66 protein-coding genes (1 of these 66 running past the window's edge) are annotated in these 57671 nt (G+C 37.8%); 24 read left to right on the top strand and 42 right to left on the bottom strand.

The window, feature by feature from the left end; translation table 11 throughout:
- The 3 genes from ctaD to cyoE all read right to left on the bottom strand — a co-directional run.
- A protein-coding gene (ctaD, locus tag HHO41_RS16770) for a cytochrome c oxidase subunit I (protein WP_169100764.1) crosses the window boundary here: on the bottom strand, positions 1 to 74 show its beginning. The gene continues 1792 nt to the left of window position 1, outside the view; only the first 74 of its 1866 coding nucleotides appear in the window; it begins with the start codon at positions 72 to 74; the stop codon falls past the left edge of the window.
- Between the two features lie 33 nt (positions 75 to 107).
- A complete protein-coding gene (gene coxB, locus HHO41_RS16765; RefSeq protein ID WP_169100762.1) occupies positions 108 to 1175 on the bottom strand; it encodes a cytochrome c oxidase subunit II in 1068 nt (355 codons plus the stop codon).
- A 109-nt stretch (positions 1176 to 1284) separates the two neighbouring features.
- Positions 1285 to 2211, bottom strand: coding sequence for a heme o synthase (cyoE, locus tag HHO41_RS16760; protein ID WP_169100760.1), 927 nt, complete (start codon positions 2209 to 2211; stop codon positions 1285 to 1287).
- 522 nt (positions 2212 to 2733) lie between these two features.
- Between cyoE and HHO41_RS16755 the strand changes: the two genes are divergently transcribed.
- The gene (locus HHO41_RS16755; protein WP_169100758.1) at positions 2734 to 3690 is read left to right on the top strand and encodes a COX15/CtaA family protein; all 957 of its coding nucleotides are present in this window, start codon (positions 2734 to 2736) and stop codon (positions 3688 to 3690) included.
- A gap of 57 nt (positions 3691 to 3747) precedes the next feature.
- Here the strand turns inward: HHO41_RS16755 and pyc are convergent, their stop codons facing one another.
- The 3 genes from pyc to HHO41_RS16740 form a co-directional block, all read right to left on the bottom strand.
- On the bottom strand, positions 3748 to 7188 hold the full coding sequence (gene pyc, locus HHO41_RS16750; protein WP_169100756.1) for a pyruvate carboxylase: 3441 nt from the start codon (positions 7186 to 7188) through the stop codon (positions 3748 to 3750).
- Between the two features lie 61 nt (positions 7189 to 7249).
- A complete protein-coding gene (locus HHO41_RS16745; protein ID WP_169100754.1) occupies positions 7250 to 8458 on the bottom strand; it encodes an FtsW/RodA/SpoVE family cell cycle protein in 1209 nt (402 codons plus the stop codon).
- A gap of 233 nt (positions 8459 to 8691) precedes the next feature.
- Positions 8692 to 8973, bottom strand: a complete 282-nt coding sequence (locus HHO41_RS16740) for an Fpa/YlaN family protein (RefSeq protein ID WP_169100828.1) — start codon at positions 8971 to 8973, stop codon at positions 8692 to 8694.
- 197 nt (positions 8974 to 9170) lie between these two features.
- On the opposite strand from HHO41_RS16740, the gene HHO41_RS16735 reads away from it, so the two are divergent.
- Positions 9171 to 9674: a peptidyl-prolyl cis-trans isomerase gene (locus HHO41_RS16735; protein WP_169100752.1), complete on the top strand. Its 504-nt coding sequence runs from the start codon at positions 9171 to 9173 to the stop codon at positions 9672 to 9674.
- Between the two features lie 45 nt (positions 9675 to 9719).
- Here the strand turns inward: HHO41_RS16735 and HHO41_RS16730 are convergent, their stop codons facing one another.
- Positions 9720 to 11048 (bottom strand): PhoH family protein, encoded by a 1329-nt coding sequence (locus HHO41_RS16730; protein WP_169100750.1) that lies wholly within the window; start codon positions 11046 to 11048, stop codon positions 9720 to 9722.
- Positions 11049 to 11263: 215 nt separating this feature from the next.
- On the opposite strand from HHO41_RS16730, the gene HHO41_RS16725 reads away from it, so the two are divergent.
- Positions 11264 to 11860, top strand: a complete 597-nt coding sequence (locus HHO41_RS16725; RefSeq protein WP_169100748.1) for a YhcN/YlaJ family sporulation lipoprotein — start codon at positions 11264 to 11266, stop codon at positions 11858 to 11860.
- A 96-nt stretch (positions 11861 to 11956) separates the two neighbouring features.
- Here the strand turns inward: HHO41_RS16725 and HHO41_RS16720 are convergent, their stop codons facing one another.
- Positions 11957 to 12424, bottom strand: coding sequence for a pyridoxamine 5'-phosphate oxidase family protein (locus HHO41_RS16720; protein ID WP_169100739.1), 468 nt, complete (start codon positions 12422 to 12424; stop codon positions 11957 to 11959).
- Between the two features lie 162 nt (positions 12425 to 12586).
- On the opposite strand from HHO41_RS16720, the gene HHO41_RS16715 reads away from it, so the two are divergent.
- Complete coding sequence (locus HHO41_RS16715; RefSeq protein WP_169100737.1) at positions 12587 to 12787, top strand: YlaI family protein; 201 nt, start codon at positions 12587 to 12589, stop codon at positions 12785 to 12787.
- A gap of 613 nt (positions 12788 to 13400) precedes the next feature.
- Here the strand turns inward: HHO41_RS16715 and HHO41_RS16710 are convergent.
- The 3 genes from HHO41_RS16710 to typA are packed head-to-tail and all read right to left on the bottom strand — an operon-like array spanning position 13401 to position 15896.
- The gene (locus HHO41_RS16710; RefSeq protein ID WP_169100735.1) at positions 13401 to 13691 is read right to left on the bottom strand and encodes a hypothetical protein; all 291 of its coding nucleotides are present in this window, start codon (positions 13689 to 13691) and stop codon (positions 13401 to 13403) included.
- 15 nt (positions 13692 to 13706) lie between these two features.
- Positions 13707 to 14021, bottom strand: a complete 315-nt coding sequence (locus HHO41_RS16705; protein WP_169100826.1) for a YlaH-like family protein — start codon at positions 14019 to 14021, stop codon at positions 13707 to 13709.
- Positions 14022 to 14051: 30 nt separating this feature from the next.
- On the bottom strand, positions 14052 to 15896 hold the full coding sequence (typA, locus tag HHO41_RS16700) for a translational GTPase TypA (protein ID WP_169100733.1): 1845 nt from the start codon (positions 15894 to 15896) through the stop codon (positions 14052 to 14054).
- A gap of 152 nt (positions 15897 to 16048) precedes the next feature.
- Here typA and HHO41_RS16695 point away from each other — a divergent pair, with 152 nt between their 5' ends.
- Positions 16049 to 16231 (top strand): YlaF family protein, encoded by a 183-nt coding sequence (locus HHO41_RS16695; protein ID WP_248278513.1) that lies wholly within the window; start codon positions 16049 to 16051, stop codon positions 16229 to 16231.
- 47 nt (positions 16232 to 16278) lie between these two features.
- Here the strand turns inward: HHO41_RS16695 and HHO41_RS16690 are convergent, their stop codons facing one another.
- Both HHO41_RS16690 and HHO41_RS16685 read right to left on the bottom strand, forming a co-directional pair.
- The gene (locus HHO41_RS16690; RefSeq protein ID WP_169100729.1) at positions 16279 to 17079 is read right to left on the bottom strand and encodes an inositol monophosphatase family protein; all 801 of its coding nucleotides are present in this window, start codon (positions 17077 to 17079) and stop codon (positions 16279 to 16281) included.
- A 271-nt stretch (positions 17080 to 17350) separates the two neighbouring features.
- Positions 17351 to 17545, bottom strand: a complete 195-nt coding sequence (locus HHO41_RS16685; protein WP_169100727.1) for a hypothetical protein — start codon at positions 17543 to 17545, stop codon at positions 17351 to 17353.
- A 195-nt stretch (positions 17546 to 17740) separates the two neighbouring features.
- Here HHO41_RS16685 and HHO41_RS16680 point away from each other — a divergent pair, with 195 nt between their 5' ends.
- Positions 17741 to 18370 (top strand): YktB family protein, encoded by a 630-nt coding sequence (locus tag HHO41_RS16680; protein ID WP_169100725.1) that lies wholly within the window; start codon positions 17741 to 17743, stop codon positions 18368 to 18370.
- A gap of 65 nt (positions 18371 to 18435) precedes the next feature.
- Here HHO41_RS16680 and HHO41_RS16675 read toward each other — a convergent pair whose 3' ends face one another.
- Positions 18436 to 18705 (bottom strand): UPF0223 family protein, encoded by a 270-nt coding sequence (locus tag HHO41_RS16675; RefSeq protein ID WP_169100824.1) that lies wholly within the window; start codon positions 18703 to 18705, stop codon positions 18436 to 18438.
- A 36-nt stretch (positions 18706 to 18741) separates the two neighbouring features.
- The gene (locus HHO41_RS16670) at positions 18742 to 19701 is read right to left on the bottom strand and encodes an NAD(P)H-dependent flavin oxidoreductase (protein ID WP_169100822.1); all 960 of its coding nucleotides are present in this window, start codon (positions 19699 to 19701) and stop codon (positions 18742 to 18744) included.
- A gap of 209 nt (positions 19702 to 19910) precedes the next feature.
- Between HHO41_RS16670 and HHO41_RS16665 the strand changes: the two genes are divergently transcribed.
- On the top strand, positions 19911 to 21380 hold the full coding sequence (locus tag HHO41_RS16665) for an aminotransferase class I/II-fold pyridoxal phosphate-dependent enzyme (protein ID WP_169100723.1): 1470 nt from the start codon (positions 19911 to 19913) through the stop codon (positions 21378 to 21380).
- A gap of 219 nt (positions 21381 to 21599) precedes the next feature.
- Here the strand turns inward: HHO41_RS16665 and HHO41_RS16660 are convergent, their stop codons facing one another.
- Both HHO41_RS16660 and HHO41_RS16655 read right to left on the bottom strand, forming a co-directional pair.
- A complete protein-coding gene (locus tag HHO41_RS16660) occupies positions 21600 to 21725 on the bottom strand; it encodes a GapA-binding peptide SR1P (RefSeq protein WP_169100721.1) in 126 nt (41 codons plus the stop codon).
- Positions 21726 to 21958: 233 nt separating this feature from the next.
- Complete coding sequence (locus HHO41_RS16655) at positions 21959 to 22258, bottom strand: DUF3055 domain-containing protein (RefSeq protein ID WP_169100719.1); 300 nt, start codon at positions 22256 to 22258, stop codon at positions 21959 to 21961.
- A 190-nt stretch (positions 22259 to 22448) separates the two neighbouring features.
- Here HHO41_RS16655 and HHO41_RS16650 point away from each other — a divergent pair, with 190 nt between their 5' ends.
- The gene (locus tag HHO41_RS16650) at positions 22449 to 22883 is read left to right on the top strand and encodes a DUF1885 family protein (protein ID WP_169100717.1); all 435 of its coding nucleotides are present in this window, start codon (positions 22449 to 22451) and stop codon (positions 22881 to 22883) included.
- Between the two features lie 56 nt (positions 22884 to 22939).
- On the opposite strand, the gene HHO41_RS16645 is transcribed toward HHO41_RS16650, so the two are convergent.
- From HHO41_RS16645 to HHO41_RS16620, 6 genes are all read right to left on the bottom strand, one after another.
- Entirely contained in the window at positions 22940 to 23203 is a 264-nt protein-coding gene (locus HHO41_RS16645) for a hypothetical protein (protein ID WP_348981306.1), read from the bottom strand.
- A gap of 254 nt (positions 23204 to 23457) precedes the next feature.
- Complete coding sequence (lpdA, locus tag HHO41_RS16640; RefSeq protein ID WP_169100715.1) at positions 23458 to 24867, bottom strand: dihydrolipoyl dehydrogenase; 1410 nt, start codon at positions 24865 to 24867, stop codon at positions 23458 to 23460.
- A gap of 3 nt (positions 24868 to 24870) precedes the next feature.
- On the bottom strand, positions 24871 to 26190 hold the full coding sequence (locus HHO41_RS16635; protein WP_169100713.1) for a 2-oxo acid dehydrogenase subunit E2: 1320 nt from the start codon (positions 26188 to 26190) through the stop codon (positions 24871 to 24873).
- Positions 26191 to 26292: 102 nt separating this feature from the next.
- A complete protein-coding gene (locus HHO41_RS16630; RefSeq protein WP_169100711.1) occupies positions 26293 to 27270 on the bottom strand; it encodes an alpha-ketoacid dehydrogenase subunit beta in 978 nt (325 codons plus the stop codon).
- 3 nt (positions 27271 to 27273) lie between these two features.
- Positions 27274 to 28386, bottom strand: a complete 1113-nt coding sequence (gene pdhA / locus HHO41_RS16625; protein WP_169100709.1) for a pyruvate dehydrogenase (acetyl-transferring) E1 component subunit alpha — start codon at positions 28384 to 28386, stop codon at positions 27274 to 27276.
- 437 nt (positions 28387 to 28823) lie between these two features.
- Positions 28824 to 29483, bottom strand: a complete 660-nt coding sequence (locus HHO41_RS16620; protein WP_348981304.1) for a YkyA family protein — start codon at positions 29481 to 29483, stop codon at positions 28824 to 28826.
- 206 nt (positions 29484 to 29689) lie between these two features.
- Here HHO41_RS16620 and HHO41_RS16615 point away from each other — a divergent pair, with 206 nt between their 5' ends.
- Together HHO41_RS16615 and def are read left to right on the top strand one after the other, a co-directional pair.
- Positions 29690 to 29833 carry a YjcZ family sporulation protein gene (locus HHO41_RS16615; protein WP_169100707.1) on the top strand — a complete coding sequence of 48 codons (144 nt, stop codon included), beginning with the start codon at positions 29690 to 29692 and terminating at the stop codon, positions 29831 to 29833.
- A 175-nt stretch (positions 29834 to 30008) separates the two neighbouring features.
- The gene (gene def / locus HHO41_RS16610; RefSeq protein ID WP_169100699.1) at positions 30009 to 30563 is read left to right on the top strand and encodes a peptide deformylase; all 555 of its coding nucleotides are present in this window, start codon (positions 30009 to 30011) and stop codon (positions 30561 to 30563) included.
- An 85-nt stretch (positions 30564 to 30648) separates the two neighbouring features.
- Here def and HHO41_RS16605 read toward each other — a convergent pair whose 3' ends face one another.
- Positions 30649 to 31422, bottom strand: coding sequence for a Cof-type HAD-IIB family hydrolase (locus tag HHO41_RS16605; protein WP_169100697.1), 774 nt, complete (start codon positions 31420 to 31422; stop codon positions 30649 to 30651).
- A 242-nt stretch (positions 31423 to 31664) separates the two neighbouring features.
- Between HHO41_RS16605 and HHO41_RS16600 the strand changes: the two genes are divergently transcribed.
- The 3 genes from HHO41_RS16600 (at position 31665) to rnjA (ending at position 33972) form a co-directional block, all read left to right on the top strand.
- On the top strand, positions 31665 to 31802 hold the full coding sequence (locus HHO41_RS16600) for a hypothetical protein (RefSeq protein WP_169100695.1): 138 nt from the start codon (positions 31665 to 31667) through the stop codon (positions 31800 to 31802).
- A 286-nt stretch (positions 31803 to 32088) separates the two neighbouring features.
- On the top strand, positions 32089 to 32301 hold the full coding sequence (locus tag HHO41_RS16595) for a DNA-dependent RNA polymerase subunit epsilon (RefSeq protein WP_169100693.1): 213 nt from the start codon (positions 32089 to 32091) through the stop codon (positions 32299 to 32301).
- 3 nt (positions 32302 to 32304) lie between these two features.
- Entirely contained in the window at positions 32305 to 33972 is a 1668-nt protein-coding gene (gene rnjA / locus HHO41_RS16590) for a ribonuclease J1 (protein WP_169100690.1), read from the top strand.
- A gap of 68 nt (positions 33973 to 34040) precedes the next feature.
- Here rnjA and HHO41_RS16585 read toward each other — a convergent pair whose 3' ends face one another.
- From HHO41_RS16585 to HHO41_RS16550, 8 genes are all read right to left on the bottom strand, one after another.
- Complete coding sequence (locus HHO41_RS16585) at positions 34041 to 34697, bottom strand: NAD-binding protein (protein ID WP_169100687.1); 657 nt, start codon at positions 34695 to 34697, stop codon at positions 34041 to 34043.
- Positions 34698 to 34911: 214 nt separating this feature from the next.
- On the bottom strand, positions 34912 to 35454 hold the full coding sequence (locus tag HHO41_RS16580; protein ID WP_169100684.1) for a peroxiredoxin: 543 nt from the start codon (positions 35452 to 35454) through the stop codon (positions 34912 to 34914).
- Positions 35455 to 35795: 341 nt separating this feature from the next.
- Positions 35796 to 36929, bottom strand: a complete 1134-nt coding sequence (locus HHO41_RS16575; protein ID WP_169100682.1) for an N-acetyldiaminopimelate deacetylase — start codon at positions 36927 to 36929, stop codon at positions 35796 to 35798.
- A 64-nt stretch (positions 36930 to 36993) separates the two neighbouring features.
- Entirely contained in the window at positions 36994 to 37704 is a 711-nt protein-coding gene (gene dapD / locus HHO41_RS16570) for a 2,3,4,5-tetrahydropyridine-2,6-dicarboxylate N-acetyltransferase (RefSeq protein WP_169100680.1), read from the bottom strand.
- Between the two features lie 78 nt (positions 37705 to 37782).
- Positions 37783 to 38655 carry a LysR family transcriptional regulator gene (locus tag HHO41_RS16565; RefSeq protein ID WP_169100678.1) on the bottom strand — a complete coding sequence of 291 codons (873 nt, stop codon included), beginning with the start codon at positions 38653 to 38655 and terminating at the stop codon, positions 37783 to 37785.
- Positions 38656 to 38687: 32 nt separating this feature from the next.
- The gene (locus HHO41_RS16560; protein WP_282434292.1) at positions 38688 to 40193 is read right to left on the bottom strand and encodes an MDR family MFS transporter; all 1506 of its coding nucleotides are present in this window, start codon (positions 40191 to 40193) and stop codon (positions 38688 to 38690) included.
- A gap of 52 nt (positions 40194 to 40245) precedes the next feature.
- Entirely contained in the window at positions 40246 to 40701 is a 456-nt protein-coding gene (gene cbpB, locus HHO41_RS16555; protein WP_169100676.1) for a cyclic-di-AMP-binding protein CbpB, read from the bottom strand.
- A gap of 175 nt (positions 40702 to 40876) precedes the next feature.
- Positions 40877 to 41113 (bottom strand): YkuJ family protein, encoded by a 237-nt coding sequence (locus HHO41_RS16550; protein ID WP_147531785.1) that lies wholly within the window; start codon positions 41111 to 41113, stop codon positions 40877 to 40879.
- Positions 41114 to 41289: 176 nt separating this feature from the next.
- On the opposite strand from HHO41_RS16550, the gene HHO41_RS16545 reads away from it, so the two are divergent.
- The 3 genes from HHO41_RS16545 to HHO41_RS16535 all read left to right on the top strand — a co-directional run bounded on the left by HHO41_RS16545 (position 41290) and on the right by HHO41_RS16535 (position 43505).
- A complete protein-coding gene (locus HHO41_RS16545; RefSeq protein WP_169100673.1) occupies positions 41290 to 42246 on the top strand; it encodes an MBL fold metallo-hydrolase in 957 nt (318 codons plus the stop codon).
- A 21-nt stretch (positions 42247 to 42267) separates the two neighbouring features.
- On the top strand, positions 42268 to 42507 hold the full coding sequence (locus tag HHO41_RS16540) for a glutaredoxin family protein (protein ID WP_169100670.1): 240 nt from the start codon (positions 42268 to 42270) through the stop codon (positions 42505 to 42507).
- Positions 42508 to 42647: 140 nt separating this feature from the next.
- Positions 42648 to 43505, top strand: a complete 858-nt coding sequence (locus HHO41_RS16535; RefSeq protein ID WP_169100667.1) for a DUF421 domain-containing protein — start codon at positions 42648 to 42650, stop codon at positions 43503 to 43505.
- Here HHO41_RS16535 and HHO41_RS16530 read toward each other — a convergent pair.
- From HHO41_RS16530 to HHO41_RS16520, 3 genes are all read right to left on the bottom strand, one after another.
- Positions 43493 to 44122, bottom strand: a complete 630-nt coding sequence (locus tag HHO41_RS16530) for a DUF3993 domain-containing protein (protein ID WP_169100665.1) — start codon at positions 44120 to 44122, stop codon at positions 43493 to 43495. The two genes, HHO41_RS16535 and HHO41_RS16530, sit on opposite strands and share 13 nt — an antisense overlap.
- A 190-nt stretch (positions 44123 to 44312) precedes the next feature.
- A complete protein-coding gene (locus tag HHO41_RS16525; protein WP_169100663.1) occupies positions 44313 to 44549 on the bottom strand; it encodes a hypothetical protein in 237 nt (78 codons plus the stop codon).
- Between the two features lie 62 nt (positions 44550 to 44611).
- On the bottom strand, positions 44612 to 45829 hold the full coding sequence (locus HHO41_RS16520) for an EAL domain-containing protein (protein WP_169100661.1): 1218 nt from the start codon (positions 45827 to 45829) through the stop codon (positions 44612 to 44614).
- A 124-nt stretch (positions 45830 to 45953) separates the two neighbouring features.
- Here HHO41_RS16520 and HHO41_RS16515 point away from each other — a divergent pair, with 124 nt between their 5' ends.
- From HHO41_RS16515 to HHO41_RS16495, 5 genes are all read left to right on the top strand, one after another.
- Positions 45954 to 46745, top strand: coding sequence for a C39 family peptidase (locus HHO41_RS16515; protein WP_169100659.1), 792 nt, complete (start codon positions 45954 to 45956; stop codon positions 46743 to 46745).
- Between the two features lie 378 nt (positions 46746 to 47123).
- Positions 47124 to 47999: a metallophosphoesterase gene (locus tag HHO41_RS16510; RefSeq protein WP_169100657.1), complete on the top strand. Its 876-nt coding sequence runs from the start codon at positions 47124 to 47126 to the stop codon at positions 47997 to 47999.
- A 107-nt stretch (positions 48000 to 48106) separates the two neighbouring features.
- The gene (locus HHO41_RS16505) at positions 48107 to 48331 is read left to right on the top strand and encodes a hypothetical protein (protein WP_169100655.1); all 225 of its coding nucleotides are present in this window, start codon (positions 48107 to 48109) and stop codon (positions 48329 to 48331) included.
- Between the two features lie 189 nt (positions 48332 to 48520).
- Positions 48521 to 48997 carry a YkyB family protein gene (locus HHO41_RS16500; protein WP_169100652.1) on the top strand — a complete coding sequence of 159 codons (477 nt, stop codon included), beginning with the start codon at positions 48521 to 48523 and terminating at the stop codon, positions 48995 to 48997.
- 349 nt (positions 48998 to 49346) lie between these two features.
- Positions 49347 to 49550, top strand: a complete 204-nt coding sequence (locus HHO41_RS16495; protein ID WP_169100650.1) for a hypothetical protein — start codon at positions 49347 to 49349, stop codon at positions 49548 to 49550.
- A gap of 61 nt (positions 49551 to 49611) precedes the next feature.
- On the opposite strand, the gene corA is transcribed toward HHO41_RS16495, so the two are convergent.
- Positions 49612 to 50607, bottom strand: coding sequence for a magnesium/cobalt transporter CorA (gene corA, locus HHO41_RS16490; protein WP_169100648.1), 996 nt, complete (start codon positions 50605 to 50607; stop codon positions 49612 to 49614).
- Between the two features lie 129 nt (positions 50608 to 50736).
- On the opposite strand from corA, the gene HHO41_RS16485 reads away from it, so the two are divergent.
- Positions 50737 to 51888: an aminotransferase A gene (locus HHO41_RS16485; RefSeq protein ID WP_169100646.1), complete on the top strand. Its 1152-nt coding sequence runs from the start codon at positions 50737 to 50739 to the stop codon at positions 51886 to 51888.
- A 67-nt stretch (positions 51889 to 51955) separates the two neighbouring features.
- Here the strand turns inward: HHO41_RS16485 and HHO41_RS16480 are convergent, their stop codons facing one another.
- The 6 genes from HHO41_RS16480 to HHO41_RS16455 form a co-directional block, all read right to left on the bottom strand.
- Complete coding sequence (locus tag HHO41_RS16480; protein WP_169100644.1) at positions 51956 to 52138, bottom strand: hypothetical protein; 183 nt, start codon at positions 52136 to 52138, stop codon at positions 51956 to 51958.
- A gap of 268 nt (positions 52139 to 52406) precedes the next feature.
- A complete protein-coding gene (locus HHO41_RS16475) occupies positions 52407 to 53282 on the bottom strand; it encodes an NAD(P)-dependent oxidoreductase (protein WP_169100642.1) in 876 nt (291 codons plus the stop codon).
- 144 nt (positions 53283 to 53426) lie between these two features.
- On the bottom strand, positions 53427 to 55139 hold the full coding sequence (gene ptsP, locus HHO41_RS16470) for a phosphoenolpyruvate--protein phosphotransferase (RefSeq protein WP_169100640.1): 1713 nt from the start codon (positions 55137 to 55139) through the stop codon (positions 53427 to 53429).
- Entirely contained in the window at positions 55139 to 55405 is a 267-nt protein-coding gene (locus tag HHO41_RS16465; RefSeq protein WP_169100638.1) for a phosphocarrier protein HPr, read from the bottom strand. The genes ptsP and HHO41_RS16465 overlap by 1 nt, the downstream gene beginning before the upstream one ends.
- A gap of 406 nt (positions 55406 to 55811) precedes the next feature.
- Positions 55812 to 55985 (bottom strand): aspartyl-phosphate phosphatase Spo0E family protein, encoded by a 174-nt coding sequence (locus HHO41_RS16460; RefSeq protein ID WP_169100636.1) that lies wholly within the window; start codon positions 55983 to 55985, stop codon positions 55812 to 55814.
- Between the two features lie 143 nt (positions 55986 to 56128).
- A complete protein-coding gene (locus tag HHO41_RS16455) occupies positions 56129 to 56323 on the bottom strand; it encodes a hypothetical protein (protein WP_169100634.1) in 195 nt (64 codons plus the stop codon).
- Positions 56324 to 56625: 302 nt separating this feature from the next.
- Here HHO41_RS16455 and HHO41_RS16450 point away from each other — a divergent pair, with 302 nt between their 5' ends.
- Positions 56626 to 56814 carry a YkvS family protein gene (locus HHO41_RS16450; protein WP_169100632.1) on the top strand — a complete coding sequence of 63 codons (189 nt, stop codon included), beginning with the start codon at positions 56626 to 56628 and terminating at the stop codon, positions 56812 to 56814.
- 148 nt (positions 56815 to 56962) lie between these two features.
- Positions 56963 to 57574: a CPBP family intramembrane glutamic endopeptidase gene (locus HHO41_RS16445; protein ID WP_169100630.1), complete on the top strand. Its 612-nt coding sequence runs from the start codon at positions 56963 to 56965 to the stop codon at positions 57572 to 57574.
- Positions 57575 to 57671: the final 97 nt, after the last annotated feature.

Here is a 57671-nt window from a genome sequence, read left to right as displayed (position 1 = left end):
TTCTTATGGTCAACAGTTGTTAAATAATCCCATACTGTTGCTCCAAACCCCTTCTTTTGAGCGTAGGTACTCACAGTTTAACCTCCCTTTTCTACAAAGATCCCCTTTTAATCCTGAACCTTTAAGCCCATTAAGTATGCAGCCAAAGCATCAATTTGCTTGTCTGTTAATTGACCATATGTGCCAGTCATTTTATTTCCAGGCTTGAAGCTTTCAGGGTCTTTAATCCATTTCTTCAATGATTCTTCATCGTGATCTAAAATTCCGGCAACGCGAGAACGGTCACCAAAGTTTGTTAAGTTTGGTGCAAGACGAGCTGCTTCTGGTGTTGCATTGGATGGTGTTACAGCATGACAACCAACACAGCTTTTATTAAAGATATCTTGACCTTCTTTTGCTAAAGCACTTTCTGCTTTTGCAGGTTGTTTAACAGCTTTCATATCTTTAACCCATTGATCAAATTCAGCACGTGAAACGGCTTTCACTTTGAAATCCATTAAAGCATGTGACGGACCGCATAGTTCCGCACATTTACCATAGAATAAATTCCCAGCTTCATCAGCTTTTTTACCATCAAACTTTAACCAGAATTTATTAACGTTATCTACGTTCGTATCCATTTTTCCGCCTGCTGGTGGAATCCAGAACGAATGTTTAACATCAGATGCTTTTAAATTGAAATAAACTTTTTCATTAGTTGGAACGACTAATTCCTGTCCAGTCACAATACCTAAATCAGGATATTCAAATTCCCACCAGTATAAACTAGCACGTACGTTAACGACTAATTTACCTTCTGAACCATCATTCTTTTTGTCCATTTGCTTAACATCTGCAAACTTAAATGTTGCAGCAACAGTCGGAACTGCCAATATAAGCAGCAGGACAATAGGGATAACTGTCCACAAAATTTCCAAAGTATGACTTCCTTCAACCTGCTTCGGAATGCGATCGTCCTTACGACGGAAGCGTGTCATTACAATAATGAAAATGATTGTAACAACAATGATTACCCCTACCATGATTCCCGTACTTAGCTTCATTAGGTTGTATTGCGTTTCAGCTACTTCACCAGCAGGCGTTAACGCAGACAAAAATGATTTGCCACAGCCGGAAAGCATGAGCACTAAGACGGAAAATAATGAAATTAGATGCCACTTTGCAAGCCTTTTCATTGCTTTACCAAACCCCTCTTTCGTAAAATAAATAAAAATTTCTAGTTTAAAAATATGGATAAACCCTATCCTTATTTCCCCTTTAATAAGGAAAGGATTTCCTACAAAATTAAATGAGTGTTACAATGACCATTGCTACAAACATAATCGTTAAATATTGTAGCGAATAAACAAACATAAGCTTGGCCCATTTAATATCATCAAATTTTTTATTGCCAATTATCCCCAATGCCAACCAGCCTACATTAAGTAATGTAGCCAATATTAGAAATGGAAGACCCAAAGTTGTTAAGAAAAATGGTAGTGGCAATAAAGAAATAATCCAAATGATGATATGTTTTTTAGTAGTTTTGAATCCCTTTACAACTGGGAGCATGGGTATACCTGCTGCCCGATATTCGTCTACTCTTCGCATTGCCAAGGCATAAAAATGAGGTGGTTGCCATGCAAACATGATAAAGAACAAGATCCATGCTACGATATCCAAATTTGCATCTACTGCAGCCCAACCGATTAGTGGTGGTACTGCACCTGATATACTTCCAACAATTGTATTTGAAACATAAAGCCGTTTAGACCACATCGTATAAAGTCCAACATAGCTTATCACTCCAACTAAGCCAATAATAGCTGCTGAAAATGTTGTAAACACCAAAAATAATAAACCAGTGATAATAAATGCTAAGCCCATAAAGATAACCATGTATGGATTTGCTTTTCCCGTTACCGTTGGTCTGTTTTTCGTTCTCTGCATTAAATGGTCGATATCTCGATCGTAATAATTGTTAATCACACAGGAACCAGCAATAATCAATGAGGAACCTATTAATGTAAATAAAACAATATCTAAGTGATCAAGGAAGTGCTGACCCGTAAAATGCAAAGCGAGCCAAATTCCCGTAAATGTTGTAATCAAATTCGAATTGACTATACCTATTTTAATCAATGCAAAGAAATCCTTAAGCACTGAGGTATGTGGAATTTCTGTTTGGCCAGGTTCTAAAACTGCTCCACCTAAGCTCTTTGGATTCGACATTTTTCCTTCCTCCTCTTCCCTGCCACTGAAGAAACCTCTGTATAAATCTGACTGTTCTTCCCTTTAGTTTTGGGCGGATTTTTATCAATAAAAGAGATTTTAGATAAACACTGTTTACAACTTAATAATAATATTAATTATTTACCTATACCAAAAACATTTCATTTCTCACTGTATATTAAATCACACTTTTAATGTTTTTTGTGAAGTTTTTTTGAACATTTTTTATTTTTTTTACTAGAAGTTAACAAAAATAACAAATTTGTTATACGGTCCCAATGGAAAATTTTTATTCCCCTAAAGCTTTTCCCACTATTTATTCAAATAATATTATAATATTTATAAATAGAACATTTAGATGTAATTTTTATTATAAGATAAAAATTCTAATAGTTGTAAAATTATGCTTTATTGTGTACTATCGAATAGTCATCATGTCGATTTATCGAAATTTGCTTTTTTTATTATACACGTCAACACGAAATTGTGACATTTTTTTAAACTTTTTAGGATGTGATATTTTTGCAAAGGTCTCTAAAAGCTTTGGCCGTCATCACAACAATCGGGATGTTATTTGTTCTAATTGGTGGTGCACTTGTTACAAAAACCGGCTCTGGTTTAGGGTGTGGGCGATCCTGGCCATTATGTAATGGCGAATTTGTTCCTACCAATATTACCCCTGAGTTAATTATTGAGTTAGCTCATCGGTTAGTGTCCGGATCTGTAGGATTCTTAGTGCTTACCCTTTCTATTTGGACATGGAAATCAATTGGACATATCCGCGAAACTAAATTCCTTGCGTTCCTATCATTTTTCTTTTTAGTGTTACAGGGACTAATCGGGGCAGCAGCAGTTGTTTGGCAGCAAAGCAAGTTCGTTTTAGCACTTCATTTTGGTATTTCACTTATTTCATTCGCAGCTGTGCTACTTTTAACACTCCTTATTTTTGAAATTGATAAAAAGTTTGATGCAGATAAGCTCATTATCGACAAGCGGATGCAAAAGCACATTATCGGCGTGACAATATATAGCTATATGGTTGTTTATACTGGAGCACTTGTAAGACACAAAAAAGCTAGTTTAGTTTGTGCTGATTGGCCGCTTTGTAACAATAATTCATCCCTTTTACCTACTAACTTAAACGAATGGATCCAAATGGGCCACCGCGCATTTGCTGCCCTTATATTCTTATGGATTGGCTACATTACCTACATGGCAATTAAGAATTATAAGCACCAAAAGGTAATCTATTGGGGCTGGATTGTCTCTTTTATTCTGGTTTGTCTACAGGTGATTGCAGGCGCATTGATCGTATTTAGCAAATTAAATCTTTACATTGCCCTTCTACATGCATTTTTTATCTCTTGTCTATTTGGATTACTTTGTTACTTCTTGTTACTAGTTTCAAGGAGCAAGAAAAATGAGCATGTTCTAAACGCTAGTTCTCCATTTACCGATAAAAAAACAAACTCATATTAAAAAAAGGTCTGAATGATTGCTCAGGTGCAATCACTCAGACCTTTTTTGTTTTTTCATTTATTTCACAAGTTCAATTAGTAAATCTCCAGTTTGAATCGCTTCACCATTTTTTACGTAAATATCCTTAATGACACCTGTAAACGGTGCTTGAACAGTCGTTTCCATTTTCATTGCTTCGGTAATGATTAAATGATCACCACGATTTACTTTTTCACCTTTTTCAACTACAACCTTAATGACCGTACCCGGCATTGTTGCAGCAATATGACTTTCATTACTTGAATCGGCCTTAATTTTAGCGACAACGGTTGTTTTAATACTTTCGTCTTTGACAACAATTTCACGTGGTTGTCCGTTTAATTCAAAGTAGACAATTCTAGTTCCATCAGCCTGAGCTTGACCAATTGATACAAGTTTAACAATTAATGTTTTACCTTTTTCAATTTCAACCTCAATTTCTTCTCCAAGACGAAGACCATAGAAGAAGGTTGGCGTGTCAAGGACAGAGATATCACCAAACATATCGAGTTTCTTTGTATAATCAACAAATACTTTCGGATAAAGAGCATAAGAAAGTACATCAACATCACTTGCAGCTCTACCAATTTCTGCTGATACTTTCTGCTTTAACGCTGTAAAATCAACCGGCTCAAGGAGTTCACCAGGTCGAACCGTAATTGGCATTTTGTCTTTCAATATCACCTTTTGTAGCTCTTCAGGGAAACCACCATACGGCTGGCCCAAATAACCTTCAAAGAACTCCACAACTGAATCTGGAAAGTCTAGTACAGCACCCTTTGTAAGGACATCTTCTTCTGACAAATCATTTTGAACCATAAATAATGCCATATCACCTACTATTTTTGAAGATGGAGTTACTTTAACTACATCCCCAAACATTTGGTTTACACGGGCATACATACGTTTCACATCATCCCATTGATCGCCTAACCCCACACCCTTCGCTTGCTGTTGAAGGTTGCTGTATTGACCTCCAGGCATCTCATGTTGATACACCTCAGTGTGTGGTGCCATCATTCCTGACTCAAAATCACTGTAAAACTTTCGTACATCTTCCCAATAATGAGATAACTGCTCTAGCGCTTCAATGTTTACTTGAGGCTTACGCTCAGTACCTTCAAGCGCATAGTAAAGTGTGTTAGCGCTTGGCTGAGAAGTTAAACCTGCCATGGTACTTAAAGCCACATCTACGATATCGACGCCAGCTTCAATCGCACGAGCATAAGTGTAAATTCCATTTCCACTTGTATCATGAGTGTGAAGATGAATAGGAATATTAATCGTTTCCTTTAATTCAGAAATAAGACGGTAAGCTGCCTGCGGCTTTAATAAGCCAGCCATATCTTTAATCCCAAGAACATGTGCACCTTGTAGCTCCAGTTCCTTCGCAAGCTCTTTATAGTACTGAATGGTATACTTCGTTCTTGTTGGGTCATCGATGTCACCGGTATAACAAATGGCAGCTTCGGCAATTTTTCCTTGTTGGCGTACAGCATCAATCGCCACTTCCATACCACGGACCCAGTTTAAACTATCGAATATTCTAAATACATCAATACCAGTCTCAGCTGATTTCTTTACGAATTCACGGATTACATTATCTGGATAGTTCTTATATCCGACTGCATTGGATGCACGTAATAACATTTGGAACATAACGTTCGGAATTTCTTTTCGTAATTCCTTTAATCTAATCCAAGGATCTTCATTTAAGAAACGATAAGCTACATCAAAAGTTGCCCCGCCCCACATTTCAAACGAAAACATTTCTGGCAAAAGTTTCGCTGTTGGCTCAGCGATATGTTTAATATCTGTTGAGCGAACACGAGTTGCTAATAATGACTGATGGGCATCGCGGAATGTTGTATCTGTAAGCAATACATTATTTTGCTTTTTGATCCAATTAACAACGCCTTCTGGACCTTCGGCATCAAGGATTTGCTTTGTGCCATTTTTATAGTCGAAATCAAAATTCAACTTAGGAGTCCTTGGTTTATCAAATACCGGCTGCTTTTTCTTTTCGATTCCCGGGAACCCATTAACAGTAACGTTAGCAATATAGGAAAGCATCTTTGTACCGCGGTCTTTACTTGGTGTAAACTCAAACAATTCTGGAGTGGTATCGATAAATGAAGTATCGTACTCACCTTTTTGGAATTTTGGATGCTTCACCACATTCTCAAGGAATGGAATGTTCGTTTTAATACCACGAATCCGGAATTCTCTAAGGTTACGGATCATTTTAGCTGCAGCTAACTCAAACGACGGACCAAAGGTTGTTAATTTTACTAATAATGAGTCATAGTAAGGTGTAATGACAGAACCTGTGAAAGCATTCCCTGCATCTAAACGAACACCAAATCCGCCTCCAGAACGATATGCCATTATTTTTCCGGTATCAGGCATAAAATTATTTAATGGATCTTCTGTCGTAACACGAGATTGAATGGCATAACCATGTACTTTAATATCACCTTGCTGTGGAATTCCAACAACATCACCGTGTAATGGGTGTCCTTCAGCAATAAGGATTTGAGAAATGACAATATCAACACCAGTAATCATTTCAGTCACAGTGTGCTCGACCTGAATACGAGGATTAACTTCAATAAAGTAGAAATCGTCTCCTGCTACTAAAAATTCCACTGTCCCAGCATTTACGTAGTCCACATTTTCCATTAACTGGACCGCAGCCTGACAAATTCTTTCGCGCAAATCATTTGGAACATTGACACTAGGTGCAACCTCAACGACCTTTTGATGGCGTCTTTGCACAGAGCAATCACGCTCATATAAATGAACAATATTTTGGTGCTGGTCACCAAGAATCTGTACTTCAATATGTTTTGGATTTAATATTAATTTTTCCACATAAACTTCATCACTACCGAAAGCAGCTTTTGCTTCTGATTTAGCGCGTGAATAAGCTTCCTGAACCTCATCCTTGTCATTAACGATCCGCATACCGCGTCCGCCGCCGCCTAAAGCAGCTTTAATAATGATTGGGAAACCATGCTTTTCTCCAAATTCACTCACTTCAGTTACATCTTTAACTGGACCGTCGCTCCCTGGGATAATCGGGATATTGGCAAGTTCTGCTTGAGAACGAGCCTTCACCTTATCACCAAACATATCAAGATGTCTTGATTCTGGACCGATAAAGATAATCCCTTCCTCTTCACAACGACGAGCAAAGTCAATATTTTCAGACAAGAAACCATAACCAGGATGAATCGCATCAACCTCGCTATGTTTGGCAATGGCAATGATTCCATCGATGTCTAAGTAAGCATCAATCGGCTTTTTGCCTTCACCGATTAAGTAAGCTTCATCAGCTTTGTAACGATGGTAAGCACTCGAATCTTCTTTTGAATAAATCGCAACAGTTCGAATATTTAATTCATTACAAGCCCGGAAAACCCTGATTGCAATCTCGCCACGATTGGCAACCAATACTTTAGTAATACGTTGCTGCATTTTTCGAATCACTCCATTTTTCTGTATTTTACAAAAGCGCGAAGGGAGTTACCCCTCGCGCTCATGAAGGAAAATTGATTGTTCCAGTGATATTCTTTTTTGAAAGACTCGACTGTTTTTCACTTTCCTTATGTTTATATTTTTGTTCGTAATTTACGAACATTGATACATTGACTAATATCCCCATTGCAAATGAGAGTTGTAAAATTGAAGAACCCCCGTAGCTTACAAATGGCAGCGGAACACCTGTTAATGGAATCAATCCGGAAATACCCGCAAGATTGGTGAACGATTGGATTCCAATCATGCTAGAAATCCCGACAGCGAGCAGGGTTCCAAATGGGTCCTTACACTTAAGCGCTGTGTAAATTCCCTTTAAGACAACAAATCCTAATGAGAGAATAACAAACGCTACTCCCCAAACACCAAGTTCCTCAGCAATTACAGCCATAATAAAATCCGTATGGGATTCTGGTAAATAACCGAGTTTTTGGACACTTTGACCAAGCCCCAATCCATTTACCCCCCCGGAGCCAAGCGCGAGGAATGAATTCACAAGCTGATATCCAGAGCCTTGCTCATCACTAAAAGGATCATTAAAAGCCTCAAAACGGCTTAATCTCGTTTCTGAAAATATTTCATCCTGTAATACGAGGACAAAAGGTAATACCAACACAGCACCGATAAGAATGAGCTTCATGATATTTTTAATATTCATCCCAGAAGCAATAATTATCATCGCTGCAATCGAAAAAATAATTGCTGCTGTGCCAAAATCAGGCTGCACCGCAACCAACACACAGACGAATACAAGATAAATAACAGGTGGTACAACCCCATGATTAAATTCATTAATATAGGATTGTTTTTTGGCATAAACAGCGGATAAATAAATGATAACGCCTATTTTAACAAATTCAGAAGGCTGAATACTTCTGCTTCCGAGCTGGAACCAGCTTTGTGCATTTCCGGCAACATGTCCAAAAATGAACAGCGCAGAAAGCATCACTAGAGAGCCAACAACAATAATACCTAGGATTTTGTTACTTTTCATGATTTTATAGGGAAAGATGGACATAAACACAAAGACAAACAAGCCTGCAATTAAATGAAGCTTTTGTTTTTGGTAAAAGAAATCACTGCTGACGTCATAACGCTGTACAGCAGAAACCATGCTTGAACTATAAATCATAACTAACCCAAATAAAGACAACAGCACCAAAACAATAATTAATGAATAATCATATGATTTTATGATTTTTTTTAGCATTCAACCTCTTCCTCATCTTCTAGGTTGTTTTAGTTATTCTATCATTCTACTCGATATCCTGCTTTAGGAGGAAGAAAAGATAGAATTATTTTAGCATAAGAACTCAAGAGTTCCTATACTTATTATCATATTTGTCATCGAAATTTTTATTTTATTTTTATTATTCCAAAATTATTTTATGGAAAAATAAACAAAAAAACTCAAACAATTGATGTTGTTTGAGTTTTATTTGACTATTTTTTTTGAGAAGCTTCGTGCAATGAGGAAAGCTCTCGTTCCAGTTGATCTATTATATCTTTACCTACTTTATCATCGACAAGGCCCAATCGGACTGCGAAATCTATCTCGCGGGACAATCCAAACATTTGTGTATCCAAGACCTCTTCATATAGTGGGCATTGAGGCATTGTAAGGTTGTCCATTTGCACCTTAATAAGCTTTAATATCTTATCAGCGTCCGCCTTTAATAAGGCATTTGCTTTTTCTCGATGATCGACGACCATTTCTGACGCCAACATTGATCCCCCCGTTTCCGAGCGATTACCTATACTTCTTTAAATTTTAACGTTTTCAAAGACAAATTGCAACAAAAAACGATAGTAACCATTTTAATAATATAAACCTCTAGCTAATGAAGCGTAGCAATAAAATGACATTTATCTGAATTATCGATATACTGAATACTAATGGCAAGCTGAGGAGGACATTTTAAATGGAAAATATCATACAAATTAAGGGAAAAGTTAAGTTTCCAATTACCATCGATCCAGGTGTGTGGATTTTTGATGACCGTAAAGTCGACTTAACCACCTATTTTCTTGAAGATCGTCAAAATCAAGAGGATGAATTAACAAAATATAAAAAAGATATTTCAAAGCAGTGGGACAAAGAAATTAAGGAGGGTGCTACGCCACCTCCAACTCCACAGCCAACTGGTCGTTTATTTGAAAAGGAAAAATTATTAAAGGGAACTTTTGCGATTCCGTTTAAGCCATTTTTAAAAAATGCTGAAGTCGAAGAAACTTCTCAAAGATTCATCATTCAAACTGCTGATAGTGAGATCGAAATTCCATTATCTGAAGCATACGAGCTTTTGTTTGGTTTTTCAATTGATGGAAAGCCGTTAAAAGAAGATGGACCTATTCACATTTATTATGGAGATGGCTCAAATAAGCACCAGCCAATTACAAATGTTAAGGGATTTCAAGTCATCTGATGGCCGAAGGGGGGAGGATTCCCCCCATTTTTGTGCCCTCGTACCCTAAAGAAGATCTGCCGCCAATTGGGCAAGGTTAGATCTCTCACCTTTGACTAACTTGACATGACCCGCAATTTTTTGCTCTTTAAATTTCTCAACAACATATGTAAGACCGTTGTTGTATGCATCCAAGTAGGGGTGATCAATTTGTTCTGGATCTCCCATCAGGACAATTTTACTTCCCTCACCTACACGAGTTAAGATGGTTTTCACTTCATGCTTCGTTAAATTTTGCGCCTCGTCGATAATAATATATTGATCAGGAATACTCCTTCCACGAATATAAGTAAGTGCTTCAACCTCTATTGAACCCATCCCAGCCAAAATAGCATCAAGCTCCCCAGGCTTTTTCGCATTGAATAAGTACTCTAAATTATCATAAATTGGCTGCATCCAAGGGCGCAGTTTTTCTTGTTTTTCGCCTGGTAAAAATCCTAAATCTTTACCGACCGGAACAATTGGTCGTGCGACTAATACTTTCTTATAATATCCCAAATCCTCCGTTTGCAATAACGCAGAGGCTAAAGCCAATAAGGTTTTCCCGGTTCCAGCTTTCCCAATCAACGTAACCAATGAGATATCTTTTCTAAGTAGTAATTCAATAGCCATTGTTTGCTGGACATTTCGTGGACGAATTCCCCAAACATGATCGTGATCGAATACTAATTTCTTGATTTTTTTCCCCAGCTGATCAACAATGCCCACTGCTGAAGCAGAGCCACCGAGAACATCCTTTAAAACGACAAATTGATGGGGATAATACGGTTGATTCGAAATCTCCGAAACCAAAATTTCATTTTTTTCATAAAACGTACTTATAATGGCTACATCCACAAATTTCTCAATAAACCCCATATAAATATGGTCCAAATCAACGACTCGATCACTTAAAAAATCCTCTGCAAAAAGACCAATTGCGTCTGCCTTAACACGGACAAGTGTATCTTTGCTTACAAGAATGACCGGTCGTCCATCTTCTTTTGTTTGCTCTTCTAAAAATAAATTTTTGGCTACCGCCAAAATGCGATTGTCATTTGTTTTTTCAACAAAAATCTCTTGTAATTGATGGAATGAGCGATGATTTAACTCAATTCGCAAATTCCCACCGTTTTCTAGAGGTATTTTCTCGTGCAGCTTACCTGATTCTCTTAAGCTGTCAATTAGACGTGAAACTTGTCTTGCATTTCTTCCTATTTCATCCATATATCTCTTTTTCGAGTCAACTTCTTCAAGTACAACGGCTGGTATTACAACTTCATTGTCCTCAAAAGAGAAGATGGAGTAAGGATCCTGTAACAAGACATTCGTATCTAAAACGTATATTTTACTCAATCGCACGCCTCCCGCTCTTCTTGTTCTACCCGTTCAGCTCGAACGAACCGCTTGTCAGATGGGACTTTGATAAAATATATGTTTCTCCGCATAAAGATAGAAGAAATTTTGCACAATAATCGTAAGCAGTACTAGTTATTTATTTTTAAAAATCATGAATGGTACATTATCGTAATTGAACTGACTCAATAATTGGTTGAGAGGTGAAGTGCTCCATGAAAAGGTTTTCTATACTGACTGTAATGGTTATGATGCTTGTTGGTTGCGGCACCCAAAATAAAGCCGTAAATGACGAAAGCCAGAATTTAGTTAAGGTGAAAAATAGTACAATTGAGGAAGTTGATAGAGAGACTGGCCAAGCGGTTTCAAAACACTTAGTAGACCTAGCAACGAGCGTTCCAGATGTTCATGATGCAACCGCTGTCGTGATAGGTAACTATGCAATCGTTGGCATTGATGTCGATCAAAATATTGATCGATCACAAGTGGGCTCTATCAAATACTCTGTTGCCGAAAGCTTAAAAAATGACCCGCACGGTGCCCGAGCAGTGGTGATTGCTGATCCCGATATGATGGCACGCCTGAAGGAAATTGCTTCTGATATTCGCGCCGGGAATCCCATATCCGGGATTATGAATGAATTATCGGATATATCCGGACGACTGATGCCTGAAGTTCCTGCTGATATGATTGAGCCGAAGGCAAAGAATGCCAAAAATGCTACTGAAAATCCGAAAAAAGAAATGAATAATCAAGATTCCCAGCAACTTGAAAAAAAGCAAGATGATCAATCACAACACCATAAAGATTAAGCAAGAACCGTATCATACAGGACATTCATATCGTTCACTTAGATGAATACTTAATTAAAAACACAAGGAGACTATCCACCTAGGATAGCCTCTTTTTTATCGTGCGCTTGTTGCGCTACGCATTGCATCCATAACCTGCTTGTCCAACTTCGCAGCAGCAACCTTGTCATAGGTTTTGTCATATTGTGGTTCAACACTAATTTTCGAACCATAAAACATGACGTCTCTTACTTCAGTAATGTTTATACTTACGAGCGCAAGCTTTAAGGGAACCCCCTCCAATTTCTCTTGTAAAACACTCGCATCTCCTGCAATTGAATAGGTTGATTCATTTGCAATGATGTTTAAAACAACCTTACTGTTTTGATTAATATTTTGGATTATTCTTGAGCGATTATCCACCGCAAATAATACTGAATCTTCATTTGCAGCTAATACCCAAGAAATTGCGCTGACATTCGGACCGCCTGTTTCGAAATCTATTGTGGCAAGTGTGGCAAATCGCTCACTTTGCAACTGATCAAATAATGGTTTCATTAACTTTGCTTCAACTTGGTTTACCATATGATTACCTCCTTAATTACCATCATCTTACTACTATCCCATTTTTTCATCAACTTTAACGTATTAACTTATTGCCATTATCGACCAATCCTTTATGGTATATTATAATGTAGTAAATAGAGTAGCTTAGACCAGATTTGATAACAGAATTGAGGTGTCAAGATGAGAGTGAAATGTTTTATTTGCGATAAAATTGAATCGATTGATGATTTTTCACCATTGGCAAAACGATTACGAAATCGGCCAATTCACACATATATGTGCAAACCGTGCGAAGAGCGGATTACAGAAAAAACTAACCAACGCCATGCATCAGGCAACTTTAAGCTCTATAAACCAGTATCTGAAGATGATAATTGGTAAAACGGAGGCCGCTCTCGACTGGGAGCTAGCAAAATCGAAATGCGAATGGATATTCACGCGATAAAAGGGATTTGGAATGAGTTTATTCCAAATCCCTTTTCATATACCTATTTCTATTTTTCATCATGCCAAATGGCTGGTTGATTTCCGTTCCAGGTGCTATTAACCTGAAGAATTGCCACACGCTTTTTCAATCTAGCTTAGTGAGTGGCAATCTTTTTTATGTTTTGACAACTTCTTAAAACATCTCCTCAACTATTGGATAAATGAAGGTAAAAAAGATAGAAGCTAGGTTTGATAAAAAAATAGACGGAGAATTTCCGCTTATATTGGGAAATGCCCATATTTCCTTAAATATAAGCGGAACTTTTCCGTTTATGTTATTTAAATCTTTAAATTTTGTCCTATTTTGAGCTGATAGTCGAAAATTCTCCGCTTATTTGGTCTATTTTAGCCTCTGCTTTTTACTTTAGGCGGAAATTCTCCGCCTATAAATTCGCAAAACTCATAAGAATCAACAGTTCCCATATATAGAAAAAAACTGTAGCCAAACTCGCATCCAGCGAGTTTGGCTACAGTCTGAGGCGCAAGGTTATAACCTTGCATCTTTTTATCATTCAGGAAAAATCTTGAATTTATCTGGTTCGGCTTCGATTTGGTTTAGCATAACCTCAATCAAGTCAATCGGAAATCTCATCGATTGCGCTTCTCCATCCTTCATGTAATGGACAAAATACCATCTTTCATTATCCTTTTCAACCTGGACATCAGATAGGCCATGTTCGTCCTTCAAAATAGCTGCAAACAGCTCAGTTGTTTCAACAGCTGAAAGATCAAGTGGTCTTGCATCACTCACTACTTTTATCGATAACCAATTATATAAAGCATCCTGTAAAGACTTCACATTGCATCCCCCAAACTAACCAAGCTTGGCATCCTGTTTCTTTTGGTTATAGAGACGGATTTTATAAATAATAAGAATAAGAGCTGCAACAAGCAACCCTTCTGTTATCGGTAAAAAGATTGCCAAGAATGTGAGAACTGTACAGCCTAAGAATAAAAATAAGTAAATGATGATTGATTTACCCAGTGACAACGGCTTTGCAAATCCCAATTTATAAACCAAGATACATAAAGCAACAATTGTCAAATATAAAAGCGGTGTGCCAACCCCCGGATTTTTATCAAGCTGAAACAGGGCTGCAAAAAATGATAAACTCTCTGCTACATCCATTTCTGGCATTCCGGTCACTCTCCCTTAAAGTTAGCTTAACTCAGCCATTTTCTTCTTCTTCGCCGATTTCTCACGTTCGTTCTTATCTAAAATTTTCTTACGCAAACGAATTGATTCTGGTGTTACCTCACAATACTCGTCATCATTTAAATACTCTAAAGATTCTTCAAGCGTCATGATTCGTGGCTTTTTAATCACTGATGTTTGATCTTTGTTGGCAGAACGAATATTGGTTGCGTGTTTTACTTTAACAATATTAACGGTAATATCATTTTCTCTAGTATGCTCACCAACAATCATACCTTCATAAATTTCAGTACCTGGTTCAACAAAGATTGTTCCTCGATCCTCTACTTGCATAATACCATATGTTGATGCTTTTCCGGATTCCATTGATACAAGAACACCCTGGCGTCTTCCACCAACCTGACCAGGCTGCATTGGTTGATAGCTATCAAATGTATGGTTAATAATGCCATAGCCACGAGTTAAGGTTAAAAACTCAGTCGTATATCCAATTAAACCACGAGCAGGTACATTAAAGATTAAGCGAACTTGTCCTGATCCGTTATTGATCATATCGAGCATTTCGCCTTTACGAGCTCCAATTGATTCCATAACAGAACCAGTATGCTCTTCTGGCACATCAATTTGAACACGCTCGATTGGCTCACAGCGAACTCCATCGATTTCACGCACAATAACTTCTGGTTTAGATACTTGAAGCTCATAGCCTTCACGTCGCATATTTTCTATTAATATAGAAAGATGCAGTTCGCCACGACCTGATACAATCCATGCATCTGGTGAATCGGTATTTTCAACACGGAGACTGACATCCGTTTGTAATTGCGCGCGTAATCTTTCTTCAATTTTTCTTGAAGTGATGAATTTACCTTCTTTACCAGCAAATGGGCTATTGTTTACAACAAAAGTCATTTGTAAGGTAGGTTCATCAATGCGAAGTACTGGGAGTGCTTCCTGGTGTTCGATTGGACAAACCGTTTCACCAACATTGATGTCTTCCATGCCGGATAACGCAATAAGGTCGCCCGCTTTAGCTTCTTGAATTTCTTGACGCTTTAAACCAAAGAAACCAAAGATTTTTGTTACACGGAATTGTTTGATTGAGCCATCAAGCTTCATTAGTGCTACTTGTTGTCCGACATTAATCGTTCCTCGGAATACGCGACCAATCCCGATTCTTCCCACATAATCATTATAATCTAACAATGCTACCTGGAATTGCAAAGGTTCTTCACTGTTATCAACCGGAGCTGGAATGTGTTCGATAACCGCATCGTATAAGCATTGCATGTTCTCGTCTTGATTTGCTGGGTCAGGGTCAACACTTGCTGTTCCATTAATAGCTGAAGCATAGATGACTGGGAAATCAAGCTGGTCCTCGTTTGCTTCAAGTTCGATAAATAAATCTAATACTTCGTCAATGACTTCTTCTGGTCTAGCGAAATCACGGTCAATTTTATTAACAACAACAATCGGGGTAAGATTTTGTTCTAATGCTTTTTTCAATACAAACCGTGTTTGTGGCATACACCCTTCGTATGCATCTACGACTAGTAATACACCATCAACCATTTTCATGATCCGCTCAACTTCTCCGCCAAAGTCAGCGTGTCCAGGTGTATCGAGAATATTGATTCTTGTGTCTTTATATTGAATGGCAGTATTTTTAGCTAAGATGGTAATTCCACGTTCTCTCTCAAGATCATTTGAATCCATTGCTCGCTCTTCAACATGTTCATTCGAACGGAACGTTCCTGCTTGTTTTAAAAGCTGATCAACTAGGGTTGTTTTCCCGTGGTCAACGTGAGCAATAATGGCAATATTGCGTATATCATTTCTTAATTTCAAAAAATTCACTCCTCATATTTTCGTGAAACCCCTTATGTCTACATAACTGAAATATTATAACACAAATAAATAGAAACCAATAATGATTTTGTAGTACAATATTTAATATCTTATTTTTTACGGCAAAAGGAATTTAATAAAGGGGTATGGTCATGAACATTAAGTGGTTATTTTTATTATTCGCAATTGTTACCGCAGCATGTATTGCTGGAATCGGAATTGCGGTGGCAGAAAGAAGCATCTTGGGGATTGTAGGCTGCACCATCGCAACCATCGCATCTTTTGGATTAGGTTTTTCAATGAAAAAGAAATTATTAAAAGAGCAACATAGTTAACCTAAAAAATCCCTGAATTCAGGGATTTTTTTTATGGGATGACTACTTTACCAATTACCATTCATTAAGTATTTTTCCAATAATTCCCTATAAAGCCTAGGTTTAGATACAAGGACGGTATTTTCTCCCAATAACTTTAATGGTTCACCTCTTAATGTTGTAGCTATACCACCAACCTCTTCCAGAAGCACTTTTCCAGCAGCGAAGTCCCAAGGGGATAGTCTTAATGAGATGTAGGCATCGATTCTCCCCGAAACAACATAAGCAATTTCGAGAGCTGCCGAGCCAAGTGATCTTGTCGCGCGAGCATCTCGCACCAAAGCTGCTAAAATTTGTGAATCAATTCGAGGATTTTCGATAGCCCAAGATGCATTTACACCAATAATCGCTTCATTGACCTTAACCTCTGCTAAAATTCCGAGCGGTATCTCATTTAAATATGCTCCTTTGCCCTTTTGCGCATGGTAGAGCTCGTCATGAACTACATCATAGATTAAACCAATTTGACCGATGCCACGCTCATAAATACCAATCGAAATGGCAAAATTACGCTGTTGATGAACAAAATTCATTGTTCCATCGATAGGATCGATAATCCAGACAATTCCAGCAAATTCTGCAGGTGATTCATCTAAACCTTCTTCTCCAAGGACGGTATGTAGTGGGAACGTTGTTTTTATTTTTCCAATGAAAAATTGTTCTATTTCCTTATCTATATTCGTTACAAGATCATTCGGATTTGATTTAGTTTGAATGTTTAATGTTTCTGAAAAAGAAGCCCTAATTTTTGCACCAGCCTCTTTTATCCATTGCTTTGCATATGTATCTATTTCCTGCCAATTTGTCATGCTTTCTCCTCCTACCAGGGCTTTTTTCCAGATTATTCAAGATAGTATAAATTATACTATTACACTTCAGATGGTTTCAAACAATTGCACTTACCACTGTAAGACATATTCAATCTTGTTTTTAGCTCCTGTTTGTCCTTTTGAATGATAATAATAAACGAACCCCAGTTTTTAATTTGGAGTTCGTTTTTATAAGGTCACTATTGTACTTAAATTGACATCCATTTTTTATTCCTTACTCCTTTGGTGTCTTTAAAAATTTACTGCTGAATTAGAGCACTTTTAATCTAATTAGTTCATTTCTGATTCTTTCTAACTTTTGTTTGCAGTCTTTTTGTTTTGCATCATTCTTCTCACCCATTGCCTCAAAAAGCGTGGCTAGCTCATAATCTAATTCCAATCTAAGTACGGCAGCTCTTTCATTAAGAATAGATTTTTTACGATTAGAATTTACTAATTGTTTCAATAGCATAAACTCCCTTCTAAAATAAATTTAATTTTCTGACTATTTTTAATATTATAATATGAGGTAATTGCTTTTGATGCAACAAATATGTGCTGAAACCTAGTAGGGAAAATATTTTCCAACAGTAAGCACCAAATTTCATGTTCTCAAATAGGTGTGTTACAATGTTTTACAAATTCTGCAGGAGGTTAAGTCATGTCGTCGTTTTCAGGTTTTACCAATGAAGATTTTGACCTTTTTAAAATAGAAGGCTTAGAACAACGGATGGAAGTATTAATTCAGACCGTCCGCCCAAAGCTTGAGTGGTTAGGGAACCACTTTGCGCCGAGCTTAGCCACATTAACCGGCCAAGAAATGTTCCCTCACGTCGCTAAACACGCTCGGAGGACAAAAAACCCTCCCAATGATACATGGGTTGCATTTGCGAACAATTCACGAGGTTACAAAATGCTTCCCCATTTCCAAATTGGACTTTGGGAAAGTCATTTATTTATCTGGTTTGCAGTCATTTATGAATGTCCACTTAAAGAGGGAATAGGTGAAAAACTCATCAATCAGCTCGACTCCATTCAAACAATTATCCCGAAAGACTTCGTTTGGTCGATGGACCACACACAGCCGGAGGCAAGCCCGCATCATCAATTGAATTCTGACCAACTTCTTATGATGTTTGAACGCCTACATAAGGTTAAAAAAGCGGAGATTCTATGTGGATATCAAATTCCACGTTCTAATGCGGTAAAGATGAGTCCCGAGGCTTTGCTAAAACAATTTGAATTTGTTTTTGAAAAACTGATTCCTTTATACAAACTTAGTTCCTTTTAAGATAAGCCATAAGGGTCTCCAACCGATGATTCGGGAAGGGGCCCTTGTGGCTTATATTTATCCTATTACATTTTAATCATTTTCATGTCATTAGATTCTTTACTTTTTTTAATAATTAAATAGGATGAGTAACCACTCGTCTCAGCAAATTGGTCAAATATTTTCTTCTCTTCCGATTTACTAGGCACGATATCTTTGAAGCGTCGGTATTGCTTCATTAGTTCATCTCGATCAACTCCGGATTCATACCCTTTTTCTACACATTCAAAAAATTTGATCACATCAATTATTTCTTCAGTTGACCAGTCTGGAACAATTGGGTATTGGTATTCCATCATATTCACTTCCCTTAAATTTATGAAAGTTTTTTACTATTTTACCCATCTGGATGTAATATTCTCCACGTCACGGACCATTCTTGAAATAAGTTCTTCGACCGTAGGGACATCTTTAATCAAGCCAGTGACTTGACCGGCCCACGCAAAGCCCTCGGTTACATTTCCATCATATATATATCTTTTATTTGCCGTTCCACTAATATAAGCCTTTAAACCATCGTAACCAACAGCTTCCCGCTCTAATTCTAAAATTTTATCAGTCCATGAATTAGCCAAAGCCCGCGCCGGTGCACCGATTGAGCGCTTGATCACTACCGTATCAGCTTCAGTACCTTCAATGAGTGCTTGTTTATATGCTTCAGATGCGTGAACACACTCTTTTGTAGCGATAAATCTTGTCCCCATTTCAATACCCTCTGCGCCGAGCGCCAATGCCGCCAGTAAGCCTCTTCCATCACCAATTCCGCCCGAAGCAATGACAGGGATACTCACAGAATCGACAACCTGTGGAATTAACACAAATGTTCCAAGATCATCTCGTCCAAGGTGACCTCCACCCTCTTGACCAACAACCATTACGGCATCAGCACCAAGTTCTTCTGCTTTTTGAGCCTGACGCTTTGCGGCAACCAGAACCAATTTTTTAATATCAGTGCCTTTTAGTTGTTCAAAAATAGGAGCAGGATTACCTCCAGTCATCGAAACAACTGGTACATTTTCTTCAATCGCAACCTCAAGCATGTGAGAAAACGGTCTGCCATGCTGGCCAATCGCAAAATTGACACCAAATGGTTTTGCAGTTAATTCCCGCACTTTTCTAATTTCAGCACGCAATTCTTCAGGAGTATTTAATGACATTGCTGTAATTTGCCCTAAGCCTCCAGCATTTGAGACAGCAGCAGCTAAATCTGAATAAGCAAGATAAGCCAGTCCTCCCTGAATAATCGGATAATCGATATTTAATAGGTCTGTAACTCTCGTTTTAAAATTCATCATTTACACACTCCCTAACAAATTTTCTTTAAATGATAAATGTTCTCCTTCATTGGGTAAGAATCCTGTTTTTTTCAAAGAATAATTGTTAGAAAGTTCTTGAGAAAATAAAAAATTTATCACTATGCAAAGGGTATGAAAGGTGCTATAATTCTTTTGTTTTATGTATAAATGAACATTATTAATAAGTAAAGAGGTGTGGGAAAAAGTTGTCTCAATACAATACACCGTTATTTGATGGGTTGGTTAAACACGCCCAAAAGAATCCTGTCCAATTTCATATCCCTGGTCATAAAAAGGGAGCGGGAATTGACCCGAAATTCCGTGAGTTCATCGGGGATAATGCTCTTTCTATTGATTTGATAAATATTGGTCCTTTGGATGATCTTCATTCGCCCAAGGGCATCATTAAACAAGCGCAAGATTTAGCTGCTGACGCTTTTGGAGCTGATCATACATTTTTTTCTGTACAAGGAACAAGTGGTGCAATTATCGCAATGATTATGAGTGTTTGTGGCCCTGGCGAGAAAATTATTGTTCCGCGTAACGTTCATAAATCAGTTATGTCGGCAATCGTTTTTTCAGGAGCAATTCCGATTTTTACTCGTCCGGTCATTGATAAATATTTAGGAATCTCACATGGGATTACCACGGAAGCTGTGGAACATGCCCTGCAACAACACCCTGATGCAAAAGGCGTTTTGGTTATTAACCCAACCTACTTTGGAGTTGCCGCCGACTTACAAAAAATCGTAAAAATTGCACATTCTTACAAAGTTCCAGTACTCGTTGATGAAGCACATGGCGTTCATATTCATTTCCATGAAAAAATGCCGCTTTCAGCAATGCAGGCTGGCGCAGATATCGCTGCTACAAGTGTCCATAAACTTGGCGGCTCGATGACCCAAAGCTCTATTTTAAATATGCGTGAAGGACTTGTATCAGCAAAACGTGTACAAAGTATCTTGAGCATGTTAACAACTACATCTACTTCCTACTTACTCCTAGCATCGTTAGACGTTGCTAGAAGACGTTTAGCAACTGAAGGAAGAGAATTAGTTGAAAAGGCAATAAATATTGCAAATTCAATTCGTACCCGAGTCAATGATATCGAATTCTTGCATTGTATGGGCGAGGAAATCTTGAACTCAAAGGCAGCGTTTGGTTATGATCCAACTAAATTGGTCATATCAGTAAAGGATTTAGGCATTACCGGTTACGACGTGGAAAGATGGCTTCGTGAAAATTATAACATCGAAGTGGAGATGTCTGATTTATACAATATCCTTTGCATCATCACACCTGGAGATACAGATACGGAAGCAAATATTCTCGTTACTGCTTTAAGAGATTTAGCATCACAATTCAGTCATCAGGCTGAGAAGGTTCATACGAAAGTCCTGCTTCCTGAAATCCCATTATTGCAATTGACCCCTCGTGATGCTTTTTATGCTGATACCGAGTCAATTCCATTGGAGCAAGCAGCAGGTCGAATTATCGCTGAATTCGTCATGGTTTACCCACCTGGGATACCCATTTTCATTCCGGGTGAAATCATTACAGAAGAAAACATTGAATATATTCAGAAAAACATCGATGCAGGTTTGCCCGTGCAAGGTGCGGAAGATGATGAATTGAAAAACGTTAGAGTAATCAAAGAACATCGTGCGATAAAATAGAAAATGGAGGTGCTTTGTCACCTCCACAGATTGCCGAGAAAAGGTATTTTCTCGGCCTTTTTCATTTTTTAAAAGCTTTAATTTACCTATTTCTATTTTTTGCCTGCAAAATGGCCGGTTGATTTCCGTTCCAATCAACTTGCGTAAAACCAACACTTAGCTTTAATACAGCATAATTAAAAATGAAAAAGCATGCCTCTGCATGCTTTTTTCATTTATTTAATGTTCTTTTGATTCCTTTTTTTCCTCGTTGCAGCATTGACACTTCGCATAAAGAACCGTTACTTTTTCATCCTCAAAATGATCAATAGTCATATCACAAGTTTGACATACGATTGTACCCACTATGGATCTCCCTTCCCTTCGGAAAAAATTGATCAAGAATTTGTTGTAAGCGTTTTTAATGAATTTCTTAATTTGATAATAATATAACACTATTGTTATTTCAAGCCTAATTTGTATGTCACATTAACTTTTTTTAGTAGTAAATATTGGTATACCCTGTAAACAAAAAACAGTATAAAGCGTTTAGTATAACACAATGAAAAACAGACCTTTGAAAAAGGTCTGTCTGTTGATTATTCATATTGAGGTCCAAATGGTACTCCAGGCAAGGTATTTCTGAAAAATTCAACTAAATCCAATGCCTGCTGTTCGTCGGAAATTTTGAATGATGACTTAACATATTCTGTATTGTCCAGGTCTTTAGGGTCGAGGAGAGCTGAGCGGCCTGTTTGCATGCAGACAACGAGGGGCTTCCCAAAAAATAGATTGGTGTAAATAATCCCAAAATCATAACGCGTGGATTCGGTTGTAAATCCTACAAACCGAACTTTAACCTTCTCTGATTCATCATACAACTTTTCGAAAATTACCATAAAAAACCTCCCTCAAGCCATAAATTATTTTTTGAATATTTAGAATTTTATTATAACTTATATGTTCTATTTTTTCAATGTATTTTTTTGGAAAATTATAAAGATAGTCCCTTCGTTTCGGCATTATTGAATAGCCCATGTTATAATAAGAGGGAAATGAGTACTAATTTTGAAACCGGGGGATTGGAAAATGGCACAAAATGCTTATATTAAGCTTGTTCCTGCTTCAACAACACAAACAATCACAACAGAGGAACTAAAAAACTACTTTAATTATTACAAAGAAATTACCGCAAAAACAGGGGATCAACTGGACTGGAATTACGCATATTCAGCCTTTCCTTATGATATAAAAGAACACGAAAGCAGCCAGGGCAAATGGTTTTATCTATCAGCAACTCAAGATCGCTATTATGCTATTTTAATCGGAATTGATCAAGAAGTGGTTAAACAGGAGGATGGTACCGAACGAGAGCAGACGTATATCCAAGTTACACTACCTGAACAGGCAACAGCTGGAGATAAGGGTAAAGCAAATGAGTTTTGTAAATTCTTATCGAAAAAGCTTCAAGGTGAGCTGCATTTGTTTAACGGACGGGTTATGTACCACTATCCACGAAAATAAATCGAACTGACGACCACCCCTATTGGTCGTCTTTTTTCATATACATGATTGAGCTATCAAAAAAACGGTGTTCTTATTTGAATTAATGATAAGATGTATTGAATCGAAAAATAAATACATAAGCTTATAAACGTAATGAGTACCGTCTTTTTTGTAGATTTAATTAATGAATTCCCAACTAAAAAGGCTATATATAAAAACACAACAAACATTAAACCATTAAATACTGGTTGGTCATGATGTGAAAGCCATTCAATCACAGAAAAGCCACTCCAAATGATTAATTGTAATAAAGTCACTACATATCCTGTCATTCTCATCTCATTACCTACCTATAATCATGGCATGTTTACATCATTATATGATGAGTTGACGAAAGATATTTTCATTCGGAAAAGATTTTATGAACAAGCTATATATACAAAAAAAGTCCTTTTCTCCGCAAAGAAAAGGACCTCCTACTTTATTACTTAGTGTGTTAAACGTGGCTGTTGATTTCCGTTACAGGCGCTTCGCGCACCTTCCACTCCAATCAACTTTGCACAATAACAGCACTCTGTTATAACATAGTCTCTTATTTAATAATATGGATTGGGTGACCTAGTGCTACTTCGGCCGCTTCCATTGTAATTTCGCCAAGAGTAGGATGGGCGTGGATAGTCATGGCAATGTCTTCGGCTGTCATTCCTGTTTCGACTGCTAATGCCAATTCAGCAATCATATCAGATGCACTTGGACCTGCAATTTGCGCACCAATCACTAAACCATCTTCTTTGCGAGTGACTAGCTTCATAAAGCCCTCTGTAGCATCTAATGCTAACGCACGACCATTTGCAGCAAACGGGAATTTCGCAGCAACAACCTCAATTCCCTCTTCCTTCGCTTGAGCTTCGCTGTAACCAACAGTAGCTAATTCCGGATCTGAGAAAACAACTGCCGGCATTGCCAAATAATCGATTTCTGACGAAAGACCCGCAATCGCTTCAGCAGCAATTTTTCCTTCATATGACGCCTTATGGGCAAGTGGCGGTCCTGGCACAACATCACCAATTGCATATATATTACTGATATTTGTGCGACATTGCTTATCAACCTGGATAATGCCACGGTCAGATATATCAATACCTATTTGCTCTAATCCCATCTCATCAGTATTCGGACGACGACCGACCATCACAAACACATAGTCAGCTTCTACCGTTTTTTCTTCACCATTTACTTCATATCTGACGGTGACGCCATTTTCTGTTTCCTCAACGCCTTTAGCAAATGCCTTCGTAACGATTTCTGCCCCTTTTTTCTTTAAATTCTTTTTCACTAGAGCTGACATTTGCTTTTCAAAACCGCCCAAAATTTCGTCCAATCCCTCTAAAATCGTTACCTGAGTTCCGAAGTTTGCATATGCTCCTCCTAACTCAGTACCGATATAACCTCCGCCAATGACGACAACTTTATTAGGAATTTCCTGTAAAGCCAAAGCTCCAGTCGAGTCTAAAACACGGTTTGAATATTTAAATGCTGGTAATTCAATAGGACGTGATCCTGTTGCGATAATGAGATTTTTAAAGGTATAAGTCTGAGCTGAATTTTCATCCATAACTCGTAGTGTATTTGCATCCACTAAGTATGCTTCACCACGAACGATGCTAACCTTATTCCCCTTTAGCAGCCCTTCAACCCCACCAGTTAGTTTTTTGACAACACTTGCCTTCCAAGTCTGAACTTTTGTGAAGTCAACTTTAACATTCTCAGCAGTAATTCCGATTGTCTCAGAATGTTTTGCCGTTTCATATTTATGTCCAGCAGAAATTAACGCCTTTGAAGGAATACAACCAACGTTCAAACAAACACCGCCTAGTTCTCCTCTTTCAATGATCGTTACCGATTGACCAAGTTGAGCGGCGCGAATCGCTGCTACATAACCACCTGGTCCTGCTCCTATCACGATAGTATCTGTTTCAATTGGAAAATCTCCTACTACCATCTGTTACGCCTCCATTAACAATAGTTCAGGATCGTTTAATAATTTTTTAATATGGTTCAAGGCATTTTGCGCAGTTGCACCATCAATCATACGGTGATCGAAGCTTAGTGATAAAGCTAGGACCGGAGCAACAACGATTTCACCATTTTTTACCACTGGCTTTTCAGCAATTCGCCCAATGCCTAGAATCGCAACCTCTGGATGGTTAATAACTGGAGTAAACCACTGTCCACCTGCTGAACCAATATTAGAGATCGTGCAAGATGCACCCTTCATTTCATCAGGGGCCAACTTTCCATCACGAGCCTTTGTTGCCAGCTCATTAATTTCGTTTGAAATGTTGAAAATGGACTTACGATCTGCATCTTTCACTACTGGAACAAGCAAGCCTCTTTCCGTATCAGCTGCAATTCCGATGTTATAGTAATGTTTATGAATAATTTCCTCGGCAGCATCGTCAAGTGATGTATTTAACGCAGGGAACTCTCGCAACGCGCTTGTTAATGCTTTTACTACATACGGAAGATATGTAAGCTTAATTCCTTTTTGCGCTGCAATATCCTTAAATTTCTTACGGCTTGATACAAGCAATGTTACATCGACTTCATCCATTAAGGTAACATGCGGAGCTGTATGCTTAGAGTTCACCATTGCTTTAGCAATCGCTTTTCTAATACCGCTCATTTTTTCACGAGTTTCAGGATATTCTCCCTGTGGAATGGTCGCTTTAGGTGCCACTGTTTCCTGAACAGCCGGTACTCCCGCTGTTTGACTCGTTGATTCTGACGTAGCAGCATTTCCTCCGGTTAAGAAAGCATCGATATCTTCTTTTGTGACTCGACCATTCTTTCCAGAACCAGATACCTTCTGGATATCAACACCTTTATCACGAGCATACTTCCGCACGGATGGCATGGCAATAATGCGGCGGTTTGATTCCTCTCCAACTTCTGATTGTTGACTATTTGAAACTGTCTTTGCATCTGTACCTGCCACTGGAGGAGCTACAGGAGCAGCTTTTGGCTCTTCAGCTTGCTTCGGCTCTTCTTCATGTTCGTCTCCCTTAAACTGCAGGTCTTCATATCCAGGTGCATCAAAAGTAACTAACACTTGACCTACCGTCGCAACTGTGCCTTCATTAACGAGTACCTCTTCGACAGTTCCTGCAACCGGTGAAGGAATTTCCACCACCGCTTTATCATTTTGCACCTCACACAACACATCGTCCTCTTGGACTTTATCGCCGGGCTTAACAAACCATTTCACGATTTCGCCTTCGTGAATACCTTCACCAATATCTGGCAATCTAAATTGAAACGCCACTGGATTCACCTTCCTAGAAAAATTTTCCGTCCTGATAAATAGGATGAGGAATTCCTGAAAATTACCGACTTCTATATCCTCCCAGAAATTCCGTAAATTTATTTAAAATGTTAATACCTTTTTTGATGTTTCGATAACATCTTTATAATTTGGCAACCAAACCGCTTCAGCTTGAGGGAATGGGAATACCGTATCTGGAGCTGCCACACGTAGTACCGGTGCCTCAAGACTTAAAATAGCTCGATCATTAATTTCTGCTACAACCTGCGCTGCAATACCTGCTTGCTTTTGTGCTTCTTGGACAACGATTGCACGACCTGTCTTTTCGACAGAAGCAACGATTGTTTCGATATCAAGTGGAGCAATTGTACGAAGGTCAATGACCTCCACAGAATAGCCTTCCTTTGCTAACTCATCCGCAGCTTTTAATGACTCATGAACCATTGCGCCATAAGTAATAATAGACAAGTCAGTACCTTCCCGTTTTACATCAGCTTTACCAAGAGGAATCGAATATTCCCCTTCAGGTACTTCCTGACGGAAAGAGCGATACAATTTCATGTGTTCCAAGAATATAACTGGGTCATTGTCACGAATGGATGAAATTAATAATCCTTTTGCGTCATAAGGTGTTGATGGGATGACAACCTTTAAGCCTGGTTGTTGTGCCATTAATCCTTCTAAACTATCCGCGTGCATATCGGGTGTATGAACACCCCCACCAAATGGTGAGCGAATGGTTACCGGTGAATGATACCGTCCACCTGATCGGTAACGCATGCGGGCTAATTGTCCTGAAATTGAATCCATTACTTCAAAGACAAACCCAAAGAATTGTATTTCCGGTACAGGGCGATAACCTTGTAAAGCAAGACCCACCGCTAAACCACCGATTCCAGATTCCGCAAGTGGTGTATCGAATACACGCTCTTCACCGAATTCCTTTTGAAGTCCTTCAGTCGCACGGAATACACCTCCGTTTACGCCAACGTCCTCACCGAACACTAACACATTCGGGTCATTACGCAGTTCAGTGCGCAGTGCATCCGTAATTGCTTGAATCATTGTCATTTGCGCCATGGCTTATTTCGACTCCTTTGCTTTATATAGTTCAAATTGTTCCTTTAGGTTTTGCGGCATCTCTTCGTACATAATCGACATTAAGTCTGTTACCTTTTGCTTCGGTGCTGCATCTGCTACTTTAATAGCTTCTTTAATATCCTCTTTTGCTTTTTCAATTACTGCGCTTTCTTTTTCCTCATTCCAAAGCCCTTTAGCCTCTAGGAATTTGCGGAAACGAACAAGCGGATCTTTCTTTTCCCATTCGTTATCAAGGTCAGCCGTACGATACCTGGTTGGATCATCTCCAGCCATTGTGTGTGGACCATAACGATAAGTTAATGTTTCAATCAAAGTTGGACCTTCACCATTAACTGCACGCTCGCGTGCCTCATGAACAGCCGCATATACCGCCAGCGGATCCATTCCGTCCACTTGAATACCAGGAATACCGGCAGCTACTGCTTTTTGAGCAAGTGTTTTTGCAGCAGATTGCTTATCTACCGGAGTGGAAATCGCAAATCGATTATTCTGAACGATGAAGATTGCAGGGGCTTTATACGCTCCAGCAAAGTTAATCCCTTCATAGAAATCACCCTGTGATGTACCGCCATCACCTGTGTAAGTAATCGCAACTGATTTCGCACCACGCTTTTTCATACCAAGTGCAACTCCAGTGGTTTGCACATATTGAGCACCAATGATAATTTGCGGATGAAGAACGTTAACTCCCTCAGGAATTTTCATCCCTTCAAAATGCCCCCTTGACCAAAGAAACGCTTGAGACAGTGGTAAGCCATGCCATACAAGTTGTGGAACATCACGATAACCTGGTAAAATAAAATCTTCCTTTTCCAAAGCGTATTGGGACGCAAGTTGGGAAGCTTCTTGTCCAGCTGTTGGTGCATAAAACCCTAAACGACCTTGGCGATTCAATGAAATAGAGCGTTGATCTAAAATTCTTGTATATACCATTCTGGTCATTAATTCTTGAAGCTGCTCATCGCTTAAATCTGGCATATCCGCTTCGTTCACAACTTGACCATCTTCATTTAATATTTGTAATGTTTGAAACTGCTCCTCAATATCTTTGAGTTGCTGCATCACATTTAACTGAGTTTTTGTTTTAGATGCCATAAATGCCACCTCATCCTTTCATTCAGGGAAATAATTGTTAAACATAGCCATATCAGAATTAGGATACCCAATCTCATCAAACTTAATTAAATATTATTCATTAAACTCAAAGAATGAGAATGAGAATCAAAAATCTGTATTATTATTTATTCTTTTTTAACTAATACAATTAATTTCTACGTTTTTAAGTTTACAACACCCTAATAAACAAGTCAAACATATTGTTTATTACTTTTCACATTTTATACACATTTATCAAATTAAGTTCTGTATCACTAGTTTATTGCACCTGTATTACAAAAACGCACTTGAGAATAGATTGATATAACACAGTAACAAAAATTACTTTTTTTGCAAAAAATTACATTTAACCCTTCTACATATATGTATGAAGGCAAAAAAAAATCGGCCTAAATCGGCCGATTATCAATCAATTATTATTTCGAAACGTTAAAGCCAGCTTTTTTGTAAAATGAAAGCTTAAGGTTGTTATATTCACTCGTTTTTCCATTAAACTCATCATTGGTAGTTAAAACTTGATCGTATGTTTTATTGATTTTATTTACCTGTTCCTCCAGTGTCTCTAAAGAAACATCTTTATTTTTTAGCATCTCGTATAGCTCAGTATCATACTTTATTCCCAATTGATACTGATCATAAAGTTCATTATGTATTTCATACCGTTTTTCCATGGTTTTGATCAGTTTTTTTGCTTCTGATTTTAAGTCCTCATCCTTCAATTTACCTACAAGTGGAGAGATCGTTTTAAATTTCTGTTTCGACGCATCGATACTTTCCTTCTCCTGATTAATATGGTCTTTACGCTTGGAAACAATAACCAGTGCCTCATCTGAAAGCTTTACAATTTCATCATGCTGATCGCTCTTTAACGACATTATCTTCTGATAGAGCTCTCTTTCCTGCGTCTCAAGCTCAACAAGTGGTTTTTGTTGGTCTTCAAAACCTTTTTCAGCTTTTGCGACATCCTCGAGAATATTAAACATTTCCTGTTCTGGCTTTTCCCCAATACAACCGCTTAATGACAAAAGCCCCATTGCCATGAGTATCATGAAGATGAATTTCCGTTTCTTCAACACACTTCTACCCCCTAACTAACTTTTACTATATCGATTGTCTAATCATTTTACAATAGTTGCTAAGTCCATAAAAACACAGTTTCTTAATCGAATTCTAATGAGAGAAACTTTGTGTCCCGATAGGCTCAGGCCTACACATATTTAGCTAAAATACATAGTTTATAGTAAACGTCAAATAGACGAATAACAATCAGGGAGGTTTTCCTATGTTTGGTTATAGTGGATATGGATTCGGAGGCGGCTGTTGCTACCCTGCTTATGGTGGTCATGGTGTAGGCTTCGGAGGATGTTTTGCTCTAATCGTCGTCCTCTTCATTTTATTAATTATTGTTGGTAGTGCATTTTGTTAATCACAAATTAGCGAAAGGGGGAGACTCGTCTCCTCTTTTTCTATATTCACCAACGTGACATATAGTTATAAATAATTAACTTTTCGTTTATTCTTTGATATATTACATACATAGTTAATTTTTAACATATGGGTAATGATGAAGTAACGGACAATAAGATTAGGAGTGTTAATATATGCTTACCATGGATGATATCATTAGGGATGGCCATCCTACACTAAGAAAAGTCGCAGATGACGTTCAACTCCCTCCATCAGAGGAAGATAAACAAATATTGACCAGTATGATGGAATTTGTTCAAAACAGCCAAAATCCTGAAATTGCAGCTAAATATAACCTACGCCCCGGAATCGGCCTTGCTGCCCCACAAATTAATGTTTCAAAAAAAATGATTGCAATCCACGTTCTGGGTGACAAAGACAAATTATACAGCTACGCTTTATTTAATCCCAAAATTATCAGCCATTCTGTTGAGCAAGCCTATTTATCGTCAGGCGAAGGGTGCCTATCAGTCGATGAGGCCATTCCAGGTTTTGTCCCAAGACATGCACGTATCACTGTAAGGGCCTACGATATCGACGGCAAAGAAATTCAATTAAGATTAAAGGGTATGCCTGCTATCGTATTCCAGCATGAAATCGATCATGTAAACGGGATTATGTTCTATGACCATATTAATAAGCAAGACCCCTACTTCCGCCCAGAAAACGCGCTTGAAATTCAACGCTAAACTTCTCAGTGGAAGTCTCATACAGCGATATAGATAGAAAAAGCCTGACACCATTTGGCGTCGGCTTTTTCCATCCATACATTAATTAAATTAGTCCTAGCTCCTTTAAGCCAAACCAAATCCCATCTTCATCGACAGGCTTCGTAATAAAGTTTCCATGCTGTTTTACTTCATCACTAGCATTCCCCATCACCACTCCAGTTCCAACTGTCTGAAGCATCTCAATATCATTTAAACCATCACCAAATGCGTAAACATCCTTCATATTCATTCCAAGTATATCTACCATTCGCTTAATTCCCTCAGCTTTTGAGCCTCCCTTTGGGATTACATCAACTGAGAATGGATGCCAGCGCACAAACTGAAAATCAGGAAATCGTCCTTCGTATAAATATTCTTCTCGCTCCTCGACAAATAATAATGACTGGAATATGTGTTTATCTTGATAAAAAAGATCATCATGCTCCGGATGAGAAAATTGTAGGGTTTTCATACTTTCTTCAATATAACGATGGTGTGGTACACTTGATTTCATCGACTCTTGGTTCATAAAAACAAGAGGGTGATCCAAATTATTCGAGTATTGGTGTAATCGATGTAATTCTTCTTTGTTTAAGGGATTGTGATAAAGTAATTTATTTTCAAAAACGACAAACTGACCATTGAAGCTGACATATGAATCAATTTCTAACTCTTGTCTTAATTCCTCAAACATAAATGGCGCTCGTCCTGTAGCAATTGCCACAAAATGTCCCTGTTCCCTCAAGTCTTTGATTGCTTGCTTGGTTTTTGACGGAATTTGTTTATCATGATTTAAAATTGTACCGTCAATATCAAAAAAGATGATTTCCTTCATCATTAGGTCTCCTCCTGCTGAATAAAAATACTAAAATAACATTAAAACACAGCTTGGTTAATTTTTCTAACCCTAAATGTTTATCATACTAAGAAAGATTAGGGTATTTCTTCCATAATTACAAATGATAAATTATTGTAGTTTAAACATATACTAGTAAAAGGAAATATCTAAACGCCATTTTAATAAATAATCTATAACTACTTTACAATGGACAAGGATGGTTTAAAATAGGAAGTGAGGAGATGATCCACTATGTTGAAGAAGCTAAGACAGAAGCTCTTAAAACAGTGGAAAGATTTACTTCGAAAAAAATCAATCGCTTAGTGCTTTTTGAGCCCTTCAAACTTGCGAAGGGCTTCTTCCTTGTTGTACATTTGTAAAATAACACCTATTTAACATTCCTTGGAAGCCCATCCCTGTTATTCCTTCCCATGAATAATTTGTTAAGGCAAGAAAAAAAATGAAAAACCTGTTATTATATAATAAGTGATTTAGTAACACGGATTTATACCTTTCAGAGCGTAAAAACTAATAACAGGAACAACTTCAATATTTATTACTTTAACCATGAAGTTAATGTATCTATATAAAAAGTGCAAGGCGGGTAGCCTTGGGCGACAAGCACCATATAAAAATTTAATGAAAATGAATGAAGGAGAGATAATCATGATTTTTAAAGTATATTTTCAGGAGTCAAATAAACAGGTACCAGTACGGGAAAAAACAAAAACTCTATTTATCCATGCTGATTCTGAAAGAGATGTTCGGAAAAAATTAGCGGATAAATCCTATAATATTGAGTTTGTACAACCAGTACAAGGTGCATTTTTAGAATATGAGCAAAACAATGAAGACTTTAATGTATTGGAGATTGGATAAAATATGAAATTTGTTAAGAATGATCAAACAGCCGTGTTTGCCCTGGGTGGACTTGGGGAAATCGGTAAGAACACCTACGCCGTACAATTTCAAGATGAAATTATTCTAATTGATGCAGGTATAAAATTCCCCGAAGACGAGTTACTGGGAATTGATTATGTAATTCCAGATTACACTTATTTAATTAAAAATGAAGATAAAATTAAAGGATTATTTGTTACCCATGGTCATGAAGATCACATCGGTGGTATCCCCTATTTACTTCGGCAAATCAATGTTCCCATATACGGTGGAAAACTTGCCCTTGGTTTAATTCGAAATAAACTGGAAGAACACGGTTTATTAAGAAATGCCAAGCTTTACGAAATAAAAGAGGACGATATCATTAAGTTTCGGAAAACATCGGTTACTTTTTTCCGTACCACTCATAGTATCCCAGACTCATATGGAATTGTCGTAAAAACTCCTCCTGGACAAGTTGTTCATACAGGGGACTTCAAATTCGATTTTACGCCAGTCGGTGAACCAGCTAACCTTACAAAAATGGCTGAAATTGGAAAAGAAGGAGTCCTTTGCCTGCTTTCTGATAGCACGAATAGTGAAATTCCAAACTTCACAATGTCAGAGCGTAAGGTCGGTGAAAGCATTGATGATATTTTCCGTACTGTTGACGGGCGAATTATCTTTGCAACTTTCGCATCAAATATCCACCGCCTTCAGCAGGTTACTGAAGCAGCTGTTGCAAACGGCAGAAAAGTTGCTGTTTTTGGACGAAGCATGGAAGCAGCAATTGAAATCGGTCTGGATTTAGGTTATATCAGTGCACCTAAGGATACTTTTATTGATGCTCAATCAATTAATCGTTTACCTGCAAACAAAGTAACAATCCTATGTACCGGTAGCCAAGGTGAACCAATGGCAGCATTATCACGGATTGCTAACGGAACTCATCGTCAAATTCAAATCATTCCTGGAGACACTGTTGTTTTCTCATCATCACCAATCCCAGGGAATACGATTAGCGTAAGTCGTACAATTAATATGCTGTTTAAGGCAGGAGCAGAAGTCATTCATGGACCATTAAGCAATATCCACACTTCAGGTCATGGTGGCCAAGAGGAACAAAAGCTAATGCTTCGCCTAATAAAACCAAAATTCTTTATGCCAATTCACGGTGAATACCGCATGCAAAGAATGCATGCTAAATTAGCAGTCGATTGTGGTGTTCCTGAAGAAAATTGCTTCATTATGGATAATGGTGAAGTATTGGCGCTAAGTGATAATATGGCTCAGGTTGCTGGGAAAATTCCATCTGGAAATGTATATATTGACGGAAGCGGAATTGGCGACATTGGTAATATTGTATTACGCGACCGCCGTATTCTTTCTGAGGAAGGTCTTGTCATCGTTGTCGTAAGCATCAATATGAAGGAATTTAAGATTGCTGCAGGACCAGATTTAATTTCCCGAGGTTTCGTGTATATGCGTGAATCTAGCGATCTTATTAACGATGCACAAGTGCTAATTACAAAACATTTGAACAAAGTGATGGAGCGCAAAACAACGCAATGGTCTGAAATTAAAAATGAAATTACCGATACCCTTGCGCCATTCCTTTATGAAAAAACTAAGCGTCGCCCAATGATTTTACCAATTATTATGGAAGTCTAGTTAAAAAAAGCTCGCCTGCTGGCGAGCTTTTTTGTTTATTCATTTTCCCAATTTCACCATACAACCTGCTACATTGCTTTCTTTTCAAATCGGTTTATATCAATATCGGCACCGATGACAACGAGAACATCACCTGATTGAATGACTTCATTTGCTTGAGGCGAAACAATAATATTATTTCCACGCTTGATCGCAACGATTGTAATTCCGTATTTTGCGCGAATATCTAAATCGATAATAGAATGACCGCCAAGCTTATGATTCGCAATGATTTCAACGATGCTGTGCTCCTCTGAAAGCTCCAAATAATCCAAGACATTATTGCTAGATATGTGATTGGCGATACGACGGCCCATATCACGTTCTGGATGAACGACGTGGTTTGCCCCTATTTTCCGGAGTACTTTCTCATGATAGTCATCCTGAGCTTTCACAGTAATATTCGTAACACCCAGTTCAATTAACATTAAAGTTGTTAAGATACTCGCTTTAATATCGTTTCCAATCGCGACAATAACGTGGTCAAAATTTCGGATTCCTAGACTTTTTAGGACCTGTTCATCGGTACAATCCCCAACAACGGCATGTGAAGCTATCGCCGCAAATTCATTTACTAGATCTTCATCCATATCAATTGCCAATACTTCCATGCCTTGTTCAGCTAAAACACGACAAATGCTGCCGCCAAAACGACCTAATCCTATTACAGCAAATTCTTTTTTCACAATGAGGTCCTCCATTAACACACATTCTCTATTGTCTCATTTTAGCATAAAAGAAAAGCATTAAGCACTAGCGTTAAATTTAATACTGTGTTAAACAAGTATGTTGACTTCCGCTCCAATCAACTTGCTTAATATGAATGCTTTAATTTATCACAGTCATCAAATTAAAAGAGACCAGCTCGATAGCGAGTTGGTCTCTTTGGTTGTATGGATATTATAGAGTAGCTTGTCCTGGACGCCAGTTAGCTGGGCAAAGACCGCCAGTTTGTAGTGCTTGAAGAACACGTAAAGTTTCATCAACGTCACGACCGATGTTGTTGTGATGTACAACAGCATATTGTAATTCACCTTCAGGACTGATAATGAATAAGCCGCGTAGTGCGATACCTTCTTCTTCGATAAGTACACCATAGTCACGAGCAACAATATGGTTAGTGTCAGCAGCTAGTGAATATTTTAATTGTCCAAGACCATTTGCATTACGGTCTGTATTGATCCAAGCAAGATGAGTATGGATAGTATCAGTTGATACACCGATTACTTCTGCATCAAGGTCTTCGAATTCTTCGTAACGGTCAGAAACCGCAACAATTTCAGTTGGACAAACGAATGTGAAGTCCATTGGATAGAAGAAAAGAACTGTCCATTTGTCATTCTTCATGTTTTCTTCTAAGCTAACTTTCCCAAATTCTTTGTTTGGTAAAACCGCATCCATCACGAAACGTGGTGCTTGTTTTCCTACTAAACGTTCTGCCATTAAAAATCCCTCCAATATTTAGATCAATGAGGATTAAATCCCCATGGGTTCCCTGTTCACAGTTTTTATTATATGCTTTTCCTATTTTTTAGTCAATATTAAATTATAATTAATTTAAAAAAACATTTATTATAATTTTAGGGGAGCATTATTTAAAACCCATTAATTGGTTTTTCCTTGATTCCATGATTTTAAACTGGTTGGATTAAAGAATCTGTCGACTCTTGTATATTTTACCATGTAGAAATGACAAATCAAAATGAAAAGCCTTGTCCTGACTACGCTTTCCCCGCTTTACAAAATTAGACATTCGCTAATTTTTCCCAAAAATAATATATAACTTATTTAGCTTGGGTTCCCTTAAATTGAATATAACTGACAATTCCATTTACTGCTTTTTCGATTGCATCCTCATTTGGGTGAAGCTTGGAATGATGTAAACCAAAATCTGAATCAACACCAAGCCAAAACATGAACCCTGGAATTTCCTTTAGCATATAGCCAAAATCCTCACCGGTCATCGCTTCTTTACATTCAACAACATTTAACTCAGCTTGCGTGTTCATATACTTAACAAATTCAGCAGTTAATTCATGATGGTTATAAACCTGATGATACATAGCACCGAAATCAATAGATGTTTGACATTGATAGCCGACTTCAACGCCTTTTACAATCGCCTGAACCCGCTCTTTTACCTTTACCATTGATTCTTCTGATAAAGTTCGAATTGTCCCCTCTAGTCTAGCCCGCTCTGCAATAATGTTCTGTACTGTACCACCTTCGATTTTGCCAATTGTAATAACCGCACTATCAAGCGGATCTACATTTCTAGCGACAATACTTTGCAGTTGTGTAACGAGAGAGCATGCCGCTACTACCATATCATTTGTCTGATGTGGGTATGCAGCATGACCACCTTTACCTACTAAATCAATAAAGAGCTCCGAAGTATTGGCAAATAAAAGGCCTGGTTTAATCGCGATTGTGCCAACAGGATATTCAGGAGCAATGTGTAAGGCGATAATCATGTCCGGATCCCATCCATCTAGTACGCCCGACTTTAGCATCGGTTCTGCCCCACCAGGGCCTTCCTCTGCTGGTTGAAAAAGAAACACTAGATTGTCATCAATCGGGTTTTCCACAAAATGAGTTAATACCCCTAAAGCAATACTCATGTGAAAATCGTGACCGCAAGCGTGCATATTACCAGGATGTTGAGATTGAAAAGGTAGAAGCGTTTCTTCAGTTATCGGCAGCCCATCAATATCTGTTCGATAGGCAATCGTTTGAGCAGGAGCTTTACCATTTACTTTGACAACTAGTCCAGTTTCCCACCGTCTGATTCCTAGTCTGTCTTGTGGTAATGATTCCAGATAGTTTAATAAATATTTTTGCGTTTTGAATTCTTGGAAGCCCAGCTCCGGAATTTGGTGCAAGTCCCTTCTTATTTCCACAAATGGATATAAAGACATACGATTTGGTCTCCTCTCTAAAGAAAGCGTGGACCAACGGACCCACGCTTTTCAATCATAGCTCCTACAGTTGACGAAGCTCCATCATAATTTCAGTTTTTGATTTTGTTTTGTCATCAATTTTCTTAATGAGACGTGCAGGAGTGCCTCCAACAACAGTGTAAGGCTCTACATCTTTAGTTACAACAGCACCTGCAGCGACAACAGAGCCTTCACCAATACGTACTCCTTCTAAAACCACTGCGTTAGCGCCGATAAGGACATTGTCCTCTAAAATTACTGGTTGAGCTGAAGGTGGCTCAATTACACCTGCCAATACAGCGCCTGCGCCGACGTGACAGTTTTTACCCACAGTAGCTCGTCCACCCAGTACAGCATTCATATCTATCATTGTACCTTCACCAATAACAGCACCGATGTTAATAACTGCTCCCATCATGATTACGGCATTATCGCCAATTTCAACATGATCGCGAATGATGGCACCTGGTTCGATGCGCGCTTTAACATTTTTAAGATTAATCATCGGAATCGCTGAATTACGACGATCGTTCTCGATTACATAGTCTTCTATTTGTCCTTGATGTGCTTCTAAGATAGGATTGATTTCGCTCCATTCACCAAACACAATACCTGTATTCCCATTTATAAAAGCCTTTGAATTTGCGCCAAAATCTATTCCGTCTAAATCCCCTTTTACGTAAACTTTTACTGGGGTAGCTTTTTTACTATTGGCAATAAAAGAAATAATTTCATTTGCATCCATCATTTTCATGGATTGGTTCCTCCTTTATGTACATATACAAACAATTTATCAGACAATTGTTTTGAAAACAAGGAAAACACTACTAGGTTATTCTAAATGCTCTTTAATCAAATCAACAAAAGCTTGGACTTGTTTAAGCTTAAAGGCAGATTCGTAGCCAACAAGCCAAGTATCCCGCTTAATCGGCTTTCCATTTTCTCCGATTAACGGTATTTTAAAAATATTTTTTTCAGCTCCAGCTAACGTAATTCCCGGTAAAATCGCATATCCGATTCCATTAAATGTCATTTGTTTACAAGTTTCTATTTGATCGACAACAATCGTTCGCTTCGGTAAAGTCCCAAACTGCCGATGCAGCCAATTATGAATTTCCTGATAGTAATTGGAATCACTTTTAAACTGAATAAATGGTCGATTTGACTCAAGTACTTCCTCTAAACGATTGATTTCCGTATCGACTAAATAAAGATTATCTTCAAACAAATGGGTCTTCACACCTTTCCAGTCCGGTGTACCGCGAATGATCCCAATATGTGCTTGATCTTCATACATCGTTTTGAGAATTTCACTGCTCCACCCAGTAATTAGGGAGATCTTCGCCTGAGGATAGCGTTTAACAAACTTCTTTAATACCTTTGGCAGCCAATACTGACCAACAATTGAGGCAACGGCAATTTTTAAGGTACCATGAATCTGCGAATTCATTGCGTGAATGGTTTCGCGGACTTCATCTTCCTGTTCGAGAACATCATTGACAAACTGGATGACACGCTCACCTGCTGGTGTTAAGGTTAAGCCCTTTTGCGAGCGGATAAATAATCTTGTCCCCCATTCCTTTTCGATTGTTTGCAAGCGTTGAGATAGTGCTGGCTGAGAAACAAACAAACGCTCCGCAGCCCTGCGCATATTCATTTCTTGGGCTAAGACAGACAAAAAATGAAATTCAGATAAAGATGACAATACTTTTTTACTCCTTTAACATCAAATTAATCTCAGCTTTTCTGTTTTGGTATCAAAAACATTAATACAAAGCTGAAAATAGACAAGAATAACACAGCATAATAAACAGTGTGAAGGGACATGGTTAAGCCTTCTTGTAAAATGTGCTTAACAACAGAGGTTAATTCTTGACGTTCCGTTTCATTCAACAAAAGATTAATTGAATCAATCGAAAAACCTTTTGTTTCCTCCTCTGATCTAATATAACGATACAATTGACTGTTTAATATTCCTCCCAACAGTGCTGCACCAACGGTATTACCGAGATTCCTCATAAACATATTCGAAGCAGTCGCGATACCACGTTGCTCCCAATCCACACTACTTTGAATCGATACGATAAACGCGGTGCTCGTTAATCCCATTCCGAAACCAAAGAAAAATGAACCAAATGCCGCCCAAATTGGGCCAAGCTGAGGTGTTAGTAGCACAAACATCCCACTGCCAACGATAAGTAAAATTCCGCCAACAATGGATGTTCCTCGATAACCATATTTGACCATCATTCTTCCAGAAATAGTGGAAGCAATTGGCCAGCCAATCGACATCGTCGTAAGTGTGAAGCCGGCCACCATAGGGGATTGCTCCATTACACCTTGGACAAACGTCGGCAAAAAGCTTGATATACCAATCAACATGATTCCGGTAACTAATGAAGCTACATTCGCAATCAAAATAGATCTTTCTCTCCAAATCGATAACGGCATAACAGGTTCAGTAAATCTTTTTTCTTGCCAAATAAACATCATGAACGTAACGAGGCTTAGTGATAGCAGCGAAAGTGTTTGAGGAGACAACCAACTCCAAGTTGTCCCAGCCTGAACCAACACAAGCATCAAGGCACTAACAACCACGGTTAACAAAAGCGCTCCAATATAATCGATTTGTCGCTTTTTCTTTTCCAACTTTTCGTGAAGAAAGAACCATAAACCAGCTATGGATAATAATCCAAGTGGTATGTTAATCCAAAATACATACCGCCAACTAACAAATTGAACGAGTAATCCACCGAGGGCTGGGCCCATAATCGCCGATACCCCCCAGACGCTCGCTAGATACCCTTGAATCTTAGCGCGCTCTTCCATTGTATAAATATCCCCGACAATGGTCGTCGCAATGGGTGTGACCGCCCCCGCTCCGATACCTTGGATCAAACGGTAAATAATCAACGATTTCATTGAATGAGCAAATCCACACAAAATAGAACCTATTAGGAATATGACAATTCCAAAGATAAGAATGGGTTTCCGTCCAAATAAATCGGATAATTTCCCGTAAATTAAAACCGTTACCGAATTCATTAGCAAATATGCAGAAAACACCCAACTATATAATGAAAAACCACCGAGGTCTGCCACAATATCCGGCATTGCCGTTGAAACTATGGTCGCTTCGATTGCTCCCATAAACATCGCAAGCATCACCGCAGCGAGAACAAATGGACGTTTCGTTTGATTTTTTCTTTGTTTTAGCAATTGCTCCTTGTAAACACCTTCCAAAGCCTCACCTACTTTTTAGTTAATAGATATGTACGAAAAACAAGCTCCAATATTAGGAGCCTTTAGTTTTATTCATTTGATGGACACTCTTATTTAATTGTAATAATATCGCTCTTCTGGTTAAGATACCTTCAAACAGACCATTCTCGTCCTCAACGCATAAAAACGGATGGTCGACTAACAAATCTAAGCATGTTTCGAGAGAGGAATCTGTTTTTAAGCGTGGAATTTCTGTCAACATCACTTCTTCAACACGCTTGTGCTCCAATTTTTCAAACTCAATTCGTTCTAAACCTAATATCGATTCCATAATGATTGGCGTACTTATTAATCCATGTAATTTGTACGTGGGATCCAACACAGGAATAGCCGTATAACCACTTTTTGTTAATACTAAAAGAGCATGCTCCAAATTATTACCTATTTGCACATGTGCAACTCGTTCAGATGGAATTAAAAACTCTAATAAATTAAATCGTGAAAAATCTTCAACTTGAAGTTTAAACATCTCGAATCTCCTCATTTTGGTTTCAATCTATCTTGAATCTTACTCATTTTACCATAGTTTTTCGGTTATTTCCTTTGTTGGAGATTTGATTGTCAGAAAATTGTTAATTATACAACTAGAAGCTTGTCATACTTTCTACTATATAAACAGAAAAAAGGAACCACAGGGGCTCCTTTTATTGAATCAAATCAAAAATTTCAATCGCAATCATATCAATGTTGTCAAATTGATACCGCTTTGGTTTTTCCTTTTCATTGTATATTTCAAGTTCAAAGGTTGCAGATTTTGGATTGTATGTAACTTGACATTTACGTTCGCCATTCACCTCAAAAAAACGTTGTGATGGCTCACCTCCATTAGCCTGTTCATGAAGGTTCTTTAACCTGGTTAATATACCTTGAAGCTGTGACATGCTCCCTCTCCTTTCGACGAAAACAAACATTTACTATAGCTTTCTCAACTGGCATGATTCTATCCAAATGGATTATATTCAGAAAATTCAAACCCTTTTCCTTTACATACCAATATTAACAGAATAAAATAATGAGAGGCATTGTACAAGTAAAAGGTGAAAAAGGATGTGATTTTTTGTCAAAACCACGAAAATTAGCAGAAAATCTTTATTTAATTGACGACTTTGATCTAAATTGGGAAGAACGAACCGGTACATACGTGCTGATCGAAGAAGACATAACAATTGTTGAAACCTCTGCAAGTCCATCCATCCCATATTTACTAAAAGGTTTACAGGAGTTACAAATATCCCTTGAAAAAATTAAATACATCATCGTAACACATATTCATTTAGACCATGCTGGTGGAGCTGGCCTCATGCTACAGCATTGTCCAAATGCTAAAGTAATCGTTCACCCTAAAGGCGCTAGACATTTAGCTGACCCATCGAGATTGATTGCTGGCGCTAGAGCAGTATATGGTGAAAAATTTGATGAATTATTTGATCCGATTGTACCCATTCCCCTAGATCGTCTAATCGTAAAAAATCATGAGGAAGAACTTATCATCGGGCCGAATTGTACGCTTAAATTTTATGATTCACCAGGACATGCAAATCATCATTTCAGCATATATTATCCTCCTACTAATGCGATGTTTACCGGGGACACCTCTGGCGTATTTTATCCTCAGCTCTATCGTGATGGAGTTGAGTTATATCTCCCATCCACATCACCAAACCAATTTGATCCTAACAAGATGCGCCAATCAGTAGCACTGTTTGAAAAGTTGAATTTGGATAACATTTATTTCGGTCACTTTGGTGGTTCTGCACATGTCAATGAGGTTTACAGGCAAGTTAGAATGTGGTTAAATATTTTCGTTGAGTCTGCAACTGCGGCATATCGATGCGAAAGAGCTTTCGATGAATGTGTCAAAGCAACCGAACAATCGATTTTTGCTAAAGTAATGGATTTCTTACAATCAAATCAAGTTGCCGAGGATCATCCTGCCATAGAAGTGATTAAGCTCGATATCAATATCTGCTCACAAGGCTTAATTGATTATTTGATGCGTCAGGACAGACAGTAAAGTAAAACGGAGGAAGTTTTTTTGAGCGATATTATTTTATTTTCCCAGCCAGATTGCCCGCCCTGTGAAATCACCAAGAAATTTTTCAAGGAATACGGAATTTCTTTTATTGAAAAAAATATAAAAGTAGATCAAAAAGCACGAAATGTTTTAATCAATAAGTACCAATCATATTCTACACCTACAATCGTCATTGGTGACCAAGTCATTCGCGGTTTTGATGCTAATGAACTGATGAAAGCTCTAAATATACAGGAATAACTTAGCTGACTCAGTCTTGAGTCAGTTTTTTCATCTTTTTACATAATTCCCTTACATAAGCTGTTAAATAAATGAAATCCTAATTAAAGAGTTGAGACTGATTATTCGGTTTTGATAATCCTTTAGTTGAGGTGAAAAAAATGCCAGAATGGGTATTAATCATCATACGATCTTTTTTATTTATTTTTATTTTAATCTTAATCACACGTCTGCTTGGGAAAAAACAAATCTCAGAAATTACTTTTTTTGAATATGTATCCGGAATTACGATAGGAAGTATCGCTGGGGAAGTCATCATGGGGTTGGATCAAAATATCATCCATGGTGTCGTTGCGATTGTTATTTTTGGTGGAATTACTTTTTTAGTGGATTTCATCACGTTAAAGAGCAAAAATTTCCGTGACATTGTTGAAGGAAAAGGAAGCGTGCTTATCCGCGACGGAAAAATAATGGAGAAAAATTTAAAAAAAGAAAAATATACCCTGGATGATTTAAGCTCATTGCTTCGCGGGAGAAATGTTTTTAATATCGCCGAAGTAGAATTTGCTGTATTAGAACCAACTGGGGACTTAAGTGTTTTACTTAAAAAGGAACACCGCCCCGTTACCGCAAAAGACTTAAACATTAATGTGGCTAGTGAAAAAGAGCCTCAAACCGTTATAATGGACGGGAAAATTCTTGATAATCCATTATCTGCAAGTGGGAAGAATCGCGGCTGGCTTCTCGTTGAACTAGATAAATTAGGACTAACACTCGAAAATGTTGTCTTTGCCCAAATTACCTCTGCAGGCGATTTAGTTGTTGATGTTTATGACGATCAAATCACCGTACCAAAGCCGCAAACTAAACCTTTATTACTTGCAAACATCAAAAAAATACAAGCCGATTTCGAAATAAAAGCTCACGAAACCGGCTCAGAGGAAGCTAAGCAAATGTACTTGAAAAATGCTGAAAAGCTAAATAACATGATTAAATCTTTATCACCTTATTTAAAATAACTTTGCAATTCAATAAAGAATTCAATTGGTTTCTTCGCAGATAGGCGGCTAAATAGCAATGCAGTTAATAATCGTGGCTGCTCTTTTTGCGTAACTTTAATAGCATTTGTCTCATTTGTTTCTTTATCATGAATGGCCTCGTCAGGTGCTTTATCCAAAAGTCTAGCTACTTTATATTGTCCGTTTTGTGCTTCTAACACAATCCCTTCATAATGATCTTGATACGTTACTGGACCTTCTTGGTTTCCAGGAAAGAATTCATATACATATATTTGGTTTTCATGTGTGATGATTTTGGTATTTTCGTTATAGCTAAAGAACGGAATATAATAAAGGGCGAAGTCTGATCCAAGTGTGAAATATTTTCCATTCTCTTCAACCAAGTTTTCTGTTAAAAATAATTCCATGTATGATGCCGTTAAATATGGGCTTAGGAGTTCTTGTACCTCCTTGATACTTCGTTCTTTCTCACTAAGAGATACTTGTGCTTGAAATGCTCCCTTTACAAACTCAAGAATTTCTTCCCGATTTTCATCTGTTACTGTGGCATAAGTATGAATCGGTACCACCAAGAACAAAATGAAAATGAATAAACTATTCCGAATGGCAATTTGCATAAACTTCCCCCCCGCTAGTCGCAATATATATTCATTTTAACAACGATTATTACTATATTACGAAAAAATAGTTCGCTAAATACGCTCATATTTAGACAAGAAAAACCTATTTAATGCAGATTTCTTTCAATATTGACAAAATCAATTATTATTTTTGACATATTAAAAAGGCCTCAAATAATTGAGACCTTTACCAATTGGCACCTGCAAAAAAGACAATCAATAAAATAACGAGTGCAAAAAAAAGCGCATATGTTAAAAAAACTGGATTCCTCGTGTAAACATGTTCTTGGACAGGATGAGGTATTTTTGAATCCAATTCGCCTTTCAATGCCTTTTGCTCTCGACCAAGCAAAAACGTATATATAAGCGATACAGCCAAGATTGCCATCGCTACTCCCAACAAAAGGTTTGATGAAAATATCATGCAATACTCACTCCTTTATGCTTAACATACCGCGTTACATGATATTTTATTCAGAATCCCAGTTAGAGTAGGCCATCCTGCTTATACAAAAAGCTGTAAGATAAATCAATAAATAAATAGTCATTGGCACTTACAGGATATGAAAACGTTCGAATCGTCTCTCCCGTTTCAATATCGCTATAAAGATCAGAGAGTATCCCTTTTTGCTCATTGCGCATTTTAATAATGTTTTCCAGGAAATATGGTCGCCAGCTCCAGTTTTTATTAAGGTATTCCTGTTGGACGACCCATTTATTATTTACATAAAAATAGTTAGCTGTTTTTTGGAATCCTTCCTCATCGCAGATATAAACGCGGAAGGCGATTAACTCGAGTTCAGAAACCAAAGCTTTTAACATATCTTCATAATCGGTTGTTATTTTCCGATATTTCACAAGCATATCCTGTAAGCTTTGCTGAAAGGTTTCAGTGATTTTATAAAGTGTTTCCAGTTTCTTTTTTTCACTTATGATAAAGGAATGAAACTCATCCTTTAATCGATTCTTTAAAATATCCCGATCTACAAAATTTTCACTCGGCTTGGCTAAATAGAAGCCCTGGTAATACCGTCCCCCATTTTTCCAGGCAAATTGCAACTGAAATACCATTTCAATATTTTCAAACAAAAGCGTCGCCCCAATTTTTCGAGCTAACAACGCCAAAGAATATAAAACATCTTGAAATCCTGATGATGTACCCAAGGACCTTAATGCTTGCAAATCGACTTTTATGATATCTGGAGATAGCTGTCCAATTCGATCAAGTTGACTATTGTCATTGGCAACTTTGTCAATTGCCACCTTCATTCCATAGGTTCGATAATAATTTAACAAATGATCCAAATGCTCCATATCACCTTTATAATTTAGCTCAGAAATCTCAAGAACAATTCGCTTTAAGGAAATCCCTTTTTCTTCATATTGTAAAAGCAGGTGTAAAAATTGCTCACCATGGTCTTGCATAAGGATATCTGCATCGCGATTAATAAACAACATGACATCTTTATCAAGTGAAACGGCCATATCTAGTGCTTTGATCAAAACTGTATTATCTACCTCGAGACGATATTCATCTGGAATTTCATCGTCCAAAAAAAATGGGCCTAATGATTCGATTCCTTGCTTACCATTGAATCTTCCTAAAATTTCATAGCCAATTGCTCGGTGCTCATCTGCACTGAATATCGGTTGAAAAAAAGGTACCACATTATCTAAATCAGATATGATATCCAATGCGTCCATTTCTAAACCTCCAAGCCTTAACAATTTATAATTCTTTGATGGGAACATAATACCATCATAACGCATACTTGAAAACGACAAAATATAAAAGCCGGTAAGAATATGACATGAAAGAAGGATGAAGATGAACATGCTTCATTTTGTCATGGCAGCCAGCTTACCGTTACTCGGGTCAACTGACAAACCTACCGATGATAATCATTTTAACAAAAGTTCTTTGTCAATAACACAGACGACTACTTCAAATATAACGGAAACAATCCAAATCACAGATCACTACACGCTTGAAAACCATCCGGATGATTATGAATTAACTTTGGGTAAATACTTATTAGATGTACCACTCATCAAACAAAATCCGGAATTGAAATATGGTTGTGAGGTAACAAGCCTTGCAATGATGTTGCAATATGCTGGTGTTAATACAAGTAAAATGGAGCTCTATTCCAATATTAAAAAGGATGATGATCCGATTCAGCGTTCCTCGTCCGGCGATATATTGCGCTGGGGTAACCCAGCAGAAGGATTTGTCGGTGATATGACCGGTAAACATGCAGGTTATGCCGTTTACGATAAACCAATGGAAGAATTAGTAAACCGATATTTACCAAATCGCGCTGTTAATTTGACCAACCATCACTTTGAAGAAGTCCTACAACATGTTGCACACGGCTATCCAGTCGTTGTCTGGACAACTGGGGACTATCGACTACCTAACCGACCTGAAAGCTGGCTTCACAACAACCAAACAATCACAACCCCACTTGATTTACATGCTGTTGTCTTAGTTGGCTATGATGACTATAATGTCTATATAAATGATCCACTGTCAGGAAAAAAACAATATCCTGTTAATAAACAGCAATTTATTGAATCATGGAAAGCGCTTCAATCACGAGCGATTAGCTTTAAATAAAAAGCTGTGTTAAAGCTTAGTGTTGATTTATTGCAAGTTGATTGTAGCGGAAGGCACGAAGACTCCTGCAGGAGTAGCTGGTATGGGAGACCCCGCAGGCGCGAATGCGCCGAGGAGGCTCCCAACTAGCCCTGCGGAAAGCGAAGTGCCTGCAGCGGAAATCAACATTTATGTTTAATACATCCAATTAATAAATGCCTCATGAATGTGAGGCTTTTTTCTGTTTACTATTGGTATTTTTTGAATATATTTACATTCGGACAAGTATATTACAGTAGCCGATATAATTGAAATATCTTTTTAATAAATTATTTGCTGTTTTTACCCTCTTTTTTTGATAGGATAAAAAGGAATTTTTAATTGAACGGGAGTATAATTATGCCAAAAAAGGTTTCAAGGAGGTCATTCCTCAAAAGGCTGTTTGGGACAACTGTCATAGCGTTTGGCTCAAGTACTGGAATATATTATTATGCACGAGAAATTGAAACAAGGATGCTGAAAGTTACAGACCAAACAATCCGGCACCGCTTAATCCCCTCCAGTTTTGAAGGCTGCAAAATTATCCAATTTAGCGATACACATTTGGGGTTTCATTATAATTTGGAACAGTTAGAACGTCTCATTTCTAAAATTAATGCTTTATCTCCCGATATCGTACTATTTACTGGAGATTTAATGGATGAACCAAATCGATATGATGATGTGAAAAAAATTCCACCTTTATTAAAAACGCTTAAGGCTTCCTTAGGAAAGTTTTGCATTTACGGTAATCATGACCACGGCGGTTACGGTTCGGAACTATACCAGTCCATTATGGAACAATCTGAATTTGTTTTATTACAAAATACCTCAACTCCGATTACCCTTCTAGACGGAAGTCGAATTGAATTAATCGGGATAGACGATGCAATGCTAGGTAAGCCAAATTTTGAATTGGCATTAGCCAATGTGCGTCAAGACAGTTTTAAACTATTATTGAGTCATGCCCCTGATTTAGCGGACTCGGCTGTTTTGCATGGTATACATTATCAAATAAGTGGTCACAGCCACGGTGGGCAAATAAAAATACCATTTATGGGAGCGCTTGTGACTCCTCCGTTTGCAGAAAAATATACAGAGGGGTTATATCTGATTGAGGACCAAGACCAACGACTAACCCTTTATGTTAATCGAGGTATCGGTACCACAAGACTTCCCTTCCGCTTTTTATCTCAACCTGAACTTACAGTTTATACATTAGCTACAGAAGCATAAATAATCTTTCTGACCTTTACCTTCCTCCTGTCAGACATGCTCATTGTCTTTCTCTTACCATAGAATAAAAATGAAAGGCAGTTTTGTAATGAGGAGGGAAATAAACAGTGTATCTTGCCCAACACCCAAATGTTTACCGTCAATATGAAGATCAGCGCTTTATTGGTTTTGGTCTTTTACCATTTCTTGCAGGGGGAGCTTTAGGATTAGCAGCTAGCCCGTTTTTCTTTAACCGGCCGTGCTGCCCACCTTATTACCCCCCATATCCGCCATACCCAGGCTTTCCGCCAACACCATATGGCTTCGGTCCCGGTCCATATCCATTCCGTTAAAATGGATGAATGACAGCTCGAGGAAGCAATCGCTTCCTCTTTTATTATTTTTAGGCAAAGTGTCTGAAGCGTAAATCAACATTCTCATTAAACACAGAAAAAAATAAGGAAAAACATTGGAATTTCCCTTTCTTAACTTTACAAAATAGGGGTATAATAAATTATACCCATTGAAAGGAGATCTTACTATTGAATCGGGATAGTAATCACCCTCAAAAACTGCTTCCAACAATTGAAAACCTCTCACAAGCAATCTTCATTGTTAATCGTCATGCAAAAACGGCCATAAACCCGAAGTACTTATACAAACTAAAACATGAAGCTCTGAAAAAAATGCTCCGTGAAGGCAAAGCAAAAAAGGTAGGCCTTCATTTTTCTGCAAATCCAAAATACAGTCAACAGCAATCCGATGTGTTAGTGGTTAGTGGTAACTATTCTTTTCATATTCCCCCAACAAAAGAAGATTTCAGCTCACTACCTCACTTAGGTAAACTAAGCAGCGATGTATGTAACCCAAAAACAAGACTTCCGCTTACTGTCGCAAAAGTATTATTACAAACATATACTGGTATCCGCGAAAATGAGGGATACAAAAAAACAGCAAGACCAGGAAAACCAAAGGCGCAACAGCCACAATTTAAGCGGCTTGGCGAAAGCTACTTTTAGGCTGACTTAACTCGTTTAACTTTGCTCTTTTAGTTTTCGGTCTACCGCCAAGCCCAACTAAATATAATACAACTAACGGGTAACCAAAATATCAATGGTTGCCCGTTTTGATTTTCCTCAGCAATTATTTATCAGTCCGTTTGTATCCCGGATGAGGAGGTGATTTTCTTCTCGAACATTCATATATTTGCGATTTATATCACAATTTATTGAGCGTTTTGTGAACATTCCTTATTCTAGCTAGACCTTTATTCAAAACAGGAATACAATCAAGTCGTAGTTGGCATAGGAACATTTTGCCAAATTTAATTTATTCAAAGGGACATTATTTTACGGGGAGAGATTTTTCATGAAAGGAACTGCCATTCTTTATCAACCTAATCAAAAGGTGATTTTTATCGAAAATGTTGATCATAAGGTTTACGAAACACTGAAGGGGCAATGTGGATGCAATCACTGCAACTGCGAGCTCGATAACAATAGGGTTGATTTTGGTGAAGTTTCTCCAGTGTTATGGCACGAAGCAGAGGTAGATTGGGAATACGGATACTAATTTAACAGAATGTACAAGGATGACTTACCCAAGAAGTCATCCTTTTTTGTCAGATTAGCCTCTAACGAATATTGATTTTTCGTTTCTTGCGTTCACGCATTCTCCCAAGCTTAAACCAACCTTTTGCTTGAAAATAAAAGAACATGAACAACGCAATAGCTCCCATAAATCCCAATACGATAAAATAACCATAATGCCAATGTAGCTCAGGCATGTACTCAAAATTCATCCCATAAATTCCGGCAATAAAAGTTAGTGGCATAAAAATGGTCGTAATCACCGTAAGTGTCATCATAATGCTATTCATCGTATTTGAATTAACCGATAAGTAACTATCTCGAATATCGGATGAAAAATCACGATATGATTCCAGCATTTCACTGAGCTTTAAAAGATGATCGTATACATCATCAAAATAATGCCGGTGTTCCTTCAAATGACTAAGGCGCTCGGAATGAACAATGCGATACAACAGGTCACTCATTGGAACGACGGTTCGTCTTAATCTTGATAAGTCTGCTCGAATATCAAAGAGCCTTTCAATTAAATTATGGATGCTTTCGTTATCAGTGTTATCCTCAATTGAATTTATTTGATCTTCAAGCCGATAGACTGGCGGAAAATAATCATCAACCAGACTATCAACAACTGCATGGAGAACATAATAAGGACCTTCTCTAAAACCCTCATCCTTACGAATGCGCTCCCATAAATTATTCAGATTTCGAATTGTTTTTTGTTGGTAAGTGACAATAAACTGCTCGCTTACAAAAACATCCACTTCATATGGAGATAAATTTTCCTGATGGATCGCGTGTAAAACTAAAAAGTTATAGCCTTCGTAAAAATCAACTTTAGGACGCTGGATAAACTCGTCTAAGCAATCTTCTACAGGTAATGGATGAAATTTAAAGTAACTAGATAAAAGTTTGGATTCTTCACTAGTCGGATTAATAAAATCGATCCAATACCATTTAATTTGCTTATTTTTAAGTTCTTTAAGCTTTACATCCATTAGAAACTCTCCGTTATCTCTAATTGCACAAATCCGGATCATTGGCTTCTCCCCCATTCTGCACCTATTGCGAATATTTTTGTTTTCCAGACTTTTTTTGTTTATGATAAATTTAATGAATCGTTATTACATGTTAAAATGATGTAATAGTATTTGGAAGGATGAATAATAGTGGAACATTTAATTAATCAAAAAGTCCAGGAAATTGAAATATCCGGTATCCGTAAATTTTTTAATATGGTCGCTGATACGAAGGATATGATTTCGTTAACGATTGGTCAGCCTGATTTCCCTACCCCAATACATGTTAAGGAAGCAGCGAAACAAGCGATTGATGAAAATTTTACTTCTTACACCCATAATGCAGGAATGATTTCACTTCGTAAAGCTGCAGCTGATTTTTATAAAAAGAAATATAGCATGGATTATCAACCTGAATCTGAGGTCATTATTACTACAGGTGCCAGTGAAGCAATCGATATAGCACTACGAACCATCTTATCAGAAGGAACCGAAGTAATTTTACCTGGTCCTGTTTATCCGGGCTATGAGCCAATCATTCACCTTTGCGGTGCGAAACCAGTTTATGTCGACCTTCGTGAGCACCAATTTAGAATGACAGCTGCTGTTGTTAAATCATACATAACTGAGCAAACTCGTTGTATTATTTTACCATATCCTTCTAATCCAACGGGAGTGAGCTTAACTCGAGCGGAATTACAAGAAATTGCAGCGCTTGTCAAAGGACGGGATATTTTCATTCTTGCAGATGAGATCTATAGTGAATTATCATTTGAACGTGAACACGTCTCGATTGCGAGCTTTATCAAAGAACAGACGATTGTGATAAACGGTTTGTCCAAATCTCATTCGATGACAGGCTGGCGTATTGGGATGGTATTTGCCCCTGAAAATATCGCTAAGCATATGTTAAAAGTACATCAATACAATGTAACCTGTGCGAGCTCAGTATCGCAAATGGCCGCTTTAGAAGCATTAACAACTGGGATTGATGATGCTTTGCCGATGAAAAAAGAATACTTAAAGCGTCGGGATTATGTATATGAGCGGCTCGTTGCCATGAATCTCGATGTCATCAAACCTGATGGCGCCTTTTATTTCTTTGTAAAAATGCCAAATACCTCGCTTAATTCATTTGAATTCTGCCTCTCTCTAGTAGAAAAGGTCGGGTTAGCTTGTGTGCCAGGAAGTGCCTTCAGTCAATATGGTGAGGGATATTTCCGAATTTCTTATGCCTATTCAGAAGCAACACTTGAAGAAGCACTAAATCGTTTGGAATCATATCTGAAAGAGTATTTATAAGTTACGAATGATGACTAGTTAAGGGACAGACGCGATTGTCTGTCCCTTTTACTATTGGATTCCTGATCTATTTAATACCGTGGTATTGACCGTTATTTTTTGGCGCTTTTTCTTTTTTTGCCTTATCGTGATGAATCTTATTAGCCGCAGCGCTGCCCATTTCATGAGCAAATTCTGCATTCAACACGGCAGAGTCAAAACCTTTTTTATTTTTCTGTTCTGGATCATTCTTTTTTGTTCGTTTCGCCATGATTCTTCCTCCTTCATAATCGTACATAGTTATTTTCGATTTTTTAGAAGGATTCATTCATGGCATCTTTAGGTAAGGCTAGGTTAAACATGAATGTTGATTTCCGCTGCAGGCACTTCGCTTTCCGCGGGGCTAGTTGGGAGACCCCGCACTCGCGCCTGCGGGGTCTCCCATACAAGCTACTCCCGCAGGAGTCTTCGTGCCTTCCGCTCCAATCAACTTGCATAAAATCAACACTAAGCTTTAACACAGACTTAGATAAAGAACTTTAGTTCCAATATTTATATAACGCTTGGGTTCCGCTGTTTTCTTCTCCCTCATCAGCCAATTGCTGGTACAAGGATTTAGCCAATGCTAGCCCTGGCAAGTTGATATCCATTGCTTCGGCTTCTTCAAGAGCTATTTTCATATCTTTAATAAAATGCTTAATATAAAAGCCAGGTTCAAAATCTCCGCTTATCATGCGCGGCCCCAAGTTCGTCAACGACCAACTACCAGCTGCACCTGATGTGATACTCTTCAATACCTTTTCTGGATCAAGTCCGGCGTTTTTTGCATAAACCAATGCCTCGCTCACACCAATCATATTAGATGCAATCGTAATTTGATTGCACATTTTCGTATGTTGACCAGCACCAGCTTGGCCTTGATATACAATATTCGTACCAAACTTCTGTAATAGAGGCTCAATCTCTATAAAATCAGACTCGTCTCCACCAACCATAATGGATAGTTTCCCATCACGGGCACCGATATCACCACCAGAAACTGGAGCATCAATTGCATGAATTCCTTGTTCTTTTGCAGCATGATAAATTTTTACCGCTAGCGATGGAGTAGATGTCGTCATATCAACTAAATATGTATTTTCTTTTGCATTTGGAATTAAGCCATTTTCGCCAAAATATACTTCTTCAACGTCGGACGGTAAACCGACCATCGTGAAAATGACATTTGCTGCTTCAGCGATTTCTTTTGGCGTTTGCGCCCATGTTGACCCTTTAGCAAGTAGATCTTCCGCTTTCGCTTTCGTTCTTGTATAAACCATTACCGGAAAACCAGCACTCAATAAATGTCCAGCAATGCTTTTCCCCATTACTCCTATGCCTATAAATCCAATTACGGTGTTGTCTTGTTTAAACATGTTTTCCCCTCGCTTTCAAGTAATAAGAACATTTTATCAGTTTCTTATGTATTAGGAAAATGAGAAAGCGCGCTCATGACAGTATATTCCATACACAAAAAGCCGATTTCCACAGAAATCGGCTTTTTCATAAAAAAATCAAGATTATTTTGTAGCTGTTTCTACTGCTGCGACAACCTCTGCAGTTGTATTCATGTTCAGTACTTCTGCAGCTAATTTTTCCATATCAGACTTGTTTAGACGTTTGATCAATGAACGTGCTTTTAAGATTGATGTTGCACTCATTGAAAATTCATCTAAACCTAAGCCAAGTAAAAGTGGAATAGCGGTTTCGTCTCCAGCCATTTCACCGCACATACCTGTCCACTTACCTTCTTTATGAGCTGCATCGATAACCATCTTAATTAAACGAAGAATCGATGGGCTGTATGGTTGGTAAAGGTATGACACACGCTCATTCATCCGGTCAGCTGCCATCGTGTATTGAATCAAATCATTCGTACCGATGCTGAAGAAATCAACTTCCTTAGCAAATAAATCAGCAAGAACAGCCGTTGATGGAATTTCAACCATAATTCCAACTTCGATTGAATCCGAAACCGCTACACCTTCCGAAACCAACTTTTGCTTTTCTTCAAGCAGAACAGCCTTCGCTTGACGGAATTCATCAAGTGTCGCGATCATTGGAAACATAATTTTTAAATTTCCAGCAGTGCTAGCACGCAATAATGCACGTAATTGTGTCCGGAACATTCCTTGCTCCTCAAGACATAAACGAATGGCACGGAAACCAAGGAACGGATTCATTTCCTTTGGTAAATGTAAGTATGGAAGTTCCTTATCCCCACCAATATCTAGGGTCCGAACGACAACTGGCTTTCCGTTCATTCCTTCTAGTACAGCTTTATAGGCGGTATATTGCTCTTCTTCAGTTGGCAAGGTATCTCGGCCCATATATAGGAATTCAGTACGGTAAAGACCGACTGCTTCACCACCATTGTTGACAACACCAACTAAATCATTTGGAGTTCCGATGTTGGCAGCCAATTCTACATGATGACCGTCAACTGATACTGTTGCCTCGTTTACTAATTTCGCCCATTCGGCTTTTTGTGTTTCAAATTCAGCAGCTTTTTGTTCGAATTGCTTAACCGTTTCTTCAGAAGGGTTAATATGAACTTCACCGCTTAAACCATCGACAATGACTAAATCACCATTATTGATAGTTTGTGTCGCCGTTTTTGTTCCAACAACAGCTGGAATTTCCATCGAGCGAGCCATAATCGCTGAATGAGAAGTTCTACCACCAATATCAGTCGTGAAACCTTTCACATATTGGCGGTTTAATTGAGCCGTATCAGACGGTGTTAGGTCCTCCGCTACAATGATTACTTCTTCTGAAATCATACTTGGGTTAACAAGTACTGCACCGAGAAGATGCGCCAATACGCGTTTTGTTACGTCGCGAATATCAGCGGCACGTTCCTTCATATATTCATTATCCATTTGCTCAAACATCATAATGAACATATCAGCAGTATTTTTTAAAGCTACTTCTGCATTCACTTTTTCATTTTTAATGCTATCTTCAATTGGGCCAACTAATTCGGGGTCGCTTAAGACCAAAAGATGTGCATCAAAAATTGCTGCTTTATCCGCCCCAAGCTCACGGTTGGCACGGTCACGAATATCACCTAGCTCTTCCTTTGCTTTAGTTAAAGCTGCCCGAAAACGTTCTACCTCTTGGTCCACATTAGAAACAGTCTTCTTTTCAAATGATAAATCTGGTTCAACTAAACGATAAGCCTTTGCTATTGCAATCCCACTTGACGCTGCGATTCCCATTAATACATTCATTATTGTGCAAGTCCTTCTTTTGTTAATGTTTCTTCTAAACCTTGCAAAGCTTCGTGCTCATCGCTGCCATCAACGATAATTTTAAATTCTGCACCTTGACCGATTCCTAGTGACATAACACCCATAATCGATTTTAAATTAACCTTTTTCTCTTTATACTCAAGCTGAATATCTGAACTGAAACGGCTTGCTGTTTGAACTAAAAGTGTAGCCGGACGTGCATGAATTCCTGTTTCTGCGATAACCTTATATTGTTTTTCAACCATTGTCATCCTACTCCTTTTCCGCATAAAAATATAGTGGATTTGTGTTGTTGAGGAAAATGTGTTCAACCATTAACAACAACCGCATGTCAGACAATCCTGCCAAAACAAAACAAAACTAAAAATAAAAGCAAGTTTGGATATCTATAACATGTTTTATTTTTTCCAAACCTTTAGTTATTCATGTACAAATTATTTAATATTAGAATTATATTTCTGTTGTTAGACTGACCACTTTCCTTCAAAGAATATAGCATTTTTTAAGGCGGTTCGACAATAAAAAAGCCACTTTTTTATTGAATATTCAATATTCACTCTATAAACCGTTTACAGAAAGCGTTTTATTACCAAAATAAAACAAAATAAAAAGTGTTATATGAAAATAACACTTTAAAAGATTTATGTTAAGTTAGTTTGAGATTTCTGTTAGTTGATTATGCAAATTGAGGAGTTCGTCCAGCTCTTTACTTCGTTTTAAGGTTTGATGGCTAAGTAATCCTGATCTTTCTGCCTCCAAAACCATTTCCACGCGCTTATTTTCAATTAAGAATAATAGCTCCTCACGAGTTTTTAACAAATTCATATTTGTCACCTCATAGGATTTTAGTTATATTTTACACCTATATCATAACAAAAAATAGGTATTTTGTCACACTAATCAAAATATTATGTAAAATTACTCACTTATTCACATATATAATAGAAAGGTTACAAATTCTGGGTAACTCAACTCCTAGGTTCATCTGAGTATTGATAAACGACATCTCCACCTCGTAACGCAACTCCCCGAAAATGTTTAAAATCTTCACGGTCAACCACTATCTTTCGAACAGCAAGAAACTCATCCTGTTTAACGTAAAATTCATGTAATTCTTTATTTTTAAGTTTTTCCAATTGTTCACGTATTAATTCATCATTCATGGTTTATTCTTCACCCAATCCTATGTTCCAGCACGTTAGCTGTCTATGTTTTTCTTCGATATATTTTTAATTAGCTTATAAAAAAAATGCGGAGTTGTCTATCCTTCATGATTGTAAACTTTCATACAAAATTTGCAAAAAAATAAAAAATGTTGAAGTTTGACTAACGAACAATAATCTTGTCGAATTTCAAAATATCACCAAAAAAATACCTGAAAATTCCTTGAAAATTATTTACGAAACACGAAAAGTAGTGCAAACTGTTAAGTAACATAAATTTAAAGACAAGGGAGAGAGATAATTTGAAGAGAGCAAAAGTGGGCAATGTCATCGAATTTAGAGACGGGTTACAGGGAATTGTTGAAAAAGTTAATGAGAATTCAGTAATCGTCGATTTAACTTACATGAATAATTATCGTGATCTCGAACTTGATCAAAGAACTGTTGTTAATCATAAAAACTATCGAGTTATTAAAGAAGCCGTCCTATAAAAGGCAGCTGCTCTGCTATTTGTAGGGCGGCTTATTTTTTTATTTCGTCTAATACATATAACAATTGACAAATTAGGCAGATTTTATGTACATAATTAAAGGGGAGTTTGTTAAAATAAAGAAAATTAGTTTAGAGAGGGGGATATCAATGATAAAATCTGCTCTTGATTTACGTTTTATTAGCGGTTTCATCTTAGCGCACTTATTAATGTACTTTACATTTTCTGATAAAACTGTATTTTGGTATTTTTTCACTGCAACGATGCTGCTGTTAATCTGTTTTGTCGTTGCAAAAGATAAATTAGATGACAAGCTATCTTTATTTAAATATCTATTTACCGGAATCCTGTCCGGAGCTCTTCTTTATCTCCTTTTCTGGATTGGCAATCAATTAATCGAGCTTCCTCATATACCAGGATCTAAGCAAATTACCAAGCTTTACAAGTATTATGGACCAGATATGTTTTGGCACTATCTCGCCTTAATTTTAGTCATCGTTCCCGGCGAGGAAATATTTTGGCGCGGCTTCATTCAGAAGCGTTTGCTTAGCTTTACCTCCAATGGCGTCAGTATCGTAGTATCAGCACTCTTGTATGCATCTGTTCACATTTATTCTGGACAGTTTATGCTGGTGTTTGCTGCATTTATTGCTGGACTATGCTGGTCATGGCTTTATGCATGGAGACGAAGCATACCGCTTGTTATCGTTTCACATTTAATATACGATTTGTTTTTATTTGTACTTATGCCATTTCGATAAAGAGGCTGGGACATAACTAGCTTCAATTAATGAAAAAGGTGAAATTGAGTTGGCTCAATTTCACCTTTCTTTATTTTTTTCTTATTACTCTAGTTCA

The organism is Bacillus sp. DNRA2, from assembly GCF_012843265.1.
Lineage (GTDB): Bacteria > Bacillota > Bacilli > Bacillales > Cytobacillaceae > Bacillus_BU.
Note: the sequence above shows the minus strand (reverse complement) of the source record. Positions and strands in the feature narration are given on the sequence as shown.

Coding starts and splice junctions, on each gene's coding strand:
- coxB (WP_169100762.1), bottom strand. CDS start 1,175: ATGAAAAGGCTTGCAAAGTGGCATCTAATTTCATTATTTTCCGTCTTA.
- cyoE (WP_169100760.1), bottom strand. CDS start 2,211: ATGTCGAATCCAAAGAGCTTAGGTGGAGCAGTTTTAGAACCTGGCCAA.
- pyc (WP_169100756.1), bottom strand. CDS start 7,188: ATGCAGCAACGTATTACTAAAGTATTGGTTGCCAATCGTGGCGAGATT.
- HHO41_RS16745 (WP_169100754.1), bottom strand. CDS start 8,458: ATGCTAAAAAAAATCATAAAATCATATGATTATTCATTAATTATTGTT.
- HHO41_RS16735 (WP_169100752.1), top strand. CDS start 9,171: ATGGAAAATATCATACAAATTAAGGGAAAAGTTAAGTTTCCAATTACC.
- HHO41_RS16725 (WP_169100748.1), top strand. CDS start 11,264: ATGAAAAGGTTTTCTATACTGACTGTAATGGTTATGATGCTTGTTGGT.
- HHO41_RS16720 (WP_169100739.1), bottom strand. CDS start 12,424: ATGGTAAACCAAGTTGAAGCAAAGTTAATGAAACCATTATTTGATCAG.
- HHO41_RS16715 (WP_169100737.1), top strand. CDS start 12,587: ATGAGAGTGAAATGTTTTATTTGCGATAAAATTGAATCGATTGATGAT.
- HHO41_RS16705 (WP_169100826.1), bottom strand. CDS start 14,021: ATGGATGTAGCAGAGAGTTTATCATTTTTTGCAGCCCTGTTTCAGCTT.
- HHO41_RS16695 (WP_248278513.1), top strand. CDS start 16,049: ATGAACATTAAGTGGTTATTTTTATTATTCGCAATTGTTACCGCAGCA.
- HHO41_RS16690 (WP_169100729.1), bottom strand. CDS start 17,079: ATGACAAATTGGCAGGAAATAGATACATATGCAAAGCAATGGATAAAA.
- HHO41_RS16680 (WP_169100725.1), top strand. CDS start 17,741: ATGTCGTCGTTTTCAGGTTTTACCAATGAAGATTTTGACCTTTTTAAA.
- HHO41_RS16675 (WP_169100824.1), bottom strand. CDS start 18,705: ATGGAATACCAATACCCAATTGTTCCAGACTGGTCAACTGAAGAAATA.
- HHO41_RS16670 (WP_169100822.1), bottom strand. CDS start 19,701: ATGAATTTTAAAACGAGAGTTACAGACCTATTAAATATCGATTATCCG.
- HHO41_RS16655 (WP_169100719.1), bottom strand. CDS start 22,258: ATGGTAATTTTCGAAAAGTTGTATGATGAATCAGAGAAGGTTAAAGTT.
- HHO41_RS16650 (WP_169100717.1), top strand. CDS start 22,449: ATGGCACAAAATGCTTATATTAAGCTTGTTCCTGCTTCAACAACACAA.
- HHO41_RS16645 (WP_348981306.1), bottom strand. CDS start 23,203: ATGAGAATGACAGGATATGTAGTGACTTTATTACAATTAATCATTTGG.
- lpdA (WP_169100715.1), bottom strand. CDS start 24,867: ATGGTAGTAGGAGATTTTCCAATTGAAACAGATACTATCGTGATAGGA.
- HHO41_RS16630 (WP_169100711.1), bottom strand. CDS start 27,270: ATGGCGCAAATGACAATGATTCAAGCAATTACGGATGCACTGCGCACT.
- pdhA (WP_169100709.1), bottom strand. CDS start 28,386: ATGGCATCTAAAACAAAAACTCAGTTAAATGTGATGCAGCAACTCAAA.
- HHO41_RS16615 (WP_169100707.1), top strand. CDS start 29,690: ATGTTTGGTTATAGTGGATATGGATTCGGAGGCGGCTGTTGCTACCCT.
- def (WP_169100699.1), top strand. CDS start 30,009: ATGCTTACCATGGATGATATCATTAGGGATGGCCATCCTACACTAAGA.
- HHO41_RS16605 (WP_169100697.1), bottom strand. CDS start 31,422: ATGATGAAGGAAATCATCTTTTTTGATATTGACGGTACAATTTTAAAT.
- HHO41_RS16600 (WP_169100695.1), top strand. CDS start 31,665: ATGATCCACTATGTTGAAGAAGCTAAGACAGAAGCTCTTAAAACAGTG.
- HHO41_RS16595 (WP_169100693.1), top strand. CDS start 32,089: ATGATTTTTAAAGTATATTTTCAGGAGTCAAATAAACAGGTACCAGTA.
- rnjA (WP_169100690.1), top strand. CDS start 32,305: ATGAAATTTGTTAAGAATGATCAAACAGCCGTGTTTGCCCTGGGTGGA.
- HHO41_RS16580 (WP_169100684.1), bottom strand. CDS start 35,454: ATGGCAGAACGTTTAGTAGGAAAACAAGCACCACGTTTCGTGATGGAT.
- HHO41_RS16575 (WP_169100682.1), bottom strand. CDS start 36,929: ATGTCTTTATATCCATTTGTGGAAATAAGAAGGGACTTGCACCAAATT.
- dapD (WP_169100680.1), bottom strand. CDS start 37,704: ATGAAAATGATGGATGCAAATGAAATTATTTCTTTTATTGCCAATAGT.
- cbpB (WP_169100676.1), bottom strand. CDS start 40,701: ATGTTTAAACTTCAAGTTGAAGATTTTTCACGATTTAATTTATTAGAG.
- HHO41_RS16550 (WP_147531785.1), bottom strand. CDS start 41,113: ATGTCACAGCTTCAAGGTATATTAACCAGGTTAAAGAACCTTCATGAA.
- HHO41_RS16535 (WP_169100667.1), top strand. CDS start 42,648: ATGCCAGAATGGGTATTAATCATCATACGATCTTTTTTATTTATTTTT.
- HHO41_RS16530 (WP_169100665.1), bottom strand. CDS start 44,122: ATGCAAATTGCCATTCGGAATAGTTTATTCATTTTCATTTTGTTCTTG.
- HHO41_RS16525 (WP_169100663.1), bottom strand. CDS start 44,549: ATGATATTTTCATCAAACCTTTTGTTGGGAGTAGCGATGGCAATCTTG.
- HHO41_RS16520 (WP_169100661.1), bottom strand. CDS start 45,829: ATGGACGCATTGGATATCATATCTGATTTAGATAATGTGGTACCTTTT.
- HHO41_RS16515 (WP_169100659.1), top strand. CDS start 45,954: ATGAACATGCTTCATTTTGTCATGGCAGCCAGCTTACCGTTACTCGGG.
- HHO41_RS16510 (WP_169100657.1), top strand. CDS start 47,124: ATGCCAAAAAAGGTTTCAAGGAGGTCATTCCTCAAAAGGCTGTTTGGG.
- HHO41_RS16495 (WP_169100650.1), top strand. CDS start 49,347: ATGAAAGGAACTGCCATTCTTTATCAACCTAATCAAAAGGTGATTTTT.
- corA (WP_169100648.1), bottom strand. CDS start 50,607: ATGATCCGGATTTGTGCAATTAGAGATAACGGAGAGTTTCTAATGGAT.
- HHO41_RS16480 (WP_169100644.1), bottom strand. CDS start 52,138: ATGGCGAAACGAACAAAAAAGAATGATCCAGAACAGAAAAATAAAAAA.
- HHO41_RS16475 (WP_169100642.1), bottom strand. CDS start 53,282: ATGTTTAAACAAGACAACACCGTAATTGGATTTATAGGCATAGGAGTA.
- ptsP (WP_169100640.1), bottom strand. CDS start 55,139: ATGAATGTATTAATGGGAATCGCAGCGTCAAGTGGGATTGCAATAGCA.
- HHO41_RS16465 (WP_169100638.1), bottom strand. CDS start 55,405: ATGGTTGAAAAACAATATAAGGTTATCGCAGAAACAGGAATTCATGCA.
- HHO41_RS16460 (WP_169100636.1), bottom strand. CDS start 55,985: ATGAATTTGTTAAAAACTCGTGAGGAGCTATTATTCTTAATTGAAAAT.
- HHO41_RS16455 (WP_169100634.1), bottom strand. CDS start 56,323: ATGAATGATGAATTAATACGTGAACAATTGGAAAAACTTAAAAATAAA.
- HHO41_RS16445 (WP_169100630.1), top strand. CDS start 56,963: ATGATAAAATCTGCTCTTGATTTACGTTTTATTAGCGGTTTCATCTTA.